We start from the raw sequence: 57671 nt of genomic DNA, 5'->3' as shown, positions 1-57671 counted from the left end.
CCGGCTTTAACAGCGAATTAATCTCGGCGCCGTTCCTGATCGATAGAAATTTGGGTGGTGCATCCCGGGTGCTTGTGCAGGATTCGGCGCTGGTGCTACATGCTTTACGCGATAACGGGCAGGTTGCCTGGTCCGATTCGCTGGCAGATAAGGTGCTGGATCCGGTGTACCCGGTTACGTTTGGGACCGATAAGCGGATTAAATATTTGTTCGCCAGCCGCAATATAATTCATTGCCTAGACCAGAACGGCCGCGATATTCAGAACTTTCCGTTTAACCTGCCCGATTCGGTGCAGGTGCAGCGCCTAACGCTGGTGCCAGGGCCGGCGAGTGCGCCTTTGTTTATGGTGCACGACCAATATGGGCAGATATTTATGTTTGATATGGTGGGTAATTTACAGCCCGGCTGGGAGCCAAAACAACTGGGAAGCCCGTTGGCGGTGGCCCCGCAGTATTATAATATAAACGGGCGGGAAGTAGTTCTTACTTTGCTGCAGAATGGTTATATCTATGCTTTTAACCTACAGGGTCAGCCCTATCCGGGTTTCCCATTATCCTTCGAAGGAACTTTCTCGCCGGAAATATTTGCTAAAACCGGTAATACTTTCCGGGCTAGCCAGGTTACAACCGTTACCACCGAAGGCTCGCTGATTACCTTTAACCTGGCGGGTCAGGTGTTGCAGCGCCGGAAATTACCGGCAGGCGCCCAATCTGCTGAATACCAGTTGGTGGTCGAGTCTCAGGGCAAATCCTATATTGTAGTACGGCGGGAGCCGGATAAAACCAGCCTGTACAGCCAAACCCTGAAGTTGTTGCTCCAGAAAAATTTTATTACGTCTTCGCCCAAACTGGTACAATATTTCGATTTTGGCCCGCTTAACCGCATTTATGCCTTAACCGAAACCGGACCGGCTAAATTATACCTGTATAACTACCGTGCCCGGTTAATTGGCGGGCAGCCCCTCCCGAATAAATTACCAGTAGCTTTAGAATTTAGAGAAAGCACTCAAACCTATACTTTGTATTCTGTTCTGGGTAAAGAAATGCGCAAGTATTGGTTCCGCGATAAGTAACCATAAATAGTGGCAGAGTGACAATCTTATTAAAAAAGCACTGCAAAGATGGTATTCAAGAATCAAATTATAGACGATGAACGTAAGCTGCGAATCCGGAATGGAGAGGAAGTTTACCATGAAAAGGCAACTTAATTGGACAGTTTCAGTAATAGGTTGAATTGTAATAATAATGGTGTTATTTGATTTTACTCGGGTAATTGTTACGTAGAGATAAAAGCCGTGGCGGGGGTTAAACCTGAAAGTTTTAGCTATACCGGCAGATGCAACTCACTGGATAAAAAACGGCAGTAGTACTACAACTGCGTGTGTTACAGGTATAAACCAGCCGATTCGGGAAGGGCAAGCACTAAACCAATGCTCATTTTAAATAAACAGTGTTATAGATAAAACAGCAAATGTATTTCCCTTTCCACCGGAGCAGCAAAACAAAAATAAGCAGCTACTGCTTGCTATAATATTGTATGTATCATTATTTGGGGTAGTAGTTCTAATATTTTAATTATTACTTTAGGCCTTGTAATTACTTTTTTTTTCCGGTTTAGAAGAAAGATTTATTAATTTGCTAGGATATAATATTAAATATATTGTATATTTAAGCTTTTAAAATCAGGCCTCAATTTTAAACGAGTTCATGTATTTTATCAGAATTATTTTTAGAGTTGGAAGTTAGGCTAGGCTGCGGGGTTTTAAATCTGTTGAGAAGGCTTCGCTATTTTTTACAGTTGTTTAATTGTTTTAAATCCAGGGAGAGAAATTATTCTATAATTTATAATTAAAAAATAAAGATTATATATGAAAGCAGTATTACTTGCCGGTGGTTACGGTACCAGAATTAGTGAAGAAAGTGGCGTGCGGCCAAAACCAATGGTAGAAATTGGAGGGAAGCCAATTCTGTGGCATATCATGAAAATATATTCCGCCCATGGCATTAACGAATTTATTATCTGCTGCGGGTATAAAGGCCACATTATTAAGGAGTACTTCGCTAATTACAGCCTGTATAATTCTGATGTAACCTTTGATATGCGCAACAACAGCATGGAGGTACACCAAAATAATACCGAAGACTGGAAAGTAACCCTGGTGCATACCGGCCATAACTCCATGACAGGCGGACGCTTAAAAAGAGTAAAAAACTATATTGGCGATGAAACGTTCTGCATGACTTACGGCGACGGTTTAAGCGATATTGACATAACCGAAAGTATCAAATTTCATAAGCAGCAAGGTACTATGGCCACTTTAACGGCAGTGCAGCAACCAGGCCGCTTTGGTACTTTTAACTTAGGTACCGGCGACGACCGCATTAATTCCTTTATGGAGAAGCCCAGCGGTGGCGAAATGCCTTGGATTAATGGTGGTTTTTTTGTGTTGGAACCCGGCGTAATCGATTACATTGAGGGTGATAATACCACTTGGGAACGGGAGCCGATGGAGGGTTTGGCCCGCGATGGTGAATTATCGGCCTACCGCCATACGGGTTTCTGGCAGCCCATGGACACCCTGCGCGATAAGGTGGTGCTGGAAGAAATGTGGCAGAGTGGCAAAGCGCCCTGGTATAACCTTGTTTTTAATAATCCTTTATCTAAAGCTAATTCTTACTAATTTTTATAAAAAAATTATTGCACGTAAACAGAGATTATAAGGAGTTGTAGTTGGAGGTAAGCAACCTGATTATATTTATGTTAAGCATAAGTAAGTTGGGTTGCTAACCTGGTTTTTATATCGCTTTACCGCTGTTATTTTTATTTGCATCGGCTAAAAAATTATAGATTTGTATACCTTTAAAATTTTTAAAGCGTATCACATCTATTTGTATAAATATTAATCCGAAAGGGGTTTCATTAACCAGAGATTAATATTTGGTTATTATAATTAAAAAATGTCCAGGGTAAAATCTGCTTTCTGGGGTTCCGTTTCTTCTCAGCTGTTCATGGTCGTTTCCATGTTGCTGGGTATGGTTACCACCCCTTTTATTTTAAGGTTTTTAGATAAAGAAGAATACGGCTTATCTACTATTCTTTTCCAGATAGTTGGTTATTTATCCATGTTCGATTTTGGTTTAGGCAGCGCTATTGCCCGGTATCTGGCAACCAGCCGCGGCGAAGATGAAGCTTCGCGTACAGCCGTTAACCGCATCATTTCAACCAGTTTTTTCACATATTCTGCCCTGGGAATACTGGTAATTATAATTGGCGTAGCAGCCGCTCCTTTTTTGCCGAATTTCTTTGACATGGATGCCCGCCTAAGCGATGTAGCCGTAAGTATTGCGCTCACTTTAAGCGTATTTATGGGGCTGCAGTTTCCTTTAAAGGTGTTTAGCAGCATTTTTTACGCGCACCAGCGGCAATTATTATCTAACACCAACGGCTTTGTTATCGGTCTTTTAAACTTAGTACTGCCGGTCGTTTTTCTGTATTTCGGCCACGGGTTGTGGTCTTTTGTTTATACCAATATTATTATTGTTCTAATCAGCATTATTACCACGGCTTACCTGCTGCAGCGATATTACGGCTACTTAAAAATTAGCCGGAAGTATTTCGACCGGAAGTTGCTGGGCGAAATGTTTTCGTTTGGTTTTTTCCTTTTTTTAAATGCCGTTGCCGTTCAGATTATATTTTTTACCGACCGATTTTTTATAGGTTCATTTGTTTCCCTTTCGGCCGTAACCATTTATTACCTAACCGCTAAGGTGCCCGAAATATGCATGAACCTGGTTTTTAAAATAACCGATAATGCTTATCCGGCTATGGTAGAAATAGTGTCGAAAGAAGGCGGTGATAAGTTTAAGAAGGTACATCAGAAACTATTACTAATAACCGTTTGCTGCATCTGTACGGCTTTTTGGCTGGTGCTTATCCTCGATTACTGGTTTATTAAACTTTGGGTGGGTGAAAGCAATTTTGCCGGTTATAGCGTGCTGGCTTTAACGTTAATTTTAATGACTACCCATTCTATTCAGCATGTTAGCGCCATTTGCCTCAACGGAGCCGGCTTAGTAAAAGGGTTCAGTATTGTTTCGATGTTTGATGCGGCCATAAACCTGACCCTAACTATTTTACTGGGCCGCAAATACGGCATTGAAGGTATTTTGCTGGGTACCATTATTGCGACCTGTGTAACCTCAATGTGGTACATTCCTTACACGGCTATGAAATTTATGAAGATTAGCCTCGTAGAGTATTTGCTAAAGCCCATTTTAATGCCTTTTATCTTGATAAGCTTATTAGGGGTATGTGCTTATTATTTAACCAACATGCTTGTTCAGGGTGTAGATATTAACTGGTTTACTTTTAGTTTAATTGGATTTTGTCTGACGGTAGTATTCGGTATATTTATTTGGCTGGTTTTTCTGCGATATGAATTCTTAGACTATATACCGGTAAAGTTCAGAAGGTTTTTATTTGTGTAGTTCGGGTATGTAATGTGAAAATATTATGAGTAAGATTCCTGCAGTTTCGGTTTTAGTTCCTACTTACAACAACGCTCAGTTCCTGGATGAGACCATCCAGAGTGTATTAAACCAATCTTTTCCTGATTTTGAATTAATTATTGTTGATAATCAGTCTACTGATAATACCCAGGAAGTAGTGGAGGCATACCTCACCGATTCGCGGGTAAAATATTATAAAAATGCCAGCAATCTGGGTATGGTAGGTAACTGGAATAAGTGCCTGGAATATGCGCAGGGTACTTACATCAAATATTTATGCTCCGATGATAAATTTCATCCGGATTTGCTGCAAAAGTTTGTGGCGGTAATGGAGCAATATCCGCAAGTGGCTATTGTAAGCTCTTACCGCGAATATTTCGGCCAGAAGCGATTTAAACCGGAATTACCGCCTTTTACAGGGTTGCGGCCGGGTAAAGAAATTATTTATAAGTCGCTGCAGGATTGGAACTGGATTGGTGAGCCTACAACAGTTATGTTCCGGCGGTCGGGTTTGCAAGTAGGTCAGTTTAAAACCGATTATAAGTATTTTCCGGATTGGGATATGTGGTTAAGGTTACTAACCACCGGCGACTGTTACATGATTCCCGAAACATTATCTTATTTTCGGCTGCACCCCAATCAGGTTACGGCTTTGGTTATGCAAAATCTATCGAACATTTTCGAAGAATATTATTTGTTTAAAGCCATAAAAGAGCAAAACGAATATAAAATAAACTTTCAGGAATTTGATATAGATGCTTTAATCAAGAAAAAAGCTTTTAAATGTACCCGGGCTATTTACAGGCTAATTCCAAAACTGAAAGAAAAGAGAAACTGGTCTTTGCTAACGCAGGGGATTTCTATTGGTTTCTCAGAGAAAGTTGTGTTAAAAGCCCTAACCGGCATGTAAAGGTATTCTCAGGTAACGGAGCTTAATATATTAAAACAATAGCTTAAAATCTAAAACATATCTCTCCATTAAAATTGCTTTAAAAGCCGTATAACATGATTATTGTTGATAAATATTTACAGGAACGCGAAAAAGCAGGCAAGCCAATCCGGGTGGGTTTATGGGGTGCCGGCGAAATGGCCAAAGGGCTGGTAAACCAGGTAATGCGCTATACTCCCGGTATGGAGATTGCCGTTATTGCTAATCGCACCTTAAGCAAAGCCCAGGAAGCTTACGAATATACCGGCCATACCGCACAGGTTTGCGATAATCTGGCCGATTTGCAAGCCGTTGTTTCGGCGGGCGGTTTGGCCGTAACCGAAGACGGCGAACTGCTGTGCGAACTCGAAGGGCTGGATTTATTGGTAGAATGTACTGGTACCGTGCATTACGCGGCTAACCTGGTGATGAAAGCCATCGATAACAAAAAGCACGTGTTGCTGTTTAACCCCGAAGTTGATGCGCTGGTAGGACCGATTTTAAAAGTTTATGCCGATAAAGCCGGCGTCATGCTCAGTGGCGCCGACGGCGATCAGCCGGGTGTAATCATGAATTTATTCCGGTTTGTAAAAGGTTTGGGCTTAACCCCGCTCATTTGTGGTAATATTAAAGGCTTACAGGATTTTTACCGCAACCCTACTACCCAGGCTAGTTTTGCCGCCCGCTGGCAGCTAACCCCCGAAATGGTGACCCAATTTGCCGACGGTACCAAAATATCGATTGAACAAGCTTGCGTAGCCAATGCCACCGGCATGGGTGTAGCCAAACGCGGCATGATTGGCTTAAATTATAATGGCCACATCGACGACATGGTGACCATGTACGATGTAGAAGATTTGAAAAGTAAAGGCGGTGTGGTAGATTACGTGGTTGGCCCGAAACCCGGACCCGGCGTATTTGTGTTTGCCACCACCGACGACCCCAAAACCAAGCATTATTTAGAATACGGCAAATTAGGTCCTGGTCCGCTTTATAGCTTCTATACTCCTTATCACCTGATTTACTTCGAAATTCCGATTTCGATTGCCCGCATGGTGTTGTTCCAGGATATTATTATGGCCCCAATAGCCGGACCAGTAGTAGAAGTGGTAACTTTTGCCAAAACAGATTTAAAAGCCGGTAAAGTACTTGATGGCTTAGGCGGTTACGATACCTATGGCCAATGCGAAAATGCTACTACCGCTCGCCAGGAGAATTTATTGCCGGTTGGTTTAGCCGAAGGCGCTACCCTGAAACGCGATTTATCGCGCGATGATGTAATTACTTTCGACGATATTGAATTACCGGCCGATAACCTGGTGCAGCGCTTATACCGCGAGCAAACCCAATTGTTTTTTCCGGAATATCAGGCCAAAACCGTAGAAGCTTAAAACTTAACATAAACTTTATTTAGGGCCATGTTTTTTCTAAAAATTTAGAGGGTAATTGGTTGCGGTTTTAAAGCGGCTACACCTTAGGCGTTAATAATTACAAAAACAGAACCCCATTCACACATCAGCACATTAAAAATTAGCACTTTAAAAATGATACAAACAACAAAAGCCGGAACCGATAACCGGATCCTGCAAGAAGACATGGTAGCTATCTACGAAAAGCTATCGGGGCCTGAAAAGGACAAACTGCGGAATTCCACTATTCTGTTAACCGGTTGCGGTGGATTCCTCGGCTATTATTTTATGCACTTCTTTTCGCATTTTGCAGAAGAATTGCAGATTAAGCAGATTATTGCCCTCGAAAACTTCCTGACCGGTACCAAAGATTGGTTAGATAATCTCGTAGACAGTAATCCGGACCTGATAAAACTTTATGAATTTAACGTAATCACCGATTCGGTAGAAAACGTACCGGGTGCCGCCGAAGCCGATATCGTGATTCACATGGCTTCTATTGCTTCGCCTACTTTCTACCGCATTTACCCCATCGAAACCGTAGATGCTAATATTACCGGCTTGCGTCGTTTGCTTGATTTTTACGCAGAAAAGCAATTAAGAGGATTTTTATTCTTCTCCAGCAGCGAAATTTACGGCGATCCGTTTCCGGAATTTATTCCAACCAAAGAAGATTACCGCGGCAACGTGGCTTCTATCGGGCCACGGGCTTGCTACGACGAAGCCAAGCGTTTCGGCGAAACTCTTTGCTATTTGTTTGCCCAAAAATATAACATGCCCATTGGTATTGCCCGGCCCTTCAACAACTACGGCCCCGGTATGAATATTAACGACAAGCGCTTACCGGCTGATTTTGCCAAAGCCGTAATCGAAGGCCGCGACCTCGAAATTTTATCGGATGGTACCCCAACCCGTACATTCTGCTACATTTCCGATGCCATTAACGGTTATTTAAAAGTATTGCTCCACGGCCAGTTCGATGTATTTAATATTGGCATGGACAATCCGGAACTGTCGGTGCGCGAGTTTGCCGAAATATTTAACCGCAACGGTAAAGAAATATTCGATTATCAGGGCCAGATTTCTTTCAGCCAATCAGCTGATAAAGAATATTTAACCGATAACCCGAACCGCCGCTGTCCGGATATTACCAAAGCCAGAACAATATTAAATTATAGCCCAGCCGTGCTGGTAGAAGACGGCATTAAGCGTTACTTAGAATTTTTGCACATTAACAACGGTAAATTAGTATGATCACAGTATTAGGATTAGGATTTGTTGGCTTAACTACCGCTTTAGGCTTCAGCAAAAAAGGCTTCAAGGTTTACGGCATCGACGTAAACCAGGAGCGGGTAAACAGCATTAAAAAATACGAAGTGCCGTTTTACGAGCCGCACTTAGATGAAGTACTGCGCGACGAATTAGGTCAGAATTTTATTGTTGACGCTTCCCTAGCCGAAGCTGTAAACGATAGCAAAGCCGTTATTATTTGCGTGGGCACACCAGGAAACCCCGATGGCAGCGCGAACTTAACTTACTTGTTAGACGCCGTAAAAAGCATTTTTGAAGTAAGCCAGGGCGATTTTAAAGTAATCGTAACCAAATCTACCGTGCCGCCTTCCACGGTTTCTAAAAAAGTTAAACCTTACGTTGACGAGCTGAACAGCCAGTATAATAAGCCTATTGGATTAGCTTCTAACCCGGAATTTTTGCGCGAAGGTTACGCCTGGGATGATTTTATGAACCCGGACCGCGTGGTAATTGGGGTAGAAGATGAGCGTTCAAAGGAGATCCTGAACCAGTTGTATCTGCCTTTCAACGCACCGGTGCATTATGTTACCTATAACTCTGCTGAGTTTATTAAATATTTATCTAATACATTGCTTTCTACGCTCATCAGCTTCTCGAATGAGATGGCGATGATTGCCGAGCATATTGGCAATATTGATGTACCAGGAGCCTTTAAAATCCTGCATCAGGATAAGCGTTGGAGTGGCCAGCCGGCAGCTATGGCCAGCTACGTATATCCAGGTTGTGGTTACGGTGGTTACTGCTTGCCTAAAGATACTGCCGCCCTCAGCAGCATTGCCCAGGAGCACGGCTTTATGCCAAAAATACTGGAAGGCAACCTGCAGATAAACGAAGAGATTAAAGATTTTGTGGCCGATAAAATTGCGGCGGTGGTACCAACCAGCAGCAAAATTGGTATTCTGGGTTTAGCTTTTAAAAGCGGTTCCGACGATGTGCGCCTGAGCCCAAGCAAATTCATCATCGAGAAACTGCTGGAAAAAGGCTATACCAATATTCTGGCTTACGATCCAATGGCCAACGAAGTATTTGCGAAAGAATATAACCTGCCGATAACTTACGTAGATACCCTGCCTGAATTGGTAGAGCAAGCCGATGAACTGGTATTATTAACCAGTTGGGCCGAGTTTAAGCAAAACAAAGCTTTAATTACCAGCAAACGGTTATTTGACTTCCGCTACGCTTTTGCCGAATTGCCCAGCGCACCGGTAGCTGATACCCTGACAGCTTAAGAAACCAGATAAAGATATCGCTTCCATTGTATTGGAAAAACTGCCGGTACAGTGGAGCGAGTACTTCTGAGACTTTTGGCAGCAGTGTTATTCATTTATATCTATAACTTAATGCGGTATACATTAAAAACGGCAGCGATAAACAGGCAGCAGTAAACAAATATTACCGTTTTGACTTTTTATGAAAAAATTAGATTCCTTTCCCGGCGGTGCCTTTTTATTTGAATCGCATCACTTCGAGGACGAGCGCGGTATTTTTTTAAAGGTATTTAATACCGATAACAGCTTTTTAAACGATTACACGGTAAGGCAGATTAATTATGTAACCTCGGTCGAGAAACATACTTTGCGGGGTTTGCACTATCAGCGCGATACTAATGCTGAGTCCAAAATATTCCGGGTAATCAGCGGGGCAGCCCAGGTGGCGTTTGTAGATGTAAGAACCGATTCGCCTACTTATCTGCAAGCCAGCACCGTTGTACTCGATAATCCCAAAAGAGCTGTTGCCATACCACGCGGTTTTGCTACCGGTTACCTTACTTTAACCGCCCATACCGTTATGCTTTACCTCGCCGACAATGATTACAACGTAGGTGCCGAAGCCGGCCTGTTGTGGAACGACCCGAAACTGAATATTAATTGGCAAATAAAGAACCCTATTCTTTCGGAAAAGGATAAAGGCTGGTCTATTGTTAGCAATTAGGTTATCTTTTTAAAGTAAATAGGTGAGTCTTTAATTTTGAAGACTCCTCCGTTAAGAAAGTTTTAAGCCGACGCTAGCAATTGTTTGATAAACGCCAGCTGTTGCCCAAACTAGCTTCCTGGTGGAATAATGTTTATTATAAATCTGTTTTACTAAGTATCTGATTTTTAACTCTATGGTACTTGTAAATCATAATTTAGAATCGATTACTAATAATGTAGTTTAAGATAGGCAAGCTTTGCGAGCAACTAAAAACCGATGTAAGATGAAAAATCCGCTTGGTTATAAGTTAGACCGAAGAAAAGTGCTTTTTAGGTTTTATTAGTAACTATGATTTGGTATACCTTAAAAAGTTACCGCTATAATGCTTATGATACAGCTTAGGTAATCCTGGTATTACCAGAAGAATAATTGTTCTTGATTTTATAGCTAAATACAGTGATTTCTAAAGCCAATTATATGTTGGAACTGTAGATAGCCGGTGAAAAGTAAAAGATTTAAAGATGAATACCAGTTATTCCCGCTTCCGGAAATTTATTTATCCATGCCATAATCAGGATTTGTAATTTGTAACGGAATATTTATCTTTAAATAATATTTATATACTTATTTATATTATTTATAAGTAGGATAAAATAATTATAGCGAATAAATGAATACAGCGCCTAAGGTATCGGTTTTAATTCCGACCTATAACTCGGCTTCTTTCCTGGACGAAGCGATACAAAGTGTGTTAGACCAGTCTTTTCCTGATTACGAATTAATTATAGTAGATAACTGCTCAACTGATAATAGTAAGGAAGTAATCTCAAAATACTTGAGCGATAATCGGGTTACGTATTATAAAAACAGCACCAATATTGGCTTAGTAGGTAATTTTAATAAGTGCCTGGAATATGCCAAAGGCGATTATATTAAATTTTTATGCTCGGATGATAAATTTCATCCCAAATTGCTGGAAAAATATGTGGCCGTAATGGACCAGTACCCTAATGTATCGCTGGTTACCTCTAACCGGGCCATATTTGGGTTTAGAAATTATACCTGGGTGCTGCCATTAACCCACTTGCAAAAAGGCAAAACTGTTGCTTATCATTCGCTTAACGATGTAAACTGGATAGGAGAGCCTACTTCTGTTATGTTCCGGCGGGCCAACCTAACTGTTGGGGGGTTCCGCTCCGAGTTTACGTACCTCACCGATTGGGATATGTGGCTCCGGCAATTAGCAGTCGGCGATTGCTATATAATACCCGAGGCACTTTCTTACTTTAGAGTACACGAAAACCAGTGCACGGCCAATGTAATGAAAAATCTGTCGAACTACTTCGAAGATTATTATTTTTATAAAGGCATCAAAAACCACAATCTCTACAAGCTCGATTTTGCGGAATTCGACATTGATACGCTGATTAAAAGAAAAGCAGCCGATTGTGTGAAAGTTATCATAAAAGTTATTCCCCGGCTGGTAGAAAGAAAAAACTGGCAAGTACTGAATAAAGCGGTTAATATTCTTTATTCCGAAAAAGTGTTCCTTCCTTCTGTTGCGGTCGCTATTGGTTTGCTCAAACGGAAAGCGTTGCAAGAGGCTTAAAAACTTAAGCTATTTGTTCTAAAAAACGGCTGCGTGGATTTTTTTTCTATAGGGATACAGGGCTTGCCAGGTGCAGAATGTCAGAGCATTTATGGGTTAATAGAGGCTACAGACAGAAGGTAAACTGAGTGCAGCCGTTTGTTAAGTAGGTAAAAAATAAAACAAATAGGCAAAATAGTAGTAAAAGCTAAGCTATTGTGGCTTTTTAAATCCTGAGGAGCTTTCAAATAATAAAGGGGCTAATTTGCCGAAATTAACGGTATGTTCTTCCGTTAAAAAGATTATGGGTATTTCAGGTGCCAAAGATGTACAAGTTTCAATTACGCAGAATGATTAACACAGTTTTAGATAATAATTTTTTAAAATATTTCTTTAGAGCCAGTCTTTGTATTTATTTGGTAGTGCTTTGCTGGGTACTTTTTTTTCAGGTGGGAACTACCGACCGCGATACGTATTTTGTAAATCCGGACGACCATTTGCTTCCTTTTCATAGTACCATCGAAATGCTAAAAAAAGCCTTTGCTTACCGGTATGCACCGCACGGCGACCAGTTTCGGGATATTTTCTTAATAAATATAATGGGTAACCTGGTTTTATTGCTGCCCTGGGGCTTTTTAGCACCATTAGTACTGGGTAAACTGCATAATGTAAAAAGAGTAGCTATATCGGGTTTTCTGATCAGTTTTTCAGCCGAAGTAATCCAGTTTACTTTCAGCTTGGGTATAGCCGACGTAGATGATTTAATTTATAATACCATTGGCGCCGTAATGGGTTTTTATTTACTCCAGATTGCGAAGTACATGTTATTTAAAATGACCGATTTACCCCTTAACCGCTTGAGCAATAAAGAATATAACCAAAAAAGTGCGTGAGCCGCAATCTTCTGGAAATTAATAAATCAGCCCGATTAAGGTAAAACTTAACCGGGCTGATTTATTCTGGGATCTTTCAAAATTTAGCTTCTCCCAGAGCAGCCGCCTCTCTTACTTCAGCCGGTTCAACCTCGTTCTCCAGCATAGGAGCCGCTATCTTTCTGCCGGCTAACAATATCAGCAGGCCCGTTATAGCACAAAAAGCCATCACCCCAACCATAGGCAGAACCGTACCATTGTGCAGTAAACTTACAATGGCCGAGGCCAGGGCACCCATTCCCATGCGGGCACTTCCCATTAAGGCGGAGGCACTGCCGGCGTTTTTAGCAAACGGGGCCAGCGACAAGGCCGATGCATTAGGTACATTTAAGCCTTGCCCGCATAAAAATAGGAAAAGTAAAAGTATAAGACTGTATTGACCATACCATCCGCCTAAAGTGCCCAGCACCAGCAAAATTCCCAGCATGGTTTGGCCGGTAAGCGCAATTTTAATGAGCTGTTCGCTCGTAAACCGGCGGAGCAGAAGGGTATTTACCTGGGTAGAACCAATCATGGCCGCTGCCAGAAAAGCAAATATCCAGCCGTATTCCTGTTCGCTCACTTTGTAAATATTCAGAAACACATCCGGAGAACCTGAAATATAGGCAAAAGGCGCCGCCGACCCGATACCCCCTGCCAAGGTATATATTAGAAACTGCGGGTTTTTGATTACCGCGTAAAAGTTAGCTAATACAGCCCTCGGGCGCAGCGACAGCGATGTATCTGGCTTGGTGCCGTTGGGTAAAGAAGTATAAATGCCCAGTACAATTAAAGCCGCAATACCCGCTAAGATCAGAAAAACGTAATGCCAGCCCACCGTAGCGGTTACATAAGCGCCCAGCGTAGGTGCTATCATTGGCGAAACCGCAATAACTAACGTAAGCAGCGATAAAACTTTAGCAGTCTCGCTTACCGGAAATAAATCGCGCACCAGCGCCATAGCGGCCACCATCCCTGCGCAACCTCCAACTGCTTGTAAAAAGCGCATCAATATTAAAGTTTCGGCAGAGTTGGTTAAGGCACACCCCAACGACGATAATATATACAAAGCCATACCGGCATAAAGCGGCATCTTACGGCCATAGCGATCGAGTAACGGACCGTACAGCAACTGACCGGCCGCAATACCAATCAGGTAACTGGTTAACGAAAGCTGCACCTGCTCAATGGTCGTGTTCAGGTCTGCGGCAATGGCCGGAAAACCTGGCAAATACATGTCAATAGAAAAAGGGCTGATGGTAGAAAGGGCTCCTAAAATCAGGATTATAATAAAGTGTTGTTTCCGATTCATCTTTGGTACTAACAGACAAAGAGAACAAAACGAATATTAAGAGGGCGAGGTTCATAAATTCAGCAGAAATAAGCTTAGCTGAACCTCAGATAAATGATGGGCTTACTTTAGTAGGTTTAAGTAGTATCAGGTAAATTAACAATTTTCTTTTAGGCTATATCCTTAGTCCGTTATAGATGATTAAATTTTAAACCTAAAAAGTTAAGACAGGGGAAGCAGAAATTAAGTATTTATTTAAAACTATATTCTAAGGAATAAGTATACTGAAGATTATGACTGTAGTAGCAAAGTAACCCCGAGATTATTCGTATGGCTGTTTAGTTCATCCTATCCAAATACCCCAAATAATGGGTATATACTGTATAGATTAATAAATATTAGATAATATTATTTTAATAATTTGTTAAAAGTAACGTTTATTATAAATTGATTGGAGTTTGTATACCTTTATATGTTTTTTACTATATTTACTATAAATGCACTATAGAAGGTTTAAGTAGGGTTTAATTTAATAGTCTTTAATAATAGTACTTACGCCTTGAGTATGGAATGCTCCCTTGCGGAGTCTTTGCCAAACAAATTGCGGGAGAAAACATACGGCAACCAGCGCCTGTTTGATGATGTTTTGCGTAAGTCCTAGATAATGATAAATGCTTAATATGAAGAATAGTTTACTTAATTTTTCCCATTTTGTTGATTCCAAAAGTTTGGAAACTGCCAGAACTACCAAAGACGGTGAATTTAATTTAGAACCGGGCGCTATAGCAAAATTTTTCCTTTCTATTATTCTGCTGCTGACCATAGCCCATGCCATTGCCATTTATTTAATTTTTAACTTCCCGGATAGCAATCGGGTAGTCTCTTTAATGGATAAGTACTTTAATTTTAATAACGAAAGTAATTTCCCTTCTTTCATTTCAGCGGTAAACCTGTTAATTGCCGCCGGCCTTCTTTTCTTTATCGCCAGCTTTTCAGTTACCGAAAAGCTGAAAAAGAATAAAAAGTTTTGGCGGTTACTGGGCTGTATTTTCCTGTTTCTTTGTTTCGACGAGGCCACTCAAATTCACGAAGAGTTGGTTTTAACCGTTCGGAATCGGATGCCAAACTTATCCGGTATTTTTTATTATGCCTGGGTTATTCCTTATTCTGTTTTATTTTTAGGCGTAGTGGTTTACTTTATGAGGTTTGTGCTGGCATTGCCTGCAAAAACCAGGAATTTATTTTTTATATCCGGATTCCTTTTTGTGTTTGGGGCCATCGGGTGCGAATTGGTAGAAGGATATATTGAGAAATTTTATGGCAGAAATCTTATTTATAATCTATTTACTACCGTAGAAGAATTTTTAGAAATGGTAAGCATCGTTATTTTTATTTATGCGCTGCTCGACTATATTACCCTGTATAAATCCAAGTTTACTTTATTAATTAAGCATAAGTCCTGATTGGTAGTTCTTAAAGGCTCAAAATAAGACCCCACAATTCATAACCGCTAAAAAGTCTTTCCACTTAATATCTCGCTAAAGGCAGGTACATACTTTACCGGCAAGCTTACATGGGCTTATCTGTACAGCATCATTATGGCTATCTCCAGGTACTCTTAAATTTTTAGTATAAGCTGATAACTAAAGTTTAGAAATATATTTGTATAAATCTAATAAAATGTGATATTTTGCCGTGTAAATTTATTCTTATCCAGTGCAGGCAGATAACACGGTAGCCATTCCGGAGGAAAAGGAGACGCGCTTAATGCCAGCACTGCAAAGTAAATTGATTTGCCGCTGTAACCGGTAAAAGGCAGTATCTATAATACAAAGCGGAATATTGTTATAGGAGATAAAATAATCGCGTTGCCAATATGGTTTAGTACAGCAGTAGCGGTAAAAGGCTGTAGGTTTTTACCCGCGCCCTGGGGGCTGAAAAACGAATATTATAAACTCTGGGTGCAAATTAAATTTTATTCTATCATATGGGCTTGTAATAGCCTGCAAAGCATATTGAAGGAGGTTTTATCGGCGTACTGCTAAATTTGAACTTGCTGCCCGGATCGGTTATTTTTAGCGTAACCAGAATAACCTCCCTCATTTCTCGTTGGTAATAGCATTAGGTTTTAAGCAGCTTATCCAAAAGAAATGACAAAAACACTCATTCTAACCGATAAAGCGCAGGAATATAACCGGCGTAGTAAGTGGCAAACGATTGTCTGGGTTTTGGTTGGAGCGGGGGTAGGGTTACGCCTATTTCATTTCCTGGATAATCGTTCTTTTTGGGTAGACGAGATTTACCTGGCCAGCAGCTTAGTCCGGATGAATTTTCTGGAGTTAATGGCGCCGGCCTTAGATTACCAGCAAAAAGCACCCATTGGCTTTTTGTGGCTGGTAAAGCTTTGCGTACTGGCGTTTGGTAAAAGCGAAATGGCCTTGCGGGTAGTTCCACTATTGTCGGGGATTGCCGCTTTATTCCTTTTTGTGCCGGTATGTCGGGCTTTGCTTAAGCCCATAGGGGTAGTTGTAGCGGTAGGGGTGCTGGCATTTGCGCCACCTCTGGTATACCACGCCGTTGAAATGAAGCAATACAGCACCGAACTACTAGCTACTATTGTTGCTTTATACCTGTATAACCGCTACCATCAGTTGCAAAATATTAAAGCCGTTTTATCATGGGGCTTTTGGGGCGCGCTTATCATCTGGTTTTCCTATGCTTCTATATTTATTCTGGCGGGCATGGCCGGAGGCATCGGCATTTATTACTTACGCCAAAAAAACTGGCCGGGACTTTTACGCATTATTATTACCGGTACTATCTGGCTGCTGAGTTTTACCCTTAATTTCTTCATGTTTACGAATAAATACGCCGATTCGGAGTGGTTGGTAATCTGGTTTCAGAACGAGGGTGGCTTTATGCCTTTGCCGCCAACCTCACTAGCCGACTTGGAATGGTTTGGCAGTACTTTGTACAAAATGTTTTTTTATCCTTTGGGTATATTGTGGCAAGTATCGCACCTCCAAAATCCGGTGCTCCATTTCCTAGCCAGATTGCCGGTTTTACCACTTTTATTTCTGGGTACCGGCTTGTTTACCGTTTACCGGCGAAATCAGAAGTTATTCTGGGTGCTGGTGCTGCCCTTGTTCTTGACCCTGCTGGCATCCGGCCTTAAAATTTACCCGTTTTACGAACGATTGGTTGTATTCCTGGCACCCCTGTTTATCCTTTTTATCGCCGCCGGCGCAGCTTATTTAGCCTCCCGTTTACCGGCCCGCGCGGAGTTCCGTTACATTCTGCCGGTCTTGTTATTGATTATTCCGGTGGTAAGTTCAATCGCTCAGGTCATAAATCCGCACTTGTTTGGCGGTTACAAAAAGGCTTATCACCGCGAAGTTTTTCTCTATGTAAATGATCATCTTCAGCCCGGCGATGTGGTTTATATATATTGGAATGCGCAGCATACCTATAAATTTTACAAAGATACTTACGGCTTAAAGTTTGATGCCATAGAAGGAAGGGATGTGCGGTATCAATCTAACAGTACAGAGGCGTATTTTCGAAATTTAGAACCAGATTTTAAGGCCTTAGCAGGTAAAAAGAGGGTTTGGGTAATTTATAATACCTATTACGCTAGTAAAATAGGGGAAATTGTAGGAACACCGGCCTACTATTATGCCGACTTAGTTGATGGTAAAAAGCTGCACGATAAATTTTTAACCATGGGAAAGGAAGTGCTTACTTACAATGCCTTAGATGTAAAGCTAAGCCTGTTCGATTTCTCCGCTAAATAGCTTTTCTGGTTGCCTGGTTTTTTGTTTTGCCGCATCCGTAATAAAAAAGACTGGCTTCTTCAGGAAACCAGCCTTTTTCTTTTAGTTTAAATTTTTTCCTTATTTCACCTGGGTTAGTTCCAGAATTACGCTGGTGCGGCGGGTGTTTAAAAGTGGGTTGAAGCCCACGGTCATGAGGTAATCGCCGGAGTAAACCGCATCTTCTTTTATCGGCGTGCGGGTTTCAGGATAAAGGTTAAGTTCTTTTAGTTTGTATTTTTTATCCGGATTTAAGCCTTTTAATTTGATAGGGGAGTCCGTGCCGGCGCCATAGCGGCTGCCAACCATATAGTTAAAAAGTACAGCCCGGTTCTTCGCTTCGTTCACGTACATCAACGAGGCATAATCATGCTCTCGTGGGCTGGCCAACCGGAATAAATCGCCGTGCCAGACCACATCTTTAATAGAATTATAGGTTTTAATGGCATCCTGGCAAAATTGCAACTCTTTGGGCTCCAGCTTACTTACCACAATATCAAAACCCAGCTTGCCCATCATGGCTACATCGGTGCGGAACTTAATGGGCTGTTTGCCCCAGTCGGTTACGTGGTTGTCGTGCGAAATGGCCGGGAAAAAGTAAGAATATTCCCACTGCATAAAGATGCGTTCCAGCGGATCGGTGTTATCGCTGAGCCAGAACTCCGTGAAATATTTCAGGGCCGCGTAATCTACCCGGCCGCCACCGCCGGAGCAAAGCATCATGGGTAGTTTGGGGTACTTGGCCCGGAACCGATCCAGCACTTTATACAAACCCTTTACATAATCTACGTACAGGTGCGACTGGTTTTTTAAGTAAGAGGAGTGGGCATTGTATATAACGGCGTTGCAATCCCATTTAAAGAAAGCTACTCCCGGATTTTTGGTCATGATGTTATCCAGCACGTTAAACACAAAATCCTGCACCTGCGGGTTGCTCAAATCCAGCACCAATTGGTTACGGTACAAGTGCTCTTCGCGGCCCGGCTGCCTGATGACCCATTCGGGATGCTTTTCGTAGAGTTCACTCTTCGGGTTTACCATTTCGGGTTCTACCCAGATACCAAATTTTACATCGTTATTTTTGGCTTCTTTTACCAGGTAGCCAATGCCGTGTGGTAATTTTTGTACGTTTTCCTGCCAGTCACCTAAGCCGGCTTTATCGCTGTTGCGCGGATATTTATTACCAAACCAGCCATCGTCCAGCAAAAACATGTCTACGCCTAAGCGTTTCGTATCTTTAATCAGTTCGGCCAGTTTGGGTTCGTTAAAATCGAAGTAAGTGGCTTCCCAGTTGTTCAGCAGCGTGAGGCGGTTGCCTTCGCCTTCCAGAATACGGTATTTACGGGCCCAGCGGTGCAGGTTGCGGCTGGCTTCGCCTTTACCGTTTTCAGAATAAGTATACAGGAAAAGCGCCGTACTAAATTCCTGACCAGGGGCTAAGGTGTAGGCCGAAGCAAAAGGATTGATCCCGCCAATTATCCGCAAATTATTTAGCGGATCAACTTCCAGATCTACCCGGAAATTGCCGGACCATTCCACCGAACCGTACAACACCCGTCCTTCGTCTTCGGTAGCGGGTTTATCCAGCGAAACCATAAAAGTGGGTGGCTGGTATAAATTGGCGCGGGTTCCGAGTTTAGAATCGAGTACCTTAATGCCGGTGGTTAGCTGGGTTTCTTCGGTTTGCATTTCTTTGGCCCAGTCGCCGTGGTAGTGTTTAAGCCAGTAACGATCAGCGGTTAAGTACAAGTTGGCTGAAGCGTATTTGTGGAGCGTAACCGGGCCTTGCTGGGTATTTTTGATGACTGACCACTGTTCAACTACATTTTCATCGTAGTAAACTTTATAAAACAAGGTAACCTCTAAAGGATGTTGCGGATCGCGGAGCAGCAAGCTGGTAGTGCTTACGTTTTTATCGATTTTCTGCACCTTGTGGCTCACATACTGCAAATCCAAAGAAGTGTTGCCATCGGAATGCGTTACCTGAATGGCCGGCTCTACGAGGTTGCGGGAGCCTGCCGGTGTATAAGCTGCGTTCAGAATGCCGGAATAATCATCGCCGCGCCGGTACATGGCTGGTACATACTGGTATTCGGCGGGCGTCTTTAATTTTTTACCAAAGTAGGTAATTCCCACGCGCTGATCGGCGCCCACCTGTAAAGCCAAAGCATGCTGCCGGGTTTCGATAGGAATTAGGATTTGCTTTTGGGCCAACACCTGGGATGTTATTAAAAAGAAAAGCGAAAACAAAAGATTGCTTTTGGTTGGTTGCCACTGGCGGAATGGCTTATTAAAGTTAAAAAATAACATAAATAAGATAAGGAATAAAAATTTGGGGTTTGCCATTAGGCGCAAGCAAGTAAATAAAATATCTAATAGTTTAGCGCCCGAATTTATTTAATTATTACGAAAAAACCCTTAATATTTGGTGCCGGCAATGAGAAAGGAAGAAAGTTAGCCGCTAGCAAAGCTAAACAGGAATATTTTTAACTAGACAAGTTTCGAGGTTGGCTAACATGCCTAAAAAAAAAGTGACGGCTTTTGGAAAGCCGTCACTTTTGCTATAAATATAACTCTCTAATCTAAAGAGCAGTTGAACGGTCACCGTCCAAATCAGTTCTTCTCCGGTCGTTATCTAAGTCTAACCGGTCGCGGTCGTTCAGGTCAGTGTCCAGGTTGTTCCGCAGGTTTGTGTCCAGGTTATTACGGTTCAGGTTTTCTACGTCAACTTCAGTTTTACGTACCGTATCCCGAACCACTTCGTCGCGTTCTTCTACTTCTTTATTTAAAGAAACTTCTTCTACCACGCGGGCTTCTTTGTTCACTACCGGTACTTCGGCGCGTTCGGTCAGTTCAATAGTGCCTTCCCGGAAAGTATTCAGGTCGGCATCACTGGCCGGACGATCAACGGGGTTGCGGGTTACGTTTACACGTTCTTCGCGCAGGCGCAGGTGCTCTTCTACCGGACGTTCTACAATTCGGCTCCGCAACCGTACGCCACCGGTTTCTACTTCCCGCTTGCCTACCTGAATATTTTCTTCAATAATCGGAATAGATCTATCCGTATCTAAACGGTCTGTATCTAAATTATTCCGGTTATAATCGGTATCTGAAGTAGTACGATTATAATCAGTATTTAAATTATTGCGGTTGTAATCGGTATCGGTGGTACCAGTTAGGTTAGTAGTGTTGGTGTTGGGCATACCGGTTATGCCGGCACCTGTAGCCAACGAACTTCCGGCGGTACCCATGCTGCCGGTAGCACCGGTGTAACCATAACGGGCGGCCTGTTCATCCACATCTACAGCACCATAATCGTCTAATAGTTCAGCAGCCCGATGCGCTTCATCATCGCTTTGGGCGTGTACTGTAACTACGCAGCCCCGGCGGGCTACTGTAGAATATTTACGGGCATCATCGTCGTTGTCGCCGCCGAATAAAGACCGGAAAAAGCCGCCAATGCTGTCATCGTCCCGGTCATTGTCATAGCGGTCATTAGTACTGTTATAGCTATCGTTGTCGTTGTTGTAACTACTACGATCTGAAATATCAATGCGGTCGCGCGAAATGCCACTGCTGGTAAGTTGCTCCACGGCGGTATTGGCCTGGCTGCTATTGTCGAAAATTCCTATTACGGTTTGTGCCATAGTTTTACTTAGTTTTTAAGGTTAGAAAATTAAGGTGATAAAAAAAGATTGTTTAAGCCGGCTGGTTATTCGTCGGCTCGTTGTTTTGGTGCTCCACGTGTACTTCTTCTTTTAGCAGGGTTACCGGCTGGTTTACCTGCGTTTGTACTTGCTTTTTGGTGATATGGAGCTCTTCTACTACCAAAAGGCGTACTTGTACTACCTCCCGCACAACCGGAATAATCATAGTGTCGCCTTCGTAGCGAACGGGAGGCGGAGGGGTATCTACATACTCATTTACCGGTACTCTTTCCACCTGGTGTTCTTCGTGGGTAAGCGTAACATTAATGAGTTCTTCCTGTTCCTGCACATTTTTGGAAATGCGTACTCGCCCCGATTCAACTACCTGCTTGCCAATTTGCGCCTGTTCTTCTACTACCGGAATTACAAATGAATGACCACCTTTGGCAGCCGTTTTCTTCTCATTCTTTGATTCCTCCGCTTCAGACTCTATCGCAATATTTATCATTGGTGGTTAGTGGTTAAGTAGGCATTAATTTACGGCCCCGCTCTAGATTTAGTTTACTTATTTCAAAAATAAAAATTGCACTTTTATAAAAAATGCCCTAGGTGTGGTAACCCGATTAGATTATTTATTTAGGTTTAAAATATTGTTAAGTAATTAAATAAATAAATAATATATAGATTATCTTATTTATTAAGAGTTTTATATTTATGTGAATAAATTGTATTTTCAGAAGTGGGTATAAGTTTTGTAAGAAAAGTAACGGCAAAGAAAAATTAGGGTTAAGCTCGTCTGGATCAGATAATATGTAAGCCATTAACCAAAGTTAAATAGCTAATAATTCCGGCAAGTGGCCTATAGATAAATACTAACTAAAGGCAGCTAGGATACCATTGATAGGAGTTAGTTTATAACCTAAATCACTTTCGGGTGAGCAAAGTTTTTCAGAAGTTAATATTAACCAGCCGTACTTAAATGAGGGAATAAAATTGAACCAAGGCACTTACATCTTAGGAATTACTAAACCACTTTAACTGGTTTCAGATATTTAAGGAGAGTTCGCAATCATTGAATAAAAGGGAGGCGTGGTTAGGATAACAGCCACGCCCAAATACTAATATTCGCTTTTTACTTTCCGGACCAATGCCTTTCCAGAAAACCAGCCCGGCCCGACCCAATGCTGTAGCGCTGATAGTGCTGCGGATTCTTTTTATAATAATCCTGGTGGTAATCTTCGGCCGGGTAAAATGGTTTGGCTGGTAATATAGGCGTAACAATCGGGCGATTAAAAGTGCCGCTTTGTTCTAATTCTCTTTTCGATTTTTCGGCTAGTTCTTTTTGTTCCGGGTTATGGTAAAAAATTGCTGTTTGGTAAGAAGAACCCCGGTCACCGAATTGGCCTCCGGCATCTGTCGGGTCTATTTGCTGCCAGAAAACCGAAAGAATTTCTTCGTACGAAATTACTTGTGGATTGTAGGTTATTTGTACGGCCTCGTAGTGCCCGGTGGTATCAGAACAAACTTGCTGATAAGTGGGGTTTTCTATGTGGCCACCCGTATAGCCCGATACTACGCTTATTATGCCCGGCCATTGATCGAAAGGCTTAACCATGCACCAAAAACAGCCACCGGCAAAGGTAGCTAGTTGGTACTGCGCAGCGGGTTGCATGTTGTTTCCGGTTTCCATTTATTATTCCTGATTTTATTTAAGGTTAATAACTATTAAACCAAAACCTGGAATTTAAGTTATGCAAACTGCCAAAAAATATCTGCCCATGCTGTTTTACCCGGTATTGCGTTTAACGTAACAAAAGTAGTAGTTTTAGTTTTTTAGGTGGTAGTGCAAACTCTTTTGGCGTGAAACAGAAACGGCATAATAAAAATGATACGGCCGGCAAAGATAAATCAACTAATGGTTTGATGAAGTTTTTGCGCGATGAATTAAGCTGTATTTTGTTTAAGGCTGGCGGTGTGTTGACAGCAAGATTGTCGACTAATTCTAAGGATATTAAATTTGTAATCAGTAACTAAGGCGGCATTCAGCAAAAGCTGTTTTTCTGACGGGCAGAAATTGATTAAGGTTTTAATTTTATATAGAGTTAGCTGCAATAATACAGATTCAAATAAATGTACAGTTAACTCTAATTTATTTAAATCAAAAAGGAAGCATTTAATGCTTCCTTTTTTTATTTTAGGATTGTTGGCCTTCCTCTTTTTTTCTACGTCCCCGATATCCACCCCGTTTTTTAGCTGGTGTTACATTACCAGATTCAATTTCAGATAACAGTTTTTCTAAAGCTTCAACGCTTTTTCTTTGTTCTGTAATTACTTTTTGTAAAGTTGAAGTAATCGCATTTAACTGCTCTTTATTCTTTTCAGCAAATTTTAAGGTTTCGATTACCTCTTCAAACTTGGTCATAGATGCGTGTGTTTAAGGGTTTAAAATAAAATTTTGATAAACGTATAAATTATTTTTAATTATAAAAAACTAATCTAAACTTTATTTGACAATTTTACTTCTGCACTACCCATCGGCGCTAATGTTTTTAAGCGAGCAGTTTTGTTCAACCTAAAGAATTAAAGCTGCTAATGCAAAAGTAATAAATACACGTAAGCTATGTTTATTTTAGTAATTGCTGCATTTGACACGTAAATTGTTGCATTGGCAGAAGGAAGTTTGAATAAACTGGTATCCATATTTAATGATGGAGTAATTGGAGTAAATTCCTGAATAGATGGTTTTGTGATGGCGTAGCCGCAAATAATTATTTAAAGGCATTTTTGTTTTATCCTGCTGCTTATGCAGGTATTATAAGATGATAAAGCCGGATGAGCCTTTATTATTTTAACGCTAACGGTCACTTACTTTTTTGAGCAGCTACTTGGGGTAATAAGCAGGCTCAAGGCAATCAATAATTAGAGCCGCAACGGCGCCGTATAATCGATGATAAAAAGTTATAATCCGGTTTTGATTAATTATTTTGCTTTAAATAAAAATTTGTTGGCGGCTTTTTGGTTTTTACCTGATCCAGGTTTAAGGCCATTCCCACACCCGGCGTACCGAAGATATAGGTAGGTATTACCACTACGGAAGGCTTCCGGCCCCAACGATTACGGTGTGATAAATAAGCCAGGTGCGAAGACAAAATGCCTATACCCGCACCAACCAGCACATCTGATTGCCAGTGTTTGTTATTTAACATCCGCAAAGCACCAACGCTAACGGCAATGGTGTACGCACCAATGCCGTACCATTGGCTTTTGTGGCGTAGTTCTGTGTGCAGAATAGACGCTGCCAGAAAGGCATGAGCGGTATGGCCGGATGGCAGAGAGTAACGGTTTTCGCCATTCGGACGTAGTTGATTCGTGGTATTTTTTAAGCCGAGTACCAGTATACCGTTGATGGCTTCTGCCTTTAATATAACCAATCCGGTATTCAGAAAATCGTTGTTCGATTTAACATTCAGTAAATTTGCCAAAGCCAGTTCGGCAAAAGGGGCAAACACCAGAATGTCATCTGCGCGGGTATGAAAGTTAGGAAATTGCTGGCGAATATCTCTTTGCGCATCGTAACTGCTGTAAAGGCCATTGTCTTTGATGGTGGTTAATCCATAGCCAATAAGAACGGCGGGTACTGCGGTGGCTTTAAAAATTTTAAATTTAAAAAATGGGGCCTTTTGTGGGGGAGCTGTTACCGGTTCCTGGTATTTCTTTAGCGTATCGGTTTCCTGGGCCATTAAACTGCCCGGGCTGAGCATACTTAAATATAAAATCACTAAAAGATAATAGCGGTTAACCTGCTGCATAAATTATGAGTTTTAATATTGGTTGGTATTTACGAAATAATTCTCTTTTGGCTGAATCCGAATCCAAAATTATTTACCAGGTACCTAAACAGGCAATTAAGATTAATTCAATGTATTTTGAGTTAGGTTACAGTTGCTCCGTTAAAGCTATATTCAACCTTGACTTATCAATATTCATTAATTAACTGCACAAGATAAATAAAGGTGAATACAGATTTAACAAGTAGCTTTAATGCTTTCTGTATTATACTTTAATCTCTGTCTTTATTTTCTTAGAGTTTATGGAGGGAATTTATTAATAATTGGGGGCCGGTATCTGTTAAAATATCCAGGTTTATGCTGTCAGCAAGTAAACATTATCCACTAGAAAATATTTGATTTAAATCGCACTAAAGTATTATCCGGAAAGTTATAACTCAGGTTGCAGCTTGAGGCGAAACGAAAAGAATTATTATTTAAATGCTTAAACCCAAATCAGTAATTAATAAATTTGATTTATTTACAAGGTTGGTAAACCGGGAAGAGCAATAGAGATGACAAAAGAAGAATTTGACGATAAATATACCCAGGCCATAGAAACCTTTCTGGTAGCTATGGCTGAGCATCCGGAGGTAGATCCGAAAAAGTTTTATAGCATGACTTGTATTCTGGAAAACCTGCGTTTCTTTAGCCCGGTAATTTATGGAGCCATTCAGCCTGCCGAAGAATAATATCGGGAAGTAAGTAATTTGGCTTCCGGATTTCTGAATAAAATTGCTTACCCGTAACAAATTAAAAGAAGTTAATTAAAAAGCCAGTCCAGATTTTCGGATTGGCTTTTTTAATTTAAGCCTTCTATTGGGAGAACCGGAAAATAGATGTAAATCTAATTTTTCTTTAAGTAACTCTTGATGCCTCATTAAGGCAATTTACCAAGTTTAAAATGTTATTCGGTCCAGTAATCTACTACCATTACTTCGGCCAAAAGCGGATCTACCGACCTGCTGAATGCTTTGTGATTTGGGTGAGCGCCGTAAGCATCTAAATCTGCCTTGCTTTTTACACTCACCACGAAACAGTGCGTAAATTTGCCGTTTTTCTTCTCAAAGGAAATATCCGGCCCGCCTTCTAATTCAGTTATCTGGGGTACAAGTTTTTTCAGGTTAAGAAAATCAACGGTGGCCTTTTGCATTTGGGCAGTGGTAGTACCGGGCTTAAATTTAAAAGCAACCACATGCCGGAGTTTCTTTTCTTTTGGGGTGTTTGCTTTTAAATAAAAGCCAGTACCCAAGCAAATTAGCAATATTATCAGGATAATAAATCTGTTATTTTTCATGGTTTAATCTGAATGTTTAATCTATGAATATTTGCTGGATTGTAAAGTTTTATTTAAGTATTAAGGTATAAACAGGTCCTGCAGCAATCGTTATTAATCAGGCAACTAGCAAGCAAAATAATGAACTTATGACTGCGTTACAACAGGGAGGAAATTAAATAAACAAGAATATTGAAGAAACTGTTTTTATGTTAAAAAATGGTTTAACCAATTAGCTGATGAAGCGAATTCACGAATAAAATATTGGTGTTACTACAGCAGATAATATTTGCCCGCCATGTAATAGAAAGCAATTATTAGTTAATATAGATTTATTTAGATATTTATTGGATAATAGTAGTATTTTTATTAATTTTATGAATTAATAGCGTTTTAGTGCATGAATCAATATAGAGTATCTGGAAATTTCCCAGCCACAGCAGTTGAAAATGAGTTTGTTCTTATTTCTTTAAACCTTTCCGAATCGTTATTATTATTAGAATGGAAGCGACAAATTAGTCTGGCAGAACGTCAAGCAGGCTTTTTACAAGCTTTGGAATTAACCCATCAGAATGGAATAAAATACTGGCTAATCAGCGACCTGAATATTTTCTTTATCAGCCCCGAAGAAAAAAGATGGATCCTGACTGATTGGATAGAATTGGCTTCTAATTCCTCGATATTGAAATTAGCAGTTGTTGTTCTGGAAGATTACAACGTTTTAATGAATAGTACGGATTTTACCAGTAGAGGCCAGCAGCAGTACCAGGAGAATGGGGTAATTGAACACCAGGTATTTATGGATTTTACGAGTGCCCGCACCTGGTTATTGTTTAAGGACGAGCCTTTAAATGAAAGGAGCCTGGTCTAAAGATTTACTTTAAACCAAAACCCAAGCGTATAATATAATTTAGGTCTTTAAGGTTAGGTATTTGCCGGACCATTTTCGGTGTAATTGTTTTTCCCGGCTAATACGCTCGTGCCTTTGAAAGGGAAGGTTTGCTGCTCCAGAAAATTATCCGGATAGGTTTCCACTTCCTCAAAGCCTAAATGAATGTCCCGGCCATCTGCGGGTACATAAGCCGTGCAAAAAATATAATCCCAAATACTTAAACTAATGCCATAATTAATGCCATACTGGCGGGGTATTGTTTTGGCGTGGTGCCAGATGTGCATCTGCGGGTTGTTAAAAATATAACGGAGCGGGCCCAGCGGCAGCTTAAAGTTAGAATGGTTAAAATGACCAATTGCGGTGGCAAAAATATGAACCAGAAAAAAATCCTGAATGCCAAAGCCAATCATGGCCAGCGGAATGTATTCTAAAGTCCGGTAAACGACTGTTTCCATCCAGTGAAAACGCAGGTGGGCGGCAAAACCCATCTGCTGAACCGAATGATGTACTTTATGAAACTCCCACAAAAAATCTACCCGGTGCAAGAGCCGGTGCACATTCCATTGAATAAAATCCCGCACTACAAACAACGTTAAAAGCTGCGCCCAAATCGGCCAGGAATGAATTTCGAAAGCCACCAAATTCTGCAAGCCAAAAAGAGCCAGGAAGTCGTTAAATGCTTGCACCCCAACGTTGGAAATAGCATTAAACCCTACCAAGGAAAACAAGAAGAAATTGAAAAACATATAAAAACCATCGAGCCAGAAATCCTGCCGAATTTTGGCTTGGTGCTGCCGCCAGGGCATTATTATTTCTAGCAGCCAGAAAAACAAGGAGAGGCCCAACAGCCAATAAAAATAGTTGCCCCAGCCAGGGTATAGCACTTCCCGCACCAGATACCCACCATAATCTGTAAACGATTTTAAGAATATATCTAGATATTTTTCCATTTTTTGCTTCCCTATTAAACCTTTTTCCCTTGCTGTAACCACTTTCCCCAACTGCGGGAGTAAGTATGTGCTGCTGCGGTTCTGTCTTCTTGGTTATTCTACCCAGGCTGACCTTGGTTAACCCATTCGAATAAGCTGCCATATAAATTATAGCTGTTGGTATTTGCCACTGTTATAAGCATTTCGCCCACTTTCTTACTCAGGTAACTAACCGAACAATAAACTACCATTGGCGTTTGCCGGGGAATATTACCTAATCTTTATAAATCAAAATTTTTATATCCCACCCATTTGGCATTTTTATAGGGCTCATTACATACTACTCTTTCTCGCGGGAATCCAGAAAATTAATTCTGGCTCTGTAGCTTGCCATTTAGCTGCTTCCGTTACGGTTATGAGTGGAACTATTTTCTGGTACAATTTTTCAAGTAACTTCTTATATTTCGGGTTAACCGTTTGGGCATTTAGAAAATGCACACCATGTAACAACCAGTTAAAAGTCAATAATCTAAATAGTGCTTGCATGGTAATATCGAAATTCCAATTTGCGAAAAGCCAGCTCTAAATAGAGCTAGCCTTTACTCCCAAACAACTAAACTAAAATCAGCCGCACGCTTTAATATTTTATATAACTCCAACCTTGTTCTTGCTTCATAATAATTTCTCCCACCCCCATGGGCACCGTAATTACGCCCGGTAAAAGGTCGGCGATAGTTACTTTCCGGAAACGCATGGTATTTTCACAGGCGGCAAATACTACTCCTTTTTTCTGTAAGTCTTTAATGGCAGCTGCCTTATAAGATTTTTGTCCTAGTACTAAATCCAAGCCTTTGCCGTGCACCACTACTTCTACCTGCGCATCGGGCCACCCTCTTTTGAGATTGTTGAGCTGCCGCACCAGAGAGGCCTGTACTGCCGTATCGGCATTAGTTACGTCGTAAACGACGCGGTGCGGTTTAGCTGTTGTGGTCTTGCTTAAAGCAGTTTTTTGGGGTTTTACCTGCGCATTAACACCCAAGCCAATGAAGAAAAAAGCGATTATTAAAACGATTCTGAAATTCATAAATCTTGTAAATTATTTGGTTATTTAACTGGTACACCGGCTTCTTTTATAGCATTGAAACCCTGACTGACATTATAAACCTGCTTAAAACCCATTTTATGCATTATATCGGCAGCTAATTTGCTCCGCCCGCCGACGGCGCAATACACCAAATAAGGTTGCGTGGGGTCAAGTCGCTTGATTTGTTCCTTAAAATCCGGCGCATTGAAATTAATAAGTTGGGCATTTTGCAAGTGGCCACCAGCAAATTCCGGTGGCGTTCGCACATCCAGGATAATTGTATTGGGTTGTTGGGCCAGCAGCTTTTTCGCTTCCTGGCTGTTTAGCACTTTTATCGGTTCGGCCTCCGGTTTTTCCTGGTTTAGTTCTACGTCGGCCGCAGTAGATTTAGTGGAGCAGCTCATGCATAGAGGTAAGGCCGAGAGCAATACAAAGGCTGTTAGTAAGAATTTGATTTTTCTTGGGTTCATTTAGGATATGATTTGTATAAAAAAATAAAGTAGATTTAATTAGCGCTGCTTCTGCCTGAGACCATCCGGAATTTTATAACCATAGCCGAAAGCAACGTTAACCCGCCAATGAAAAATAACGGTGACAATAAACCATAATACTCTGCCAGAAAGCCGGTAATTAATGCACCAACTGCATAACCCATGTCACGCCACAGCCGGAATACACCCAAGCTTTCAGCCCGTTGGCCAGGATTGGTATTTTCGGAAATGGCTACCAGAAACGTGGGATAAACCAAGGCCGTACCCAGTCCTAAAAAGGCAGCCAGGATTATAAATTGATTTAAGGCTGCGGCCCCTGCCAACAGCAGCAAGGTTATTCCTTGTAATAACATGCCCCAGAATAGTAAAACCTTCCGGGAAACAAAGTCGGATAAACGCCCGGTAAACAATTGACCAAAACCCCATACTCCCGGGTACACGGCTGTAACCAGGCCAACTTCCGTCAGCGAAAAACCCCGGTTGGAAAGTAAAACTGGCAGCAGCCCCCACACCATGCCATCGTTTAAATTATTTACTAAGCCGGCCTGGGTAATACTGCTCAGGTTGCGGTTAAAAAGCGTTGTGTCCCTAAAAACATGGCGTAGTCGTAGTTTGTCATCCGATGCTGTTTCCGCTACGGCTACATGGTGCGCCGTATCTTTTATAATAAAGGTGCTGATTAATAAACCCAGCACGGAGAATACCACCCCAATTAAGAACGGATAAGGTCGGAGTCCGTACCGGGAAGCCAGATAACCGGTTAGCAGCGCCACCAGTCCTACCGCCAGGTAACCGGCAAATTCATTCAGCCCCATGGCCAGGCCCCGGTTTTTTTCACCCACTAAATCTATCTTCATCACCACGGTACTCGACCAGGTTAGCCCCTGGTTTAAACCCAAAAGAATGTTTGCCACAATAATCAGGTTCCAGGAAGTAGCATACATCAGTATCCAGGGAATGGGCAAACCAATCAGCCAGCCGATGATTAATAATTTACGCCGGCCTAATTTATTTGCTAGTGCCCCTGTAAAATAATTAGTGAGTGCTTTGGTAATACCAAAGGCCACGATAAAAGATAAGACCGCCGAAGTAGAGGCAATATGAAATTCTTCTTCGGCCAGTTGCGGCAACAACGTGCGCTCGATGCCTACCATGCCACCCACAAACCCGGTAACCAGAACCAGCCAGGAAAACTGTTGCCAGTTCTCCTGCAAGCCTAATTTTATTTCTTTTTGTTCCAAGGTGAGCATAGTTGGCTGGTTTGGGTTTGAAAATTAAGGCTCTCTAATCAGGAAGATTAAATAGCCTTTTGCGCCAGGAAAGTCAGAAAGTCGCGGAATTCCTGCGTATCGTACTGGGCCATACCATCTTTTTGTACGACCACATGGCCATCGGGAGAAATTACATAAGTAGTAGGAATAACGCTGCCGGAACCGAATTGCGCCGGCATATAGCCATCCGGAGTATAAACCGGGAAGGTAAAACCTAGCCGCTGAATAAATTTCTGCGCCTTCGCTGGGTCTTCGTCTAAGGAAACCATGACAAAAGCTATTTTATCTGACTTTACTTTTTCGTACAGGTTCTGGATACTGGGCATTTCGGCAATACAAGGCGGACACCAGGTCGCCCATAAATTCATAAATATCACTTTCCCTTTCAACGATTCCATCGTAACCGTTTCACCCGCCAGGGTTCTAAGCGTAAAATTATAATCGGCCACTGGGTAAACCGGCAGGGTTGCAGTGGGTTTATTGGCACCATCCGCCTGGGTAGTTGGCGTTGCTTCCGAGAGCTCCGGCACTTTTGGTTTTAGCAGACCGGTAGCCAATACCAACCGTTGTACCTGCCCGATAATTTGGGTATGGAGACCGGTCAGGTATAAGAATCCGACTATAACCAAGGTGTAAACCCAGCCGGGTATTTTATTAAATATTTGCTTTATATCTATCATGTTTTAATTAATGCTTGTGCCGATAAAACCAAATAAGCGCTTAAGTTTTATCTTTTCTTGTTTACAAATTTACCCTGCATTTAAGAGAACTTATGTGACAACAGTCACAGGGAAGTCAACAATTGAAAGTTGTTTTGTCCTTTGCTAATCATTGGGATAGCGCTGCGATAATTATGGCTTATCGGCCTGGGCCACTTTCTGTTTTGGCTTAGCAGCGGTAGTAATCTGCACCTGGGTATTTTCCGCCAGTTCTTCCGTTCCTTGCCGCACTACCAAATCCCCCGCAGTAATTTCGCCGAATACTTCCTGCAACGAATCCCGGCGGATACCTTCGCTCACGGGGACTTTTTGCACCTGGTCATCCTGCACTTTCAATAAAAATACCCCGGATTGGGCGCGAACCACGCTTGCTGCCGGGACCCACATGGTGGCATCCGGCCGGCGCAGGGTGAGCTTTACCTGGGCATATTCCCCGCCATTTAAAGCTTTATCTGAGTTGCTCACGTCAAATTCCGCGGTAACCGAACGCTCCTGTTGGTTTACGATAAGACCATTCCGGGAGAGGGACGAAGTAAAAACCTTGCCGGGCCGGCCGCTGACGGTAAAGGTAGCTTTGGTGCCCGGCTGGAGAGACTGGGCGTGTTTTTCCGGGATAGCAATAGTTAAACGCAGTTTGCCTTGCTGCGCGATGGTAAACAAGGCGGCTCCTTTAGCGGTGTTCTCGCCCACCAAAGCACCCACCGACACGTTGCGTTGGGTTATGGTACCCGCAAAAGGTGCCCGGATGCGCAGGTAGCTCCGCATCTCGGCAATAGCGCGGGTATTGGCGTTAGCGGCGGCATAAGCGGCACTATCGCTGCGCAGTTGCGCCTGGGCTTTATCAAGCTCAATGGCAGCTACCGCGCCACTTTTTCCGGCCGCTTTCTTTAAGCGGTTATAGCTTTGTTTGCTGTACAGAAAATTTTCGTACAATTTCTGGCTATTGGCTTGGGCCGCTAAATACTGCTGGGTAATTTCCGGTGCTTCTAACAAAGCTAGTAACTGTCCTTTTTCCACCTCGCTACCCCGGTCCACGTACAGCGCTTTAATAAAGCCTTTTACTTTGGGGAAAATCTCTACTTGTTCGTAAGGCATTAATTCACCGGGCAGGGTGAGGGTATATTCCGGCTGTTGCGCAGTGGCCGGGCTCACTTGTACGGTGGGGGTGGCCGGCGGCGCATCTTTGGTTGCGGTTGGTTTTGCAGCCTGGTTACCGGTACAGCTTTCTAACAGCAGAACCGGGACAGATAATAGTATAAAGGAATATTTAAGGTAGTTCATGACTGGAAATATTTAAAATTTTGTGATTTAACTTAAGCGGCTTGGAGCACGGCAAACTTACTTTCCGGGTCATCCGGGTCCAGGGAATGGCTAAGGCGGGAAGAATTACGACGCACCAGGGCGAATAAATGCGGCAACACCAATAAAGCCGTGATGGTGGAAAAAAGTAACCCGCCGATTACCGCCTGGCCCAAAGGTGCTACTTGTTCCCCGCCATCGCCCATACCGGAGGCCATTGGAATCATCCCGGCAATCATGGCCAAACTGGTCATCAGAATAGGCCGGAGCCGCGAGGAAGCCGCCATCCGGGCCGCTAGTTGCGCTGACATCCCCTTTTCCAACCGGTTAAATTCGGCCTGGTTAATCATCAGCACGGCGTTGGATACCGAAACCCCCACCGACATAATAATGCCCATGTAAGACTGTAAATTGAGGGTGCTGCCGAAAGCCAGCAGCAGGAGCAAGCTGCCGCCAATTACGGCCGGCACCACGGATAAAATAAGCGCCGAAACGGCAAAAGATTGGTAGTACGCCGTGAGCATCAGGAATATGACCACAATGGCTACCAGCAAGCCGGTTTGTAAACCCGCCAGCGTATCCGCCAGCAAATTCAGCGAGCCTTCGGTTTTGACCAGAACGCCCCGGGGTGGTTCACCGGCATTTTTCAGTGCCGTTTGCACGGCGGTAGCAGCCGCACCTAAATCCTGGTGGTGGGTATTGGCCAGAACCGTTACGTAGCGGTTGGGTCCCTGGCGGTTTACCTGGGCCGGCATTTTGGTCATGGTTAACGTGGCCACATCTTCTAATATCGGCCGGGGCTGTCCTGCCTTTAAAGGCAACAGGCGGAGTTCTTCGAGGCTTTGCATATCGGCTTCGGGAATCTGCACCTGGGTCTGGAAAACCAGTCCCGATTTGGGGTCGAGCCACAAATTTTTATTGGTAAAGCGGGTAGAAGAAGTCGCCAGCGCCAAAACCTTAGTAACATCCTGCATGGTTAAACCCAATTGCCCGGCCTTTTGCCGGTCTACTTCTATCTGTAGCGACGGATATTGCAGGGGTTCCGCTATCCGGACATCCCGCAGGAAAGGCACCTTTTTAAGCTCTGTTTCAACTTTAGCAGCGTAACTCCCCGCTTGGTTCAATTGCCCGGCCGCTACTTTTATCTGGACTGGCGTCATGGCACCCTGGCTCATAATCTTCTGCACCAATTCCATCGGCTCAAAAGTGAGTTTTACTTCCGGCAACTTTTGCTGCACCTGTTGCCGCACGGTTTCTTTCAGGTCCTCCACCGAGCCGCCAAAAATATCCTGGTCAATGGAAAGCTGCAGCACCGCTTCGTGGGAGCCACTGGTAAACATAAAGATGGGGTTAATGGCTGTGGCCGAGGGTTGTAAGCCCACGTAAGAAGAGCTGATTTTAATGGCTTGCGGTGGCAGTTGCTGATGAAAAACTGCCGTTACCTGCCGCAGATAATCTTCGGTTTTCTCTAGCCGGGAGCCGGGCGGCGTGACAATTCTTACCTGGATATCACCACTGTTACTGGCGGGTAAAATATCGGTACCAATGAGCCAAACGCCAGCGCCTATTAGCAGGATAACAACCGCGGCGTAACTGACCAGCACCCCGGTCACCCGTTGCTGGGCATATTTCATAAAAAGCAGGTAGCGCCTTTTAAATTTCTCAAACCGCGTTAGCTTTTTCTTCTGAAAACTAGGGCGGTGGTGGTGGAAATTATCGGTTTTCATGAGCCAGTTGGCCAAAATGGGCACAAAGGTCTGCGAGGCGATGAAAGAAGCAATCATGGCAAAGGCCACGGCCAGCGACAAAGGCAAAAACATATCTTTCGGAATGCCGGTCATCATAAAAGAAGGAATCAGCACCGCCAGGATACAAAACAGAATGAGTAATTTCGGAATGGATATTTCCAGCAAAGCATCCAGAATGGCCCGTTCCTTCGGTTTTTCCATTTCAAAATGCTGATGGATATTTTCGATGGTCACAGTAGCTTCATCTACCAGGATACCAATGGCCAGCGCCAGCCCGCTCAGCGTCATAATATTGATGGTCTGGCCGAACAGGTAAAGCATAATTACCGCCGCTAGGATGGCGATGGGAATGGTAAGCACCACAATCAACGCGCCCCGCTTATCTCCTAAAAACAGAAACACCATTAACCCGGTGAGAACTGCCCCCAGAATGCCTTCGTGCACCAGGTTGTTCAGCGAGCTTTCGATGTAACCCGACTGGTCAAAAACGTATTTTACTTCCACATCTGCCGGTAAAGCCGCCTTGAGCATGGGAATCGAATTTTTTAAATTTTCGACTACTTTCAGGGTAGAAGCATCTGCTTTTTTGATAACCGGCAGGTACACCGAACGCTTGCCATTAATAACCGCGTAGCCCGAAGTTACATCGGCAGCATCTTCTACGGCGGCAATATCTTTCACAAAAACCGTAGGCCCGCTGCCGGTGCGTACCGGAATATTTAAGAATTCTTCCGGGCTGCGCGCAATGGAATTAACCGGGCTCATCAGGTTCTGGTTACCGATGCGGATGTTACCGGCCGGTGCCGGCAAGTTATTCTGGGCAATGGCCACCGTAATTTCTTCGGCGGACAAACCGTAGGACTGCATGGCTTCCGGGTTCACTTTTACCACTATCGTCCGGGCGTTACCACCAAACGGAGCGGGTGCCGTTACCCCCGGAATATTCACGAACATGGGTCGGATGCGGGTTAAGGCAAGGTTCTGCAATTCGGTAATGGAGCGTTGCGGGCTCTCAAACACCAGCTGGCCGATGGGCTGCGAGCTGCCATCGAAGCGCACCACTTGCGGCGGCACCGCACCGGGTGGTAGGAAACCCATCGCCCGCGAAACCTGCGCCGATAGTTCGCCGGTAGCCTGGGCCATGTCGGTGCCGGGGTAAAAAGAAAGCTTCATGAGCGTAAAGCCCTGGACACTCTTAAAATCTATTTCCTTGACGCCGCTCACAAAAATGAGCACTTTCTGGAATTCATTGGCCATAAAGCCATCCATATAGGCGGGTGTTAAGCCGCCGTAAGGCATAGCAATGTAAATGGTTGGCAACTCAATTTGGGGAAAGATATCCACGTTAATCTTCCGAATGGCCGTAAAAGAGAAGTAGCCAATCGCCAGTACCATCACCATAATGGTAATTGGCTTGCGGAGCGCAAATCGTATTATATTCATATTGGGTTTGATGCTTAAAACTGGTTAGACAGGTAAGAGAAATCACCGGTTAATTCCGCTTGCTGCACCACTTGGGCCCAGAACTGCTGATAGGCTTCAATCTCTGATTTTTCGGCTTGCTGCAGCAAAAACTGCAATTGCAGTAATTCGGTCATGCTGATTAAGCCGCTCTCGTAACGGGCAACATATAACTCGTAGGCTTGCTGGGCATTCTGGACGGCCTGCTTGGCATTGGCCATTTGTTTTTGCTGTTCCTGCAGGCGGGCCGCAATCGCTTGCAGGGTGGTTTGTTGTTTTAAAGCCTGTACCGCGTAGCGCGACTGGGAAGCCAGGATGTTCTGCTCCGCCAATCGGTTTTCCAGCCGGGTATTATAAATAGAATTGATATTCAAGGTCAGACCCACGCCCGTCAGGTAGTTATTCGCCCGGTTGTTCAGCCCGGCGTACCAACCGGGGCGGACGCCTTCGGCTGATAAGCCGCTGCCGCGTGTGGAAAGCCCTCCTAAAAAAGAAAAGGAAGGAAACACTTTCCGGGCGGTTAATTGCTTTTGCCCCTGGGATACTTCTACCTGTTGCTGCAGCACCTGTAAGTAAGGATGGCGGGTTGTATCAGCGGACGCCAGCCCCAACAAACTAGCGGGAGCGGATGATAAATAAGCTTTATCGGGCAAGGTGAAAGAATCTGTTGGCACCGCGATGACTTCGGTTAATTGAATTTTACTCGCCCGGGCTTTCCCTTGCCAGTTGCCGTTTTCGGCCAAGGCCTGCTGGTAGCTGGCCAGCACAAACAAGGTATCAGCCCCCGGTTTTAGCCCGGCGTCGGCCAGGCTTTTGGCCAGCGCCAGCACTTCCTGCATACGCACGGCATTGGTTTGGGCCCATTTTACATTGGCCTGGTTATAAAGAACCGCCAGGTACAGATAACTAATCTGCGCCTGCACAGCCAGTTGCGCGGCACTTAAGCGGGTTTTAACTACACCTTCCTGCAGCCGGGCTACCTGTAATTCTTTCGTGCGGCGGCCAAAATCGTATATTTTCCAATCCATCACCACCGACCCGTATAGATTCGTGGTCGCACCGGTCCGGTTTTCCAAGGCGGTATTACCGGCTACATTGAAGAGGCCGGGCAACGGGAAAAAGGCCCCCGCGCTGCCGGCATAGGTGCCGTAGGTATTTTGTAGCTGCGTTTGCAGCTGGGGTAAATATTTGGTTTTTACTAATTGGGTCTGGTAAGCAGCCGCGCTTATTTGGGCCTGGTTTTCGGCAAAAGCCGGATAATTATTGACCCCTAGCGCCCAGGCTTTGGTTAAGGAAAGCTCCGAAAGGGTTTGGGAATAGGTTTGCACCCTGACCAAAAGCAGTAGCATGCCCGCCAGATAAAGGGTTCGCTTTATCATACTCTTTAAATTAAAATATTAGAAAAGCGCCTCCGACCTTGCCGGTTAAGCAAGCGGAAACAGGATAAGCCACAGGCCAAGCGGCGCCGGGCTAAAAAAAGAGCAGAAAAGGAATCAGATTACCAGTTGGCGGTACCGCAGGAATAGCGGAATCTTAGCGGCCAGGAAGCCGACAGGAAAAGTATGCGGAATGTTTTTATTACCCCTGGCAGCCAGGAGTAACAGGTAAAGACCAGCCAGGGATATTACTAAAAATACGGCCGGGTTCTTAAAATCAAATTTCTGAAAAAAGGAGTTAGTTTCTACCTCATCCAGAAAGGAATGCACTACTTTGGTACAGGTTAATTCAAAGTCATAGGCGGAAACATTATTAGTAATTTGCTTCGGAAACTGCGCAGCAGCGGATTGGTTGCCGGTTGGAGCATGCCCCAAAAAGGCAGTTTTCAGTTCCCGTTTTAACGGGCAGGAAATCAATAAACACAAGGTTAAAAACAGCAGGGCCGCTGCCCGGATAGGGAAACTTTTAAGGCTGTTTTTAAGTGTATATTGGTTCTGCATTGGGTACAAAAGTAAATTTTAAAGTAAGTAAATCAAAATAATACCTTTTTTAGGTTAATGGAAGAACCTGTTTAGCGTTCCTAAAATTACATTTAACATTCGTTTACGCCCTGTTTTTATCTAAACAGCCGGCCAGATAAATTTAATTTCTAGGTCTATTTCAACTTTACCTCCGTGCAAAATAAAAGCTGGTTTGCAACTTGCGGGCTGGTGGAATTACCAATACAAAACGCCAAACAGGTTCTAAACTTATAACTGATTACAAATATATTTAATGGGGTACTTTATCTTTAATAATGCCATAAAAATAAGTGCCCACTAAAGAGCCAAAAATAACGATAAACATGGCAAAATATCCGTAGCCAATATTTACAAACATAGGCCCCGGGCAAGCGCCGGTTAAAGCCCAGCCTAAGCCGAAAATAGTACCGCCAATAATATATCGTGGCCAAGTGCGGTCTTTGTCCTGAAAGGCGATTACGTTGCCTTGGATATCTCTTATTCTGTATTTTTTAATCAGGTAAACGGCTATAACCCCCAGCACGACGGCGGTGCCAATAATGCCATACATGTGGAACGACTGGAAGCGAAACATTTCCTGAATGCGGTACCACGAAATGGCCTCGGACTTAGCCATGATTATGCCAAACAAAATACCCGCTGTTATATATTTTAATCCTTTCATGTCTTAGAAAATTAAGGGTAATACTAAATGGGTCATAATTAAACCGCCGATGAAAAAGCCCACCACCGCTACCAAAGAAGGGATTTGCAGATTAGATAACCCGCTGATGGCGTGGCCGGAAGTACAACCACCGGCGTAACGGGCGCCAAAGCCTACCAGGATGCCGCCCAACAGTAGAATTAAAAATCCTTTGGGCGAAGTGATAAACTCCCACCCGAATAAAGAGGAAGGATTAAGCTGGCCGTCAAACCGGATACCTAATGTTTGCAGGTCATTTACGGTGGCGGCGGATAGCTGCAACGGCTCATCACTTTTCAGAATAGTAGAAGAGATAACGCCGCCCAGTACCGAGCCGAAAAGAAATAACAAATTCCATTTCTGGGTCCGCCAGTCAAAATCAAAAAATTTAACTTTTTTACCCGCGCCGGCAATCGTACACATGGTTCTCAGGTTAGCCGAAACACCAAACGATTTGCCGTAAAACAAGAGTAAAACCATAATAAAAGCAATGGCCGCACCAGAAGTATACCAGGGCCAGGGCTGGCTAAGCAATTCGAGCATAATCTATTTATAAATGGTACGTGAGTACCGGTTTTGAACAATGATTAATGAGCCGTTCGGCAATACTGCCGTAAAACAGGTGGCTTAATCCTTTGCGGGCATGGGTGCCCATGCACACCAAATCCATTTGGTGGTCCTGGTTAAAATGATAAACACCCTCGTCCACTTTGTTTTCCTGGTGCAAGTGCAGTTCCACGTTATTCAAACCATTTAAAGACGCAAATTCCTGCATGTGGGCTTTTATTTCCGCCACCTGGTTTAACGCCTGCGGTTGTAAAATATGCAGCAAATGCATGGTTGCATCCGGTGCCGCCAAGGTTTTAATTAATTCCAGGGGCGGATGTTGCGTTGGGTTTTGAAAATCACTTACCACCAGAACATGCTGTAGTTTTGCCGGCAGGTAAGCGCCCTGCACCGTCATAACCGGTACCGCCGAATAACGGGCCACGTGCTGCGCTTCGGAACCCGAAATAAATTCCAGCAGGCCATCAGCGCCTTTGGTCCCCATTACCACCAGGTCTGCGCCTGTTTCCCCGGCAAAATTATTTATCGTTTGCACTACCGGGCCTACTTTTACAAAGCTTTTAAAAGTGAAGCTGGGTTGTAAGGAAGCAAACGCAGAATTAGCCGCTTCTGTACTTTGCCGGAGATGGGCTTCGGTGTCTTCTAAATCTTCAAGGTTGCCCGTAGCCGGGATAACATGCAGCAGAAATACTTCGGTTGGCCGGGTATTTTGAATTACCTCGACCATGGCCTGAGCAAATTTAAAACTAGCCGAGAAGTCAACGGGTATTAATATTTTGAGCGTTTCCATATTTGTATTTATAGGTGGCCCCGGACTAATTCCGGGGCCAGGCGCCTATACCGCCGGTTAAATTATAGGCTTTTATACCTTGCTCTTCTAATAAAGCGACCGCCCCGGCGCTCCGGTTGCCACTCCGGCAAAACACAAAATAAGTTTTCTGGGGGCTCAGCTTTTTAATCCGACTCTTAAAATCAGCCGCCATCACATCCAGGTTTTCTGCCCCCGGTATCGTGCCACTCCGGAATTCGCCCGGAGTTCGCACATCCAGCAGAACCGCATTGTTGGTGTTTTTAAATTGTTCTTTAAAAACAGAACCTGCTAAATCACTTTCTTTTTTGCCAAATAAGGTCGCAAACATATCTTTAAAATTTAATATTTTTAATAATGGATTATTTCGAAAATTATTTCAGGGTGCTGGGGCAAACGTAAGCGCTTACCTGAAATTTATTTGAATCTTTCAGGGCTTTAAAGCCGCCTTTCACGTCAATCAGGTTGTCATAACCCCGGGCCCGCAGGATGGAATTAAATATCATAGAGCGGTAGCCGCCGGCGCAATGCACGTAATAAGTTTTGTTTTTATCTACCTGACTAAAATTATCATTGATATAATCGAGCGCCACATTTTCCGAGTTAATTACATGTTCGGCGTAATGCTCGGTTTCTTTGCGTACATCCAGGATATTCACGGTTTCGCCGGCCGCTACCCGTTGGGCCAATTCTTCGGCCGAAACAGATTGTATTTGATCTACTTCTTTGCCGGCCGCTTGCCAGGCGGCGATACCACCTTTCAGGTAGCCAATGGCGTGGTCGTAGCCAACGCGGGCTAAACGGGTAACTACTTCTTCTTCGCGGCCTTCTTCCGCAATAATTAATATTTCTTGCTGAATATCCGGAATTAAAGTACCTACCCACGGGGCAAAGCTGCCGTCGATACCAATATTGATAGCATTAGGTACAAAGCCCTTTGCAAAAATTTGCGGATCGCGGGTATCCAGTAGTACCGCACCGGTTTCGTTCGCAGCCGCTTCAAAGGCTTCTGGTTCTAAGGCCTGCGTTCCCTGGCTCAATACCTTGGCAAAACTTTCGTAGCCTTCCCGGTTCAATTTTACATTCAGCGGGAAATAAGCGGGCGGCGGCGTTAAGCCGTTGGTAACTTCCTGAATAAATTCTTCGCGGGTCATGTTAGCCCGTAAAGCATAATTGGTTTTTTTCTGGTTACCCAGCGTATCGGTAGTTTCTTTGCTCATGTTCTTGCCGCAGGCCGAACCCGCGCCGTGTGCCGGATACACAATAATATCGTCGGCCAATGGCATAATTTTGTTCCGCAAAGAATCATATAGAATGCCGGCCAAATCTTCTTGGGTCATGTGGGCTGCTTTCTGCGCTAAATCCGGACGGCCAACATCACCAATAAACAAGGTATCGCCGGAGAATAGAGCGGTTTCTTTGCCCTGCTCATCGCTTAACAGATAAGAGGTAGATTCCATGGTATGGCCGGGCGTGTGCAGCACTTTTATGGTAACTTCTCCTACTTTAAATACCTCGCCGTCTTGGGCAATATGGGCAGCAAAAGTTGGATTGGCATTCGGTCCGTAAATAATAGGCGCTCCCGATTGTTTGCTTAAATCTACGTGTCCCGAAACGAAGTCGGCGTGGAAGTGCGTTTCGAAAATATATTTAATGGTGGCGCCATTCGCTTCGGCTTTTGCCAGGTAAGGACCCACTTCCCGCAATGGATCTATAATAACCGCTTCGTCGCCGGATTGGATGTAATACGCGCCCTGCGCTAAACAACCGGTATAAATTTGCTCGATTTTCATATTCTTTGTTTTTAGATGCGTTGTTAAAATTGATAGTACAAAGGTCGGCACTAGCCAGGCTTGTTTCAGTGATATAAGTCACGGTAGAATAATTATGATATAATTATTTCTTTAAATAAAATATAAATACCCATAGCCAGCACAAACCAGCCAAAGCCTCTTTTTAATTTGCCGCTGTCAATCTTATCCGCGAAAGCAGAACCAATAAATATACCCACAATAGATAGTGAGGAAAATATTAGCAGGAAAAACCAGTCAATCTTATACAGAAATATATCGCCCACAAAACCAAACAAAGAATTAGCGGCAATAATAAATAGCGAAGTCCCTACGGCCATTTTCATATCGAGCCGGATGAATATTACCAGAACCGGAATAATTAAAAACCCGCCGCCGGCCCCCACCAAACCAGATATTAACCCCACCAGAATGGCTTCCACTATAATCAGTCCATAATTAATATTTTCGCCTTGGTTGATTTTCCAGTCTTGGCAGCATTTTTTGGTAATCATGCTGTAAGAAGCCAGAATCATGAGTAGGGCGAACATTATCATGAGCAGCAATTCTTTTGTAATAGCCAGACTGCCCAGCCGGAAGACTACTTCGGGTAGGGCTGGTATTAAAAAGGTACGGGTCAGGTAAACGGTTATTAAAGAAGGCAAGCCAAAAATTAGGGCCGTTTTAAAGTTAACCAAGCCTTGCCGGTAAAATTTATATCCCCCAACCAAACTGGTAGTACCCACCACAAACAAGGAATAAGAAGTAGCCATTATTGGGTTCAGCCGCATTAAATAAACCAAAATCGGCACGGTTAAAATAGACCCGCCGCTTCCGGTTAAGCCCAACGAGAGGCCTATTAATAATGCCGCTATGTATCCTATTATTTCCATTTGTTATAATTTTTAACAAAGGTCGGCACGCTTCAGACCAATCTCAGTGACATTGGTCACTTTAGCCAGGTTTATGTCTTTTTGGGTGGGCAGGGGAAATTAGAGGTGCACCGTATTAGCTTTTTTGGGTTGCTTTTGCTTAATAGAAGATTAATGGCGCATTTAAAGGATTATTCATTTTCTAGTTTACTTTACCGGGCACAATCCTTTAGTTCAGGCTAACTCATATAAATACCCTTATAATATTAATACGTACAATTATTAACCAGCTTTTATGGTTGTAATGCGCTAGCATTTCATTGCATTTAATTAAATTTTAACTTAATATCTATACAATATGAGTTACCACCATAGTAAAACCTTGAACAATACCTTTAATGAAGCCGTAGCCAAAGTAAAATCGGCTTTGGAAACCCAAGGCTTCGGCATTATCACCGAAATTGATTTAACCAGCAAGTTCAAAGAGAAATTAGGCGTAGATTTCCGGAACTATAAGATTTTAGGCGCCTGTAACCCCAAATTAGCTTACCAGGCCATTCAGCAGGAAGCAAATATTGGTGTAATGTTGCCGTGTAATATTTTGGTGCAGGAACATGGTGCAGGGCAGGTAGAAGTTACAGCCATAAACCCCATGGAAACCATGGCAGCCGTAAATAATCAAAACTTAGAAATTATTGCCCAAGAAGTTAGCGATAAATTGCGAAGTGTAATAACCGCTCTTTAGGGTTTAAGGGAATTCAGTTTTTAAACGGTTAAAAGATATCCAGGTTAACGACTTCTATGTAATTGCGATGCAGGATAACCGCGCCTTGTTGCTCCAGCTTTTTTAAAAGCCGCGATATTACTTCGCGGGAACTGTTCAATTCGTTGGCAATTTGTTGGTGCGATAGCCGTACTTCCGGACCCAAGCGATTAACATGGCGCTTCAGGTAAAAAATCAGCCGCTCATCCAAGCCTTTAAAGGCAATACTATCCAGGGTTTGCAAAAGTTCGTCGAAGCGCTCGCGGTAAGAAGCAATTACAAAATTATACCAACTCTTGTATTTGGCCAGCCATTGTTCCGTCAGGTGAGCGGGTACGAGTAGCACCTCCGCATTGGTTACCGCTTTTGCCATAACCATACTTTGTTCTTCTCTGGCACTGCACATCATAGATAAGGCGCAGGCATTACCCTGTTCCAGGTAATACATCAGAAATTCATTGCCTTCGTCGTCTTCGCGGTAAACTTTAACCAGTCCATTCAGTACCAGCACCGTGGATTTGATGTATTGTCCGGTACGGAGCGCTTCCTCGCCAGCTTCTAATTGCTTGATAGTACCCTGCTCGGCTATTTCCTGTAAAAGCGAAGATTCTAGCTGCGGGAACCGATCATGAATAATGTCTAAACTTTCTTTTTCTATTTTCAATTAGGTTATCTGCACTTTAAAATATTAAACAACGCTACTGTATGATTTCTATGAGTTAAGAGAAACTCTAAACATTACGTTAAAGCTATATTTTAAGCCAACCTAAAGCTAAAGTACTTGAACATCAATTTGAAACAGCTGTTGCTCGTAATTCCAAAACTATACATCGGATAATAATGAATGTAAGAGCCTATTGGTAAAGGTTATCCGCAACGAGAATCCTGGCTCATGCATTCTGTCTTTACCATTGGCTGCTATTTGCATTTGGGTGGTAAAAGGAATTAAAATAAAATAATAGTTCAAATCTATGATGTAATAAATATACAATTATAAATTTCAGTAAACCACATGCAAGTTGTTACCAGAAAAGTAAGTGGAAAGTTTTAAGCTTTAAGTATATAAGCTATTGATATAGAGCTAACTATTGAAATTTGTATATCAAAGTAATTTTGTCCCCTTACTTATTAGATTTAAGGATTGATACGCAAACCGACTTCCAGAGATTGGTGCTTCATCTTTTCTGACCTGGTTATTCAGTAATATTCTTTGTGAAGATTTCCCAAATGGCTATAAAGCTAAATTGAATTTTGAGGCTCAAGATTCTTAGCTTTTACTTCTTTTGTGCTGGCCAGCAGAAATATAGTGGCTACGATTAAGCAACTGCCAATCCAATCCATGGCCGTAAACGGAACTTGTAGCCACACAACCGATAAAATTGTAGCTGAGAGCGGCTCTGCTGAGGCCAGTAAACTGGCCTTTTGCGCTCCAATTATTTTCACTGCCGTTAAATAGGCATAGAAGGCAACCAATGTGGCTAATAATATAATAAAAGCGGTACTTAAATAAGTGTAAATATCCCATTGTCCACGTACTATCCAGGGCGCATGGATGCTGCTTAAAAAAACGCCTCCTATTAACATACTCCATCCTATTACAATGGTGGCAGGATAACGACTCAATAAGCCCATGGGTTGTAAACTGTAAAAGGCTAAAGCTACAGCAGATGCAATTCCCCAAAACAAAGCCCAATTAGATATGGAAAGACTTCTAAAGCTGCCGTGCGTAACCAGCAAGAAGGTTCCCGTAATTGCTAAAAAGATGGCTAGGATTTCAGTATTCCGAGGCCATTTTTCTTTTTGTATAGCTATGTAAACAGCTATAAGAACTGGCCCAACGTATTGCAAAACGGTAGCTGTCGCAGCATTAGAATGCTTGATAGCAGCAAAATAGGTGTACTGGACCGCCAGCATTCCAAATAGGCTAAAAGATAACAGTTGCCAGGCATCCTTTTTTACTTTCCAGATACGCCATAGTTCTTTAGGGTTATTTGTGCTGGCTATTAATAATAAGATAGCTCCTGAAAAAAGAAGCCTTACAGTTACCAGCCATTCAGGGTTAATATCTCGCTTTTGGAATAAAAACTGGCCGAAAGTGCCAGATACGCCCCACAATACGGCTGCTGTTATGGCTAATAAGAAACCATTAGATATAGAAGTGCGCTTACGTTTTATCATTAACCAATCTCATTCAATTGCGTTGTTGCATAAATTTTAGTGTGCAAAAATACCTAATTGAAAAATCCTTTTTAGGGTAAAATTGCTGGTTTAGATTAAAAACGGCAAAGCTGTCTCCAATAAATTTTAATGCATCATAAATTCCGGAAACTAAAATTTATGAAAAAAGGTTAAATATTTAACTATATATTATTTAACTTTGCCCCTAAATTAAGGCAAGCAGCGGCTATGGAAGTAAGAAAAGAAAATCTTGTAACGTTTATCCGGGAGATGGCCAGACTGAACCTGATGTTCAAAGGGTTTATCCGGCAGAAATTCAAAGAGAACAACATCGATCTTACCTCCGAAATGATGCAGGTAATGGTGCAGCTTTGGAAAAAAGACGGCATAAACCAGCAGGAAATTGCCAACGCTACGGTTAAAGATAAAGCCAGCCTCACGTATCTGATCGATAACCTGGTTCGCCGCGACCTGGTTGCCCGGACCGAAGATGAGAACGACCGCCGCAACAAACTGATTTTTTTAACCGAGGAGGGCCATAAGCTGAAAAAGAAAGTAGAACCCTGGATCGAAGAAATGTACACCTTGGCCGGCAAAAACTTGACCGCCGAAATTGTGGGAAAAGGTATTACGTTGCTTGAAACCATCAGTCAAAACCTGGAGGGACAGAAAGTAGATATGAGTTAAGAATGTATCTTGTCCTTTTTGCCTGAAAACCCGGGTGTTTTTAACTTAAAAATTTAATCCCTATTTAAATCCACGGCAGCTAAACCGACCTGCATTATAAAACCCTTTTTATCTTAATAATTAGTTAAATATTTAACTGTATAGTTCTTTATGAATTTTAATATTTTAATTGTCAGCTTTTTATTAATGGTTTCCGCTACCGTGGGTTTTGCCCAGGAACCGGCCGGCCGTAAGCTGACCATAGACGAATTATTTTCCCTGGCCGAACAAAACAGTCCGCAACTGCAGATATCCAGAAGCGGAATTGAGATTGCGGATGAGCGCAAAATGTTAGCCAACACGCAGAAACGCCCAAATTTATCGGCAAGTGCCTCGGCCAGTTACATCGGCAACGCCACCATCCTGAATACCAACCTTTCGGAATTGAAGCAGGTAGAAATGCCACATTTTGGGAACTCCTTTTCGGTGCAGGCCAGCCAGGTTATTTTTAAAGGCGGCGCTATCAATAATTCCATCGAGAAGGCCGGTTTAGACCAGCAGGTGGCGCAACTGAATTTTAACCAGAAACGCGCCGAAATTAAGCTTCTGCTCGTGGCCCGCTACACCGATCTTTACCGCTTAAGCAAACAGGAAGCCGTTTATAAAAAGCATATCGCCTCCGCTAACCTTCGCCTGAAAAACATCAATAATATGTACAAACAAGGTATGGTTACCCGCAACGATCTGATCCGGAGCGAGCTACAGATTACTAACCTTGAAATGGCCCTGCAGGAAGTTACCAACAACCTGAATATTACCAACCAGCAGCTACGCGTAATTATTGGCTTGCCTGCCGGAACCACCATTCTTCCGGATTCGAATTTCCTGAAAGCCACGCCAAACCGCGTAGAATACCAGGATTACCTGAACCTGGCGCAAACCAATTTCCCCGGCTTAAAAGCTTCGCAGGTATATAGTGAAATTGCCCGCAAAAACCTGCAGATCGCCAAAGCCGAACGCATGCCCGCACTAAGTTTACAAGCCGGAAATTCGCTGGCGCGCCCCATTGTAACGGCTAGTCCGGCGCTCGATCTGTATTCGCGCGGCTGGAATGCGGGCGTGGGCGTAACCTATAATATTTCTTCGCTTTATAATGCCAAACATAGCATTGGAGCGGCCAATGCGCAGTTAAGCCAGCAGGAACAAACGCTGGCTTTGCAGCGCCAGAACTTGGAAACGGACGTGAGCACGGCTTTTATAAAGCACAACGAAGCCCGGCAGCGCAGCGAAAGTTTTAAAAAAGGCGTGCAGTTAGCCAACGAGAACTACCGCATTGTTGCCAAAAAATATACTTCGCAACTGGCCCTGATTACCGACATGCTGGATGCTACTAACGCCAAACTAGACGCCGAACTGCAACTCACCAACGCCGACGCCAATATTATTTACACCTTTTACCAATTACAATACCTGGCCGGCAATCTGTAAAAACAGTAGGGTTTCGCCCTTAAAAAATCAGGATAAACGAACAAAATATAGCTTAAACAGAAATAAAATGTCAGCGAATACCATAGAAAAAGAAAAGCCGAAAAAGAAAAAGACCGGCACCACCATTACCAATATTTTGCTGCTGGCGGTACTTGCCGGTGGTTTGTTTTGGGTGGCCAACTTATTTTTCAATTTCAGTCGTACCGAAACTACCAACGATGCCCAGGTAGAGCAATTCATTACGCCCATTAATTCGCGGGTAGGCGGGTACATCGAAGAGATCCGGTTTACGGAACACCAGCAGGTTAAAAAAGGCGATACGTTGGTAGTAATAAATCCAAAAGAAATTAAAATTCAGCTGGCCCAGGTCGAAGCCGGTTATTTAGATGCCCTGGCGAGCCGCAACGTAACCAGCGCCGGGGTAAATACCGTGAGCAACAACATAGCTGTTTCCGAAGCCAATATTGCCGAAGCGCAGGCCCGGTTATGGAACGTGGAGCAAAACTACAAACGGTACGAAAATTTGTTAAAAGACGAAGCCGTAACCCGCCAGCAGTTTGAGCAGGTAAAAACCGAATTCGATGCGGCCAAAGCCCGCTATCACGGTCTGCTGAAAATGAAACAAACCACCCAGCTTTCTACTAAAGAAGTGAGCTCCCGGTTAGCGGTAAACGAAGCCAATATTAAACGCGCGCAGGCTGCCCTGGATATGGCCCGGCTTAACCTCAAATATACCGTAATTACCGCGCCTTACGATGGGGTGGTAGGCCGGCGCACCATCCAGGAAGGCCAGCTTATTCAACCCGGACAGGCCTTGGTAGCCATTGTGCGGAGCGGGCCCGTTTGGGTGGTGGCCAATTACAAAGAAACCCAGACGGCTAATTTAAGCATCGGGCAGCCGGTAGATATTACTGTAGATGCCATGAGCGGTACCGTTTTTAAGGGAAAAGTAACCGCCATTTCCGAAGCCACCGGAGCTAAATATTCCGCCGTGCCAACCGATAACTCCACCGGTAATTTTGTGAAGGTGCAGCAGCGTATCCCGGTCCGCATCGAATTCACCGAAGGCAACCACAAAAATGACCTGGAAAAGCTGCGGGCCGGCATGAACGTAGAAGTAAAAGCAATTTTAGCAGATGGCAGAAATTAAAAAAGGAATGTTTCACGAATGGGTTCCCAAGCCTCTAAGCTTTTTGATCCTGTTTGTTTTAACGCTTACTGTCCTGAGCGCCAACGGTCTGTATACTGCCAATATAGCAGATATGGTAGGTGGCCTGGGTACAATGACCGAATACCTGACAATGGCCAATTTTGCCGCTACCATCGGGATGCCGGCCGTATTTCCGTTTTTATTCCAGGTGAAAGGCAGGTTTACTACCCGGCAGATCTTATCTGTAAGCTTAAGCGCTTTGGTAATGTTAACCGTTTTGTGCGGCTTAATTACTTCGCCGGAGCTTTTAATTCTGGCCAATTTCCTGATCGGATGCTGTAAAATGTTTGCTATGATCGAGATCATTATTCCCTTAATGGCCATCATAAGCCCTGCCGGCGACCGCGCGCGTTTCTATGCCATTTTTTACCCCGTAAGCATTATAATCGGGCAAGTATCCGGTTTTGTTTCTTCGGAAGTTGCTTATGTTTATGGCTGGCAATATATGTACTGGTTTACACTGCCACTGCTGTTATTGTCGTTAATCTGTGCGGTTGTTTTCTACCACAATGGCCATGCCATGGATCCCCGGCCTTTGGGCAAACTGGATTGGCAAAGTTTTTTCCTGCTGAGCGGATCTTTAATGCTGCTGAATTATGTAATGATTTTTGCCCGGGTGGAAAATTATTTTGAATCGGTAAATATCCAGGGCGCAGTTATTGGTTTCAGCTTTTTAATGCTGATATTTATTAAGCGACAGTTAACGCTGGAGAAACCGTTTATGAACCTGGCCATGCTTAAGATTAAAAGCGTTTGGGTAAGCATTGTGCTCATCTTTTTCCTGGGTTTGTTTCTGGCGGCTGGCTCTATCCAAAGCGTGCTTACCACCAGTATTTTGCGTTTCAGCCCGCAGGTAAACGCAGAACTGAATTTATGGATGATCCCGGGAATTGCGCTGGGCGGGGTATTTTGTTTTTTCTGGTACAAGCATAAACTTTCCCTGAAGTACAATATTCTGATTGGGTTTACTGCTTTTATTATAGCGCACGTATTGTTGTTCTTCAAAATTAACCCGGGGGCCGGCGTGCAGGATTTTTACCTGATAAGTGTTTTACGCGGAGTAGGTATGGTTATGCTATTTTCGACTATTGGCGTGTACATGGCCGATAAACTGGACCCCATGACGATGTTTGCTTCCTCGGTTTTCCTGATGATTTTCCGGTCGTTTATTGGTACAGCATTTTTCTCAGCGGTTATGTCTTATGGCCTGTTTCACGGGCAGTTAGAAAACCTGCTGCAATTGGCCCAGAACATGGATGCGTTAAACCCCAACGTATCTGCGCGCCTCCAAACTTCCGGTACACTGGGTTTATATGGAGCGGTGCAGGGACAAGCCATGCTTTTAGCCGCCCGGGACATGTCGGTTTATGTGATACAAGGCGGTCTATTTATCATGCTGCTGGTATTTCTTTTCAGATTTAGTCCCGTTAACCGGCGGAAACTGGTAAAATGGCGCCGGAGAATGAATGGTTTGGAGATCCTGCTGCGGCCCTGGAGTTACCGGACGGCCAGGTGATTTTGCGGAGAAGTTTTTGGAAGGAATTTTATTAAAAAGCGCTCTTTAATTTCCAACCAGAAATGTAGCGATTCAGAATGATTAGCATTAAAAGCTTGCTCAATATTAAAAAATAGCAGTTTTCTTTTAGCAGATTATCTTTTTAGCAGATCATAGGAATAGGAAACTAAAGGGGAGGATATGAAATATAAAAAGCCCCTCTAAGTAAATAGAGCGGCTTTTTTAGTAGCCCGTAGGGGAATCGAACCCCTGTTACCAGAATGAAAATCTGGTGTCCTAACCCCTAGACGAACGGGCCGTTTTGTTTATCTGACGTCCTTGTTCCGTTTTGATGGTGCAAATATAGAGGGTGATTTTATATCTGCAAAACATTTTTTATAAAATATTACGTACAATCCGGAAGTGGCTGGTTATTAGAAAGAAAAAATTTAATTTGATTTAAGTTTTTAGATTAATAACTTCGCCCCGTTTAATAAACTACTCAAATATTGGTAAAAATGGCAAAAATTAAAGTTGCAATTAATGGCTTTGGCCGCATCGGCAGACTTACCTTCCGCGAGCTGCTTCGTAAAGATAATATCGAGATAGTTGGTATCAACGATTTAACAGATAATAATACCCTGGCGCACTTGTTAAAGTACGACTCGGTACACGGTAAATTTAACGGTACGGTATCGGCCGACGAAGCCAGCATTACCGTAAACGGTCAGCGCATTGAAATTTTCGCTGAAAGAGAGCCTAAGAATTTGCCTTGGGGTAAATTAGGCGTTGATGTAGTATTGGAATCTACCGGCCGTTTCGTAGATGAGAAAGGTGCCGGCGGACACCTGGAAGCAGGCGCCCGTAAAGTAGTTATTTCGGCTCCGGCTAAAGGCAATATTCCTACCGTTGTATTAGGCGTTAACGAAAACGTATTAACCGGCGAAGAAACCATTGTTTCGAACGCTTCTTGTACTACCAACTGCTTGGCTCCGATGGCTAAAGTACTGGACGATGCTTTTGGTATTGAGAAAGGCTTTATTACCACGGTTCACGCATATACTTCTGACCAGAACCTGCACGATGGTCCGCACAGCGATTTAAGAAGAGCCCGTGCGGCCGCTTTAAATATTGTGCCAACTTCTACCGGTGCGGCTAAAGCCGTAGGTTTGGTATTACCGCACTTAAACGGTAAACTGGATGGTATTGCCATGCGCGTTCCGGTTCCAACTGGTTCTTTAACCGACTTAACCGTTATTTTGAAGAAACCAGCTACCAAAGAAGAAATCAATGCTGCTGTAAAAGCGGCTGCCGAAGGTGAATTAAAAGGTATTCTGGAATATACCGCCGACCCAATTGTTTCAGTTGATATTGTAGGTAACACCCACTCTTGTATCTTCGATTCTAAGTTAACTTCGGTTAGCGAAACCCTGGTTAAAGTAGTAGGCTGGTACGATAACGAGTCTGGTTATTCTGCCCGCGCTGCTGATTTAATTGCCAGAATTGGTTAATTAAATTTTGCTTAGCATAAATAGATTAAACAGCCCATCTTGTATGGGCTGTTTTGTTTTAACTTAATTCTTATTCATTTGCAGGTTTATTTGTGCGTACCCAGATAAAATTTATTATTAATCCGGTTTCGGGCCGTACCAAAGGTGGCGTAAATGTACCGGACCTTTTAAACCAGTTGCTGGATACGGAGCAGTATGAGCCGGAAATTGTTTTTACCCGGTACGCCGGTCACGCTACCGAAATTGCCAGCCAGGCGGCCACTGCCGGTGTGTCGGTAGTTTGCGCAGTGGGTGGCGATGGTACCGTAAACGAAGTGGCACGGGGTTTAATGGGTACCCAAACCGCTTTGGCTATTCTGCCGAAAGGTTCGGGCAATGGCCTGGCCCGCCATTTGGGCATCCCCATGAATTTAAGCCACGCCATCAATATTTTAAACCAGGGCGAACCCAGCGCCATCGATGCGTGTACCATTAATAATCATCCGTTTTTTTGCACCGCCGGCATTGGTTTCGATGCGCACGTGAGTTCGGTTTTTGCGGCCTCTACGCGGCGCGGCTTGCAAACGTATGTGCAAATGGTACTACGCGAATTTTTTACATTTCAACCGCAAAAAGCAATATTGCGATTAAACGGTGAGCAGCTCGAGACCCAGTGTTTTGTGGTGGCTTTTGCCAACGCCTCCCAATACGGCAACAACGCCTATATTGCGCCCATGGCCGATATCCGCGATGGCTTGCTGGATGTTTGCCTGATCCGCCACTTAAACCTGCGGAAGGCCATTGGTATTAGCTACGGGTTAATTACAAAGCAAATTGCTACATCACCGGATGCTGAATATTTCAGAACCCGCGAAATATTAGTTACCAGCGAACACGCCTTTAAATTTCACGCCGACGGCGAATACATAGGGGAGTCAACTTCGTTTAACGTACAAATATCGCCCTTAGCTTTGCGCGTAATAGTAGCGCGGGAGGAGGGAAGGAATGGTTGAATGGTTAGATTGTTGAATGGTTAAATGGTTGAATTGTTAAATGGTTGAGTTGTTGAATGACGGAGTGAATATTGGGGAAAATGAGAATTAAGGGAGTGAATTAAATAAGAAGAGAGATTGAATATGGCAGATAAAAACAAAAAAGGTCGGGAAGGGGTGGTGTATTCTACTAATCCGGATTTTGAGTACCAGTACCAGAGCGAAGAACAAACGCATACTTTGCCGCCGCAACAGCAAAATCTTAAAATTATGCTGGATAAAAAAGCCCGGGGTGGCAAACAGGTAACTTTAGTAACCGGTTTTGTGGGGCAGGAAGATGATTTAAAAGAATTAGGTAAATTACTGAAAAACAAATGTGGCGTGGGCGGCGCTATGAAAGACGGGGAAATAATTATTCAGGGTGATTTCCGGGATAAAATATTACAGGTGCTGCTGCAGGCCGGCTACAAGGCCAAAAAAGCCGGGGGCTAAGAGGAGTTAAGAATTATGCGTTAAAAGTTGGTTCTGCTGCTAAGGTTTTCAACTGAATGAGCAGTGGATTTCAATAGGGTCCCGTATATGTATTGGTTTGGGATTTAAATACTAAATTTTTAGAGCCAATAATTCTTATAGCCATTCTTTTTTGCGGAACCAGATATAAATGCCGATAGTAATCAGCAGCATGGCCAGCATGGTTACCGGGTAGCCCCCGCGCATTTGCAGTTCGGGCATATACTTAAAATTCATACCGTAGATGCCTACAATAAAAGTTAAAGGCATAAAAAACACGGAGAAAATAGTGAGCACCCGTACTATTTCGTTCGTGCGGTGGGAGGCCAGACCAATATAAATATTCAGCAGGTTGTTTGCGCCGTTATCTACTTCTTCGTACATGGTTAGCAACCGAAGATACATGTCGTAAACGTCCTGAATGTACGGGTCGTGTTTCTGTTCCCGGTTCAGGTTATCCAGCACAATCTTTGAAAGGTTTAACACCCTTCTGGAAACTTCGGCTTTGCGCTTGAGCCAGTAAATGCCCGTGGTAAGCGATTTATTTGGGTTGTTTCTTAGAAAAACTTTCGATTCGTAATAATCCAGGTCAGTGGCTAGTTTCAGGGCCGGTTGCTCAAAGCTTTGTAAAACTTCTTTTACCAGCTGAATAAATAAGTGGTAAGGGCTTTTGCAATGGTTGGTCTCAATCAGCGTTTTTTTGATTTCTTCTAAAAAAGGATATTCATCCCGGTGTACGGTTATCAGGAATTCTCTCGAATAAAATACGGCAATTTTATTAGTTAAATCCTGTACGGTATCGCCATCTTGACCTATTTCTTTATCAAAAACACGAACAATGGCAAACGCCACGTCTTCAATTTGCTCGTATTTGGGCAGGTGGTCGGGCTGTAAGGAGTCGTAAACAACGGCCGGATGCAAGTTGTATTTCTGCGAAATTTCTTCAAAATCGGTTTTGTCCGGGTTTACCAGATCAATCCATTCCCAGTTGCAATTAGTGTCAGCAGTTAAGTTTTTAACCATGCAGCTATGCTTTTCCTGTTTAGAGGCCTATCAGTTTCTATTCGTATTTTATCTTTTTATGTTTAGCCCAAAATAATACTCAGGTATGAGTTGGTTTAGACAACCGCGCATCCAGACTGTACTTACCCGGGCCAATAAATAACCAGCAGAAAAACAGAATAGCCATTTCCAGGGCGTGCGAATATTCCGAAAATGACTGGCCCTGGCTTACGTGCGAGGAGGTAGCTACTATCATCTGAATCACTAATAGAATACAAGTGGGCCGGAAAAATAAACCCAATGCCAGCAACAGGCCACCGGCAAATTCGGCCAGCGAACCGATAAATCCCCAGAAAACAGGTGCAAAATGAATGCCCCAGATGCCCATGGCGCCGCCTAAGGGCTCCCAGAGTTCCGGACCGGCCGCTAACTTGGGCCAGCCGTGGCACATAAACGAGATTCCTATGCCCAGGCGCAGGAGTAAAACACCCTGGTGAAAATGCGGATAATATAGCGCAGCTATTTTCATCGGCTTAAGATATTAATAATTTTATTACCGGTAAATGTTTACGGTTGTCGTGCGTTTTCTGAAGCCATAAACAGATTAATTATTAGCGGGGAGGGACACGAAATTTATTACCAAGGTGGTTATATCGTTTTTACCTAAACCTCCCCGGAGCCGATTAAGTTAATACCAATGGCCAGCCTGGTTTGTTATTCAGGTTAGTTCGGCCTAATTTGGCGCTTTTAAATTAAAACAGAAAATGGCTAAACCACTTATATTGGTATCGAACGACGACGGCATTACCGCACCGGGTATCCGTACGCTCGTAAATGTAATGAAGAAAATTGGCGATGTGGTAGTGGTAGCCCCGGATAGTCCGCAATCAGGTATGGGGCACGCCATTACGGTAGGCAATACCCTGCGCCTGGATAAATCCTTGGCTTTCGACGATGTAGAAGCCTGGGAATGCTCGGGTACGCCCGCCGATTGTGTAAAACTGGCCAAGCACCACGTGTTAAAAGAACGGCAGCCCGATTTGGTGGTCAGCGGTATTAATCACGGCTCTAACTCCAGCGTAAGTGTGTTGTATTCCGGTACCATGTCGGCGGCCATCGAAGCAGCTATTGAGGGGTTGCCGGCTATTGGCTTTTCGCTGTGCGAATTTGGCCACGATGCCGATTTTTCGCACACCGAAGAATACGTAGAAATGATCGTTCGGCAGGCCCTGAAGAATGGCATACCCGAAGGCGTGGCGCTTAATGTAAATTTTCCGAAAAAATCGAATAAGAAAATTGCTGGTGTAAAAGTCTGCCGGCAAGCCCAGGCGCGCTGGGAAGAAGAATTCGACGAGCGCCTGGATCCAAACGGTCGCCGTTACTTCTGGCTTACCGGTAATTTTATTAACCCCGATAAAGGCGAAGATACCGACGAGTGGGCGCTGGCGCATAACTTCGTTTCGATTGTGCCTTGCCAGTTTGACATGACCGCTCATTTTGCCATGGTGCGCTTAAATAACGAATGGGAATTAAATAAATAAGTTCTGCAGCAACTATAACCAGGAAGTGGCCCGGATTCGGAAAAGCTTCCTGGTTGTAAGAACAAGAGTTAAATTAAGTTTACCGGTCGAACCGGACAGGTAAGGTGTACCTGAAAACAACCGGCTGGTTATTTTGCCTAGCCGGTGTAAAAGGCGGTAAGGATTTTACGAGGCGCATGGCTTCTGCATCTAAAACAGGATTTACTGATTTTGTTACCTTCGGATAAAATAATTTACCGTTGGTATCTACTAAAAACTGAACCACCACTAATCCTTCTATTTTACTTCTTTTCGCTTCTTTCGGATAACTAAGTTTTTTCCTCATAAAGTCCTGCAGGGCAGATTCTCCGCCGGGAAACTGAGGTGGGTTTTCTGCCTGGCTAAAAATCCGGGACTTTAAAGTATCTAACGGCACATCGCTTAGGTCGCTCGATGACAAACTAAACCGCACCGGCAAGGTGTAGCGAAAAGAAACCGGTTTTCCGCTTTGCAAAGCGGGTTCAAAATCGGGCATTAGCCTGATGATGCGTATTACTTCTCCATTCAACTCCGGACTTACACTTTTAACAATAGTAATATCATGTATTTTGCCCTTTTTGTTTACTACAAACTGGGCCACCACCAATCCGGTTACCCCCGCTTTCATTGCCTCCACCGGATACCTTAAATTCATTTTAATAAATTTACCTTGGGCAACTTCGCCTCCCGGGAAAACGGGCATTTGCTCTACGAAGGTGAAAATTTTTTCAGTACTGTCGAGCGCCGTGAAATTTGTAATATTATTTACCCAATAGGGTTTGGCCTCGGTTCTACAAGCAGGTAAATTAAAATTAGATTTAACCTGCACAGGTTGAATGTTTGGGCTAAGCCGCACAATAGCGGCCGTAGAATTATGTCCAGCATTCAGGCCTATAACTAAACTCAGCAAAGACGCGATAGCTAACCGCTTTACTTCTCCGGTAAGCCCTTTTTTACAGCAATTCTGATTCATAAATTTAATATTTTAACAGAATAATCACCAACTAAGCAACAGGTGCGTGCTCTTATAAAATTAAAAGTCAAGAAGTTGATTATCAATACTTATAATTAGGTATAATTTAACTGTTTGTACTTTATTATTCCTGCTTTAGCCATTAAAGGAAGCAGGTGTAAGCAATCATCAAGGGCATCTAAGCTATTATTGAATTGCATTTTGCCACTATAAATATTTATCATCCATTTCCGGATGTTGTTTACTTTCCAAAGCGATCAGATAAAGTTTCCTTTATTTCTATCAGAATTTTTTCAAAAGTCAAAGTTGTGGATTGAATGAGCGTAAGTACAATGGCGGGCTTTTACTCCA

General features: G+C 43.3%; 51 protein-coding genes and 1 tRNA gene (1 of these 52 cut by a window edge). 23 read left to right on the top strand and 29 right to left on the bottom strand.

All coding sequences use genetic code 11. The features are described from left to right. From AAE02nite_RS08555 to AAE02nite_RS08510, 10 genes are all read left to right on the top strand, one after another. On the top strand, positions 1-1073 hold the 3' portion of the coding sequence (locus AAE02nite_RS08555; protein ID WP_146897077.1) for a hypothetical protein. Its footprint begins 1663 nt before the window's first position; 1073 of the gene's 2736 nt are visible here — the last part of the coding sequence; its start codon lies off the left edge, out of view; its stop codon occupies positions 1071-1073. A gap of 795 nt (positions 1074-1868) precedes the next feature. Next, positions 1869-2681, top strand: coding sequence for a glucose-1-phosphate cytidylyltransferase (gene rfbF, locus AAE02nite_RS08550; RefSeq protein WP_146897074.1), 813 nt, complete (start codon positions 1869-1871; stop codon positions 2679-2681). Positions 2682-2958: 277 nt separating this feature from the next. Further along, complete coding sequence (locus AAE02nite_RS08545; RefSeq protein ID WP_146897070.1) at positions 2959-4488, top strand: oligosaccharide flippase family protein; 1530 nt, start codon at positions 2959-2961, stop codon at positions 4486-4488. A gap of 25 nt (positions 4489-4513) precedes the next feature. Next, positions 4514-5419, top strand: a complete 906-nt coding sequence (locus AAE02nite_RS08540) for a glycosyltransferase family 2 protein (RefSeq protein WP_146897067.1) — start codon at positions 4514-4516, stop codon at positions 5417-5419. A 95-nt stretch (positions 5420-5514) separates the two neighbouring features. After that, on the top strand, positions 5515-6828 hold the full coding sequence (locus AAE02nite_RS08535) for an NAD(P)H-dependent oxidoreductase (protein ID WP_146897063.1): 1314 nt from the start codon (positions 5515-5517) through the stop codon (positions 6826-6828). 153 nt (positions 6829-6981) lie between these two features. After that, on the top strand, positions 6982-8100 hold the full coding sequence (locus tag AAE02nite_RS08530) for an NAD-dependent epimerase/dehydratase family protein (protein ID WP_146897060.1): 1119 nt from the start codon (positions 6982-6984) through the stop codon (positions 8098-8100). Next, on the top strand, positions 8097-9386 hold the full coding sequence (locus AAE02nite_RS08525) for a UDP-glucose dehydrogenase family protein (RefSeq protein ID WP_146897057.1): 1290 nt from the start codon (positions 8097-8099) through the stop codon (positions 9384-9386). The genes AAE02nite_RS08530 and AAE02nite_RS08525 overlap by 4 nt, the downstream gene beginning before the upstream one ends. A 181-nt stretch (positions 9387-9567) precedes the next feature. Next, a complete protein-coding gene (locus AAE02nite_RS08520; RefSeq protein WP_146897053.1) occupies positions 9568-10089 on the top strand; it encodes a dTDP-4-dehydrorhamnose 3,5-epimerase family protein in 522 nt (173 codons plus the stop codon). Positions 10090-10741: 652 nt separating this feature from the next. Next, a complete protein-coding gene (locus AAE02nite_RS08515) occupies positions 10742-11680 on the top strand; it encodes a glycosyltransferase family 2 protein (RefSeq protein WP_146897050.1) in 939 nt (312 codons plus the stop codon). A gap of 329 nt (positions 11681-12009) precedes the next feature. After that, entirely contained in the window at positions 12010-12552 is a 543-nt protein-coding gene (locus AAE02nite_RS08510; protein WP_170252551.1) for a VanZ family protein, read from the top strand. A gap of 76 nt (positions 12553-12628) precedes the next feature. On the opposite strand, the gene AAE02nite_RS08505 is transcribed toward AAE02nite_RS08510, so the two are convergent. After that, on the bottom strand, positions 12629-13882 hold the full coding sequence (locus AAE02nite_RS08505; RefSeq protein WP_146897044.1) for a multidrug effflux MFS transporter: 1254 nt from the start codon (positions 13880-13882) through the stop codon (positions 12629-12631). Between the two features lie 707 nt (positions 13883-14589). Here AAE02nite_RS08505 and AAE02nite_RS08500 point away from each other — a divergent pair. Continuing rightward, positions 14590-15324, top strand: a complete 735-nt coding sequence (locus AAE02nite_RS08500) for a DUF8692 domain-containing protein (protein ID WP_146897041.1) — start codon at positions 14590-14592, stop codon at positions 15322-15324. A 687-nt stretch (positions 15325-16011) separates the two neighbouring features. Further along, on the top strand, positions 16012-17655 hold the full coding sequence (locus AAE02nite_RS08495) for a glycosyltransferase family 39 protein (protein WP_146897038.1): 1644 nt from the start codon (positions 16012-16014) through the stop codon (positions 17653-17655). Positions 17656-17754: 99 nt separating this feature from the next. On the opposite strand, the gene AAE02nite_RS08490 is transcribed toward AAE02nite_RS08495, so the two are convergent. From AAE02nite_RS08490 to AAE02nite_RS08465, 6 genes are all read right to left on the bottom strand, one after another. Then, on the bottom strand, positions 17755-19983 hold the full coding sequence (locus tag AAE02nite_RS08490) for an alpha-galactosidase (RefSeq protein WP_146897035.1): 2229 nt from the start codon (positions 19981-19983) through the stop codon (positions 17755-17757). Positions 19984-20255: 272 nt separating this feature from the next. After that, entirely contained in the window at positions 20256-21320 is a 1065-nt protein-coding gene (locus AAE02nite_RS08485) for a YsnF/AvaK domain-containing protein (protein ID WP_146897032.1), read from the bottom strand. Positions 21321-21372: 52 nt separating this feature from the next. Further along, positions 21373-21828 (bottom strand): YsnF/AvaK domain-containing protein, encoded by a 456-nt coding sequence (locus AAE02nite_RS08480; RefSeq protein ID WP_146897029.1) that lies wholly within the window; start codon positions 21826-21828, stop codon positions 21373-21375. 624 nt (positions 21829-22452) lie between these two features. Next, on the bottom strand, positions 22453-23010 hold the full coding sequence (msrA, locus tag AAE02nite_RS08475) for a peptide-methionine (S)-S-oxide reductase MsrA (RefSeq protein WP_218033454.1): 558 nt from the start codon (positions 23008-23010) through the stop codon (positions 22453-22455). Positions 23011-23514: 504 nt separating this feature from the next. After that, a complete protein-coding gene (locus tag AAE02nite_RS08470) occupies positions 23515-23742 on the bottom strand; it encodes a hypothetical protein (RefSeq protein WP_146897026.1) in 228 nt (75 codons plus the stop codon). Between the two features lie 553 nt (positions 23743-24295). Next, positions 24296-25129, bottom strand: coding sequence for a phosphatase PAP2 family protein (locus tag AAE02nite_RS08465; RefSeq protein ID WP_146897024.1), 834 nt, complete (start codon positions 25127-25129; stop codon positions 24296-24298). A 533-nt stretch (positions 25130-25662) separates the two neighbouring features. Between AAE02nite_RS08465 and AAE02nite_RS26235 the strand changes: the two genes are divergently transcribed. After that, positions 25663-25839, top strand: coding sequence for a hypothetical protein (locus AAE02nite_RS26235; RefSeq protein ID WP_170252550.1), 177 nt, complete (start codon positions 25663-25665; stop codon positions 25837-25839). A gap of 215 nt (positions 25840-26054) precedes the next feature. Here AAE02nite_RS26235 and AAE02nite_RS08460 read toward each other — a convergent pair whose 3' ends face one another. Beyond that, positions 26055-26444 carry a Dabb family protein gene (locus AAE02nite_RS08460; RefSeq protein ID WP_146897021.1) on the bottom strand — a complete coding sequence of 130 codons (390 nt, stop codon included), beginning with the start codon at positions 26442-26444 and terminating at the stop codon, positions 26055-26057. Between the two features lie 379 nt (positions 26445-26823). Between AAE02nite_RS08460 and AAE02nite_RS08455 the strand changes: the two genes are divergently transcribed. Next, positions 26824-27294 carry a hypothetical protein gene (locus tag AAE02nite_RS08455; RefSeq protein ID WP_146897018.1) on the top strand — a complete coding sequence of 157 codons (471 nt, stop codon included), beginning with the start codon at positions 26824-26826 and terminating at the stop codon, positions 27292-27294. Positions 27295-27347: 53 nt separating this feature from the next. On the opposite strand, the gene AAE02nite_RS08450 is transcribed toward AAE02nite_RS08455, so the two are convergent. From AAE02nite_RS08450 to AAE02nite_RS08380, 15 genes are all read right to left on the bottom strand, one after another. Beyond that, on the bottom strand, positions 27348-28265 hold the full coding sequence (locus AAE02nite_RS08450) for a sterol desaturase family protein (RefSeq protein WP_146897015.1): 918 nt from the start codon (positions 28263-28265) through the stop codon (positions 27348-27350). A gap of 616 nt (positions 28266-28881) precedes the next feature. Beyond that, positions 28882-29328, bottom strand: coding sequence for a DsrE family protein (locus AAE02nite_RS08445; protein WP_146897012.1), 447 nt, complete (start codon positions 29326-29328; stop codon positions 28882-28884). Between the two features lie 20 nt (positions 29329-29348). Further along, on the bottom strand, positions 29349-29798 hold the full coding sequence (locus AAE02nite_RS08440; RefSeq protein ID WP_146897009.1) for a rhodanese-like domain-containing protein: 450 nt from the start codon (positions 29796-29798) through the stop codon (positions 29349-29351). A 35-nt stretch (positions 29799-29833) separates the two neighbouring features. Further along, entirely contained in the window at positions 29834-31069 is a 1236-nt protein-coding gene (locus tag AAE02nite_RS08435) for an MFS transporter (protein ID WP_146897006.1), read from the bottom strand. A gap of 47 nt (positions 31070-31116) precedes the next feature. Continuing rightward, positions 31117-31770: a TlpA family protein disulfide reductase gene (locus AAE02nite_RS08430; RefSeq protein WP_146897003.1), complete on the bottom strand. Its 654-nt coding sequence runs from the start codon at positions 31768-31770 to the stop codon at positions 31117-31119. A gap of 171 nt (positions 31771-31941) precedes the next feature. Continuing rightward, on the bottom strand, positions 31942-33090 hold the full coding sequence (locus AAE02nite_RS08425) for an efflux RND transporter periplasmic adaptor subunit (protein WP_146896999.1): 1149 nt from the start codon (positions 33088-33090) through the stop codon (positions 31942-31944). A 32-nt stretch (positions 33091-33122) separates the two neighbouring features. Then, entirely contained in the window at positions 33123-36299 is a 3177-nt protein-coding gene (locus AAE02nite_RS08420) for an efflux RND transporter permease subunit (RefSeq protein ID WP_146896996.1), read from the bottom strand. A 14-nt stretch (positions 36300-36313) separates the two neighbouring features. Beyond that, on the bottom strand, positions 36314-37696 hold the full coding sequence (locus tag AAE02nite_RS08415; RefSeq protein WP_146896993.1) for a TolC family protein: 1383 nt from the start codon (positions 37694-37696) through the stop codon (positions 36314-36316). A gap of 114 nt (positions 37697-37810) precedes the next feature. Further along, entirely contained in the window at positions 37811-38254 is a 444-nt protein-coding gene (locus tag AAE02nite_RS08410) for a hypothetical protein (RefSeq protein ID WP_146896990.1), read from the bottom strand. Positions 38255-38525: 271 nt separating this feature from the next. Then, complete coding sequence (locus tag AAE02nite_RS08405; protein ID WP_146896986.1) at positions 38526-38939, bottom strand: DUF6691 family protein; 414 nt, start codon at positions 38937-38939, stop codon at positions 38526-38528. Positions 38940-38942: 3 nt separating this feature from the next. Further along, a complete protein-coding gene (locus tag AAE02nite_RS08400) occupies positions 38943-39500 on the bottom strand; it encodes a YeeE/YedE family protein (RefSeq protein WP_146896983.1) in 558 nt (185 codons plus the stop codon). Between the two features lie 7 nt (positions 39501-39507). Continuing rightward, positions 39508-40314, bottom strand: a complete 807-nt coding sequence (locus AAE02nite_RS08395; protein ID WP_146896980.1) for a universal stress protein — start codon at positions 40312-40314, stop codon at positions 39508-39510. A gap of 25 nt (positions 40315-40339) precedes the next feature. After that, entirely contained in the window at positions 40340-40663 is a 324-nt protein-coding gene (locus tag AAE02nite_RS08390; RefSeq protein ID WP_146896977.1) for a rhodanese-like domain-containing protein, read from the bottom strand. Positions 40664-40706: 43 nt separating this feature from the next. Beyond that, positions 40707-42125, bottom strand: coding sequence for an MBL fold metallo-hydrolase (locus AAE02nite_RS08385; RefSeq protein WP_146896974.1), 1419 nt, complete (start codon positions 42123-42125; stop codon positions 40707-40709). Positions 42126-42217: 92 nt separating this feature from the next. Continuing rightward, positions 42218-43015 (bottom strand): sulfite exporter TauE/SafE family protein, encoded by a 798-nt coding sequence (locus AAE02nite_RS08380; protein ID WP_146896972.1) that lies wholly within the window; start codon positions 43013-43015, stop codon positions 42218-42220. 337 nt (positions 43016-43352) lie between these two features. Between AAE02nite_RS08380 and AAE02nite_RS08375 the strand changes: the two genes are divergently transcribed. After that, positions 43353-43739, top strand: a complete 387-nt coding sequence (locus tag AAE02nite_RS08375; RefSeq protein WP_146896969.1) for a DUF302 domain-containing protein — start codon at positions 43353-43355, stop codon at positions 43737-43739. Between the two features lie 28 nt (positions 43740-43767). On the opposite strand, the gene AAE02nite_RS08370 is transcribed toward AAE02nite_RS08375, so the two are convergent. Both AAE02nite_RS08370 and AAE02nite_RS08365 read right to left on the bottom strand, forming a co-directional pair. Then, on the bottom strand, positions 43768-44421 hold the full coding sequence (locus tag AAE02nite_RS08370; RefSeq protein ID WP_246150897.1) for a Crp/Fnr family transcriptional regulator: 654 nt from the start codon (positions 44419-44421) through the stop codon (positions 43768-43770). A 575-nt stretch (positions 44422-44996) separates the two neighbouring features. Beyond that, the gene (locus tag AAE02nite_RS08365) at positions 44997-45935 is read right to left on the bottom strand and encodes a DMT family transporter (protein ID WP_146896966.1); all 939 of its coding nucleotides are present in this window, start codon (positions 45933-45935) and stop codon (positions 44997-44999) included. Between the two features lie 228 nt (positions 45936-46163). Between AAE02nite_RS08365 and AAE02nite_RS08360 the strand changes: the two genes are divergently transcribed. From AAE02nite_RS08360 to AAE02nite_RS08345, 4 genes are all read left to right on the top strand, one after another. Continuing rightward, complete coding sequence (locus AAE02nite_RS08360; protein ID WP_146896963.1) at positions 46164-46622, top strand: MarR family winged helix-turn-helix transcriptional regulator; 459 nt, start codon at positions 46164-46166, stop codon at positions 46620-46622. A 150-nt stretch (positions 46623-46772) separates the two neighbouring features. Further along, on the top strand, positions 46773-48089 hold the full coding sequence (locus AAE02nite_RS08355) for a TolC family protein (protein WP_146896960.1): 1317 nt from the start codon (positions 46773-46775) through the stop codon (positions 48087-48089). Between the two features lie 67 nt (positions 48090-48156). After that, positions 48157-49239 carry an HlyD family secretion protein gene (locus tag AAE02nite_RS08350; RefSeq protein WP_146896957.1) on the top strand — a complete coding sequence of 361 codons (1083 nt, stop codon included), beginning with the start codon at positions 48157-48159 and terminating at the stop codon, positions 49237-49239. After that, entirely contained in the window at positions 49226-50815 is a 1590-nt protein-coding gene (locus tag AAE02nite_RS08345; RefSeq protein WP_146896954.1) for an MFS transporter, read from the top strand. The genes AAE02nite_RS08350 and AAE02nite_RS08345 overlap by 14 nt, the downstream gene beginning before the upstream one ends. 226 nt (positions 50816-51041) lie before the next feature. On the opposite strand, the gene AAE02nite_RS08340 is transcribed toward AAE02nite_RS08345, so the two are convergent. Beyond that, positions 51042-51113, bottom strand: a tRNA-Glu gene (locus AAE02nite_RS08340). Positions 51114-51312: 199 nt separating this feature from the next. On the opposite strand from AAE02nite_RS08340, the gene gap reads away from it, so the two are divergent. The 3 genes from gap to AAE02nite_RS08325 all read left to right on the top strand — a co-directional run bounded on the left by gap (position 51313) and on the right by AAE02nite_RS08325 (position 53768). Next, entirely contained in the window at positions 51313-52305 is a 993-nt protein-coding gene (gene gap, locus AAE02nite_RS08335; protein ID WP_146896950.1) for a type I glyceraldehyde-3-phosphate dehydrogenase, read from the top strand. Positions 52306-52397: 92 nt separating this feature from the next. Continuing rightward, positions 52398-53297, top strand: coding sequence for a diacylglycerol/lipid kinase family protein (locus AAE02nite_RS08330; RefSeq protein WP_146896947.1), 900 nt, complete (start codon positions 52398-52400; stop codon positions 53295-53297). A 123-nt stretch (positions 53298-53420) separates the two neighbouring features. Then, entirely contained in the window at positions 53421-53768 is a 348-nt protein-coding gene (locus AAE02nite_RS08325) for a translation initiation factor (protein ID WP_146896944.1), read from the top strand. A 135-nt stretch (positions 53769-53903) separates the two neighbouring features. On the opposite strand, the gene AAE02nite_RS08320 is transcribed toward AAE02nite_RS08325, so the two are convergent. Together AAE02nite_RS08320 and AAE02nite_RS08315 are read right to left on the bottom strand one after the other, a co-directional pair. Then, entirely contained in the window at positions 53904-54809 is a 906-nt protein-coding gene (locus tag AAE02nite_RS08320; RefSeq protein ID WP_146896941.1) for a magnesium transporter CorA family protein, read from the bottom strand. Positions 54810-54888: 79 nt separating this feature from the next. Next, entirely contained in the window at positions 54889-55317 is a 429-nt protein-coding gene (locus AAE02nite_RS08315) for a DoxX family protein (protein WP_146896939.1), read from the bottom strand. Positions 55318-55552: 235 nt separating this feature from the next. Here AAE02nite_RS08315 and surE point away from each other — a divergent pair, with 235 nt between their 5' ends. Further along, the gene (gene surE, locus AAE02nite_RS08310) at positions 55553-56329 is read left to right on the top strand and encodes a 5'/3'-nucleotidase SurE (protein ID WP_146896936.1); all 777 of its coding nucleotides are present in this window, start codon (positions 55553-55555) and stop codon (positions 56327-56329) included. A gap of 79 nt (positions 56330-56408) precedes the next feature. Here surE and AAE02nite_RS08305 read toward each other — a convergent pair whose 3' ends face one another. Beyond that, a complete protein-coding gene (locus AAE02nite_RS08305) occupies positions 56409-57320 on the bottom strand; it encodes an energy transducer TonB (RefSeq protein ID WP_146896933.1) in 912 nt (303 codons plus the stop codon). Positions 57321-57671: the final 351 nt, after the last annotated feature.

Origin of the sequence: Adhaeribacter aerolatus (assembly GCF_007991635.1) — a bacterium.
GTDB classification, from domain to species: domain Bacteria; phylum Bacteroidota; class Bacteroidia; order Cytophagales; family Hymenobacteraceae; genus Adhaeribacter; species Adhaeribacter aerolatus.
The sequence above is the reverse complement of the archived record's forward strand: the minus strand, read 5'-3'. Positions and strand labels throughout refer to the sequence as shown.

Coding starts and splice junctions, on each gene's coding strand:
- AAE02nite_RS08355 (WP_146896960.1), top strand. CDS start 46,773: ATGAATTTTAATATTTTAATTGTCAGCTTTTTATTAATGGTTTCCGCT.
- gap (WP_146896950.1), top strand. CDS start 51,313: ATGGCAAAAATTAAAGTTGCAATTAATGGCTTTGGCCGCATCGGCAGA.
- surE (WP_146896936.1), top strand. CDS start 55,553: ATGGCTAAACCACTTATATTGGTATCGAACGACGACGGCATTACCGCA.
- AAE02nite_RS08430 (WP_146897003.1), bottom strand. CDS start 31,770: ATGATAGATATAAAGCAAATATTTAATAAAATACCCGGCTGGGTTTAC.
- AAE02nite_RS08325 (WP_146896944.1), top strand. CDS start 53,421: ATGGCAGATAAAAACAAAAAAGGTCGGGAAGGGGTGGTGTATTCTACT.
- AAE02nite_RS08365 (WP_146896966.1), bottom strand. CDS start 45,935: ATGATAAAACGTAAGCGCACTTCTATATCTAATGGTTTCTTATTAGCC.
- AAE02nite_RS08315 (WP_146896939.1), bottom strand. CDS start 55,317: ATGAAAATAGCTGCGCTATATTATCCGCATTTTCACCAGGGTGTTTTA.
- rfbF (WP_146897074.1), top strand. CDS start 1,869: ATGAAAGCAGTATTACTTGCCGGTGGTTACGGTACCAGAATTAGTGAA.
- AAE02nite_RS08350 (WP_146896957.1), top strand. CDS start 48,157: ATGTCAGCGAATACCATAGAAAAAGAAAAGCCGAAAAAGAAAAAGACC.
- AAE02nite_RS08420 (WP_146896996.1), bottom strand. CDS start 36,299: ATGAATATAATACGATTTGCGCTCCGCAAGCCAATTACCATTATGGTG.
- AAE02nite_RS08305 (WP_146896933.1), bottom strand. CDS start 57,320: ATGAATCAGAATTGCTGTAAAAAAGGGCTTACCGGAGAAGTAAAGCGG.
- AAE02nite_RS08525 (WP_146897057.1), top strand. CDS start 8,097: ATGATCACAGTATTAGGATTAGGATTTGTTGGCTTAACTACCGCTTTA.
- AAE02nite_RS08510 (WP_170252551.1), top strand. CDS start 12,010: ATGATTAACACAGTTTTAGATAATAATTTTTTAAAATATTTCTTTAGA.
- AAE02nite_RS08535 (WP_146897063.1), top strand. CDS start 5,515: ATGATTATTGTTGATAAATATTTACAGGAACGCGAAAAAGCAGGCAAG.
- AAE02nite_RS08410 (WP_146896990.1), bottom strand. CDS start 38,254: ATGCAGAACCAATATACACTTAAAAACAGCCTTAAAAGTTTCCCTATC.
- AAE02nite_RS08415 (WP_146896993.1), bottom strand. CDS start 37,696: ATGATAAAGCGAACCCTTTATCTGGCGGGCATGCTACTGCTTTTGGTC.
- AAE02nite_RS08345 (WP_146896954.1), top strand. CDS start 49,226: ATGGCAGAAATTAAAAAAGGAATGTTTCACGAATGGGTTCCCAAGCCT.
- AAE02nite_RS08520 (WP_146897053.1), top strand. CDS start 9,568: ATGAAAAAATTAGATTCCTTTCCCGGCGGTGCCTTTTTATTTGAATCG.
- AAE02nite_RS08530 (WP_146897060.1), top strand. CDS start 6,982: ATGATACAAACAACAAAAGCCGGAACCGATAACCGGATCCTGCAAGAA.
- AAE02nite_RS08465 (WP_146897024.1), bottom strand. CDS start 25,129: ATGCAGCAGGTTAACCGCTATTATCTTTTAGTGATTTTATATTTAAGT.
- msrA (WP_218033454.1), bottom strand. CDS start 23,010: ATGGAAACCGGAAACAACATGCAACCCGCTGCGCAGTACCAACTAGCT.
- AAE02nite_RS08445 (WP_146897012.1), bottom strand. CDS start 29,328: ATGAATTTCAGAATCGTTTTAATAATCGCTTTTTTCTTCATTGGCTTG.
- AAE02nite_RS08400 (WP_146896983.1), bottom strand. CDS start 39,500: ATGCTCGAATTGCTTAGCCAGCCCTGGCCCTGGTATACTTCTGGTGCG.
- AAE02nite_RS08440 (WP_146897009.1), bottom strand. CDS start 29,798: ATGAACCCAAGAAAAATCAAATTCTTACTAACAGCCTTTGTATTGCTC.
- AAE02nite_RS08480 (WP_146897029.1), bottom strand. CDS start 21,828: ATGATAAATATTGCGATAGAGTCTGAAGCGGAGGAATCAAAGAATGAG.
- AAE02nite_RS08545 (WP_146897070.1), top strand. CDS start 2,959: ATGTCCAGGGTAAAATCTGCTTTCTGGGGTTCCGTTTCTTCTCAGCTG.
- AAE02nite_RS08360 (WP_146896963.1), top strand. CDS start 46,164: ATGGAAGTAAGAAAAGAAAATCTTGTAACGTTTATCCGGGAGATGGCC.
- AAE02nite_RS08540 (WP_146897067.1), top strand. CDS start 4,514: ATGAGTAAGATTCCTGCAGTTTCGGTTTTAGTTCCTACTTACAACAAC.
- AAE02nite_RS08505 (WP_146897044.1), bottom strand. CDS start 13,882: ATGAATCGGAAACAACACTTTATTATAATCCTGATTTTAGGAGCCCTT.
- AAE02nite_RS26235 (WP_170252550.1), top strand. CDS start 25,663: ATGACAAAAGAAGAATTTGACGATAAATATACCCAGGCCATAGAAACC.
- AAE02nite_RS08425 (WP_146896999.1), bottom strand. CDS start 33,090: ATGAACTACCTTAAATATTCCTTTATACTATTATCTGTCCCGGTTCTG.
- AAE02nite_RS08435 (WP_146897006.1), bottom strand. CDS start 31,069: ATGCTCACCTTGGAACAAAAAGAAATAAAATTAGGCTTGCAGGAGAAC.
- AAE02nite_RS08375 (WP_146896969.1), top strand. CDS start 43,353: ATGAGTTACCACCATAGTAAAACCTTGAACAATACCTTTAATGAAGCC.
- AAE02nite_RS08320 (WP_146896941.1), bottom strand. CDS start 54,809: ATGGTTAAAAACTTAACTGCTGACACTAATTGCAACTGGGAATGGATT.
- AAE02nite_RS08380 (WP_146896972.1), bottom strand. CDS start 43,015: ATGGAAATAATAGGATACATAGCGGCATTATTAATAGGCCTCTCGTTG.
- AAE02nite_RS08495 (WP_146897038.1), top strand. CDS start 16,012: ATGACAAAAACACTCATTCTAACCGATAAAGCGCAGGAATATAACCGG.
- AAE02nite_RS08395 (WP_146896980.1), bottom strand. CDS start 40,314: ATGGAAACGCTCAAAATATTAATACCCGTTGACTTCTCGGCTAGTTTT.
- AAE02nite_RS08460 (WP_146897021.1), bottom strand. CDS start 26,444: ATGAAAAATAACAGATTTATTATCCTGATAATATTGCTAATTTGCTTG.
- AAE02nite_RS08515 (WP_146897050.1), top strand. CDS start 10,742: ATGAATACAGCGCCTAAGGTATCGGTTTTAATTCCGACCTATAACTCG.
- AAE02nite_RS08485 (WP_146897032.1), bottom strand. CDS start 21,320: ATGGCACAAACCGTAATAGGAATTTTCGACAATAGCAGCCAGGCCAAT.
- AAE02nite_RS08405 (WP_146896986.1), bottom strand. CDS start 38,939: ATGAAAGGATTAAAATATATAACAGCGGGTATTTTGTTTGGCATAATC.
- AAE02nite_RS08385 (WP_146896974.1), bottom strand. CDS start 42,125: ATGAAAATCGAGCAAATTTATACCGGTTGTTTAGCGCAGGGCGCGTAT.
- AAE02nite_RS08490 (WP_146897035.1), bottom strand. CDS start 19,983: ATGTTATTTTTTAACTTTAATAAGCCATTCCGCCAGTGGCAACCAACC.
- AAE02nite_RS08450 (WP_146897015.1), bottom strand. CDS start 28,265: ATGGAAAAATATCTAGATATATTCTTAAAATCGTTTACAGATTATGGT.
- AAE02nite_RS08455 (WP_146897018.1), top strand. CDS start 26,824: ATGAATCAATATAGAGTATCTGGAAATTTCCCAGCCACAGCAGTTGAA.
- AAE02nite_RS08470 (WP_146897026.1), bottom strand. CDS start 23,742: ATGACCAAGTTTGAAGAGGTAATCGAAACCTTAAAATTTGCTGAAAAG.
- AAE02nite_RS08390 (WP_146896977.1), bottom strand. CDS start 40,663: ATGTTTGCGACCTTATTTGGCAAAAAAGAAAGTGATTTAGCAGGTTCT.